The organism is Arthrobacter sp. 9V (genome assembly GCF_902506065.1).
Taxonomy (GTDB): Bacteria; Actinomycetota; Actinomycetes; order Actinomycetales; family Micrococcaceae; genus Arthrobacter.
Genome location: NZ_LR732912.1, coordinates 2628995 through 2686665, shown reverse-complemented (window position 1 = coordinate 2686665; position 57671 = coordinate 2628995). Strand labels below are relative to the sequence as shown.

47 protein-coding genes (2 of these 47 running past the window's edge) are annotated in these 57671 nt (G+C 58.6%); 32 read left to right on the top strand and 15 right to left on the bottom strand.

Annotation, left to right across the window (positions count from 1 at the left end):
- Positions 1–843, bottom strand: the 5' portion of a protein-coding gene (locus tag BACI9J_RS12395; RefSeq protein WP_159734652.1) for a PucR family transcriptional regulator. Its footprint begins 348 nt before the window's first position; the window shows 843 of its 1191 coding nt (coding positions 1–843); the start codon lies at positions 841–843; its stop codon lies off the left edge, out of view.
- A gap of 62 nt (positions 844–905) precedes the next feature.
- Here BACI9J_RS12395 and BACI9J_RS12390 point away from each other — a divergent pair, with 62 nt between their 5' ends.
- The gene (locus BACI9J_RS12390) at positions 906–2132 is read left to right on the top strand and encodes a PucR family transcriptional regulator (RefSeq protein WP_159734651.1); all 1227 of its coding nucleotides are present in this window, start codon (positions 906–908) and stop codon (positions 2130–2132) included.
- 37 nt (positions 2133–2169) lie between these two features.
- On the opposite strand, the gene BACI9J_RS12385 is transcribed toward BACI9J_RS12390, so the two are convergent.
- Together BACI9J_RS12385 and BACI9J_RS12380 are read right to left on the bottom strand one after the other, a co-directional pair.
- Positions 2170–2520 carry a cupin domain-containing protein gene (locus BACI9J_RS12385; protein WP_159734650.1) on the bottom strand — a complete coding sequence of 117 codons (351 nt, stop codon included), beginning with the start codon at positions 2518–2520 and terminating at the stop codon, positions 2170–2172.
- A complete protein-coding gene (locus BACI9J_RS12380) occupies positions 2513–3616 on the bottom strand; it encodes a 2,6-dihydropseudooxynicotine hydrolase (protein ID WP_159734649.1) in 1104 nt (367 codons plus the stop codon). The genes BACI9J_RS12385 and BACI9J_RS12380 overlap by 8 nt, the downstream gene beginning before the upstream one ends.
- 164 nt (positions 3617–3780) lie before the next feature.
- Here BACI9J_RS12380 and kdhC point away from each other — a divergent pair, with 164 nt between their 5' ends.
- From kdhC to BACI9J_RS12295, 17 genes are all read left to right on the top strand, one after another.
- On the top strand, positions 3781–6162 hold the full coding sequence (gene kdhC / locus BACI9J_RS12375) for a 6-hydroxypseudooxynicotine dehydrogenase complex subunit gamma (RefSeq protein ID WP_159734648.1): 2382 nt from the start codon (positions 3781–3783) through the stop codon (positions 6160–6162).
- A gap of 95 nt (positions 6163–6257) precedes the next feature.
- Positions 6258–6566, top strand: coding sequence for a Dabb family protein (locus tag BACI9J_RS12370; RefSeq protein WP_159734647.1), 309 nt, complete (start codon positions 6258–6260; stop codon positions 6564–6566).
- A complete protein-coding gene (locus BACI9J_RS12365) occupies positions 6563–7495 on the top strand; it encodes a cyclase family protein (RefSeq protein WP_159734646.1) in 933 nt (310 codons plus the stop codon). The genes BACI9J_RS12370 and BACI9J_RS12365 overlap by 4 nt, the downstream gene beginning before the upstream one ends.
- On the top strand, positions 7492–8685 hold the full coding sequence (locus tag BACI9J_RS12360; protein ID WP_159734645.1) for an FAD binding domain-containing protein: 1194 nt from the start codon (positions 7492–7494) through the stop codon (positions 8683–8685). Before BACI9J_RS12365 ends, BACI9J_RS12360 begins: the two co-directional genes overlap by 4 nt.
- Positions 8686–8697: 12 nt before the next feature.
- Positions 8698–9408 carry an SRPBCC family protein gene (locus tag BACI9J_RS12355; RefSeq protein WP_159734644.1) on the top strand — a complete coding sequence of 237 codons (711 nt, stop codon included), beginning with the start codon at positions 8698–8700 and terminating at the stop codon, positions 9406–9408.
- 5 nt (positions 9409–9413) lie between these two features.
- Complete coding sequence (locus BACI9J_RS12350; RefSeq protein WP_236558681.1) at positions 9414–10319, top strand: carbon-nitrogen family hydrolase; 906 nt, start codon at positions 9414–9416, stop codon at positions 10317–10319.
- Positions 10320–10491: 172 nt separating this feature from the next.
- Complete coding sequence (locus BACI9J_RS12345; RefSeq protein WP_159734643.1) at positions 10492–11343, top strand: AAA family ATPase; 852 nt, start codon at positions 10492–10494, stop codon at positions 11341–11343.
- A gap of 15 nt (positions 11344–11358) precedes the next feature.
- Positions 11359–12450 (top strand): vWA domain-containing protein, encoded by a 1092-nt coding sequence (locus BACI9J_RS12340; protein ID WP_236558680.1) that lies wholly within the window; start codon positions 11359–11361, stop codon positions 12448–12450.
- The gene (locus tag BACI9J_RS12335; RefSeq protein WP_159734642.1) at positions 12443–13576 is read left to right on the top strand and encodes an XdhC family protein; all 1134 of its coding nucleotides are present in this window, start codon (positions 12443–12445) and stop codon (positions 13574–13576) included. Before BACI9J_RS12340 ends, BACI9J_RS12335 begins: the two co-directional genes overlap by 8 nt.
- 75 nt (positions 13577–13651) lie before the next feature.
- The gene (locus tag BACI9J_RS12330) at positions 13652–13936 is read left to right on the top strand and encodes a hypothetical protein (RefSeq protein WP_201296709.1); all 285 of its coding nucleotides are present in this window, start codon (positions 13652–13654) and stop codon (positions 13934–13936) included.
- The gene (nboR, locus tag BACI9J_RS12325) at positions 13875–14582 is read left to right on the top strand and encodes a nicotine blue oxidoreductase (RefSeq protein WP_328699800.1); all 708 of its coding nucleotides are present in this window, start codon (positions 13875–13877) and stop codon (positions 14580–14582) included. Before BACI9J_RS12330 ends, nboR begins: the two co-directional genes overlap by 62 nt.
- 1691 nt (positions 14583–16273) lie before the next feature.
- Positions 16274–17722: an APC family permease gene (locus BACI9J_RS12320; protein ID WP_236558679.1), complete on the top strand. Its 1449-nt coding sequence runs from the start codon at positions 16274–16276 to the stop codon at positions 17720–17722.
- Positions 17723–18102: 380 nt separating this feature from the next.
- Positions 18103–18966 carry a formyltetrahydrofolate deformylase gene (gene purU / locus BACI9J_RS12315; protein ID WP_159734641.1) on the top strand — a complete coding sequence of 288 codons (864 nt, stop codon included), beginning with the start codon at positions 18103–18105 and terminating at the stop codon, positions 18964–18966.
- A 55-nt stretch (positions 18967–19021) separates the two neighbouring features.
- The gene (locus BACI9J_RS12310; protein ID WP_159734640.1) at positions 19022–21496 is read left to right on the top strand and encodes a GcvT family protein; all 2475 of its coding nucleotides are present in this window, start codon (positions 19022–19024) and stop codon (positions 21494–21496) included.
- Positions 21497–21590: 94 nt separating this feature from the next.
- Complete coding sequence (locus BACI9J_RS12305) at positions 21591–22571, top strand: bifunctional methylenetetrahydrofolate dehydrogenase/methenyltetrahydrofolate cyclohydrolase (RefSeq protein ID WP_159734639.1); 981 nt, start codon at positions 21591–21593, stop codon at positions 22569–22571.
- A gap of 82 nt (positions 22572–22653) precedes the next feature.
- A complete protein-coding gene (locus tag BACI9J_RS12300; protein WP_159734638.1) occupies positions 22654–23016 on the top strand; it encodes a DMT family transporter in 363 nt (120 codons plus the stop codon).
- A complete protein-coding gene (locus tag BACI9J_RS12295; RefSeq protein WP_159734637.1) occupies positions 23013–23348 on the top strand; it encodes a DMT family transporter in 336 nt (111 codons plus the stop codon). The genes BACI9J_RS12300 and BACI9J_RS12295 overlap by 4 nt, the downstream gene beginning before the upstream one ends.
- Before the next feature lie 84 nt (positions 23349–23432).
- On the opposite strand, the gene pmfR is transcribed toward BACI9J_RS12295, so the two are convergent.
- Positions 23433–24848, bottom strand: a complete 1416-nt coding sequence (gene pmfR, locus BACI9J_RS12290; protein WP_159734636.1) for a transcciptional activator PmfR — start codon at positions 24846–24848, stop codon at positions 23433–23435.
- Between the two features lie 260 nt (positions 24849–25108).
- On the opposite strand from pmfR, the gene BACI9J_RS12285 reads away from it, so the two are divergent.
- Positions 25109–26362, top strand: a complete 1254-nt coding sequence (locus BACI9J_RS12285) for a flavin monoamine oxidase family protein (protein ID WP_328699799.1) — start codon at positions 25109–25111, stop codon at positions 26360–26362.
- Positions 26359–26709, top strand: a complete 351-nt coding sequence (locus tag BACI9J_RS12280; RefSeq protein ID WP_159734634.1) for a cupin domain-containing protein — start codon at positions 26359–26361, stop codon at positions 26707–26709. Before BACI9J_RS12285 ends, BACI9J_RS12280 begins: the two co-directional genes overlap by 4 nt.
- Positions 26710–27384: 675 nt before the next feature.
- On the opposite strand, the gene BACI9J_RS12275 is transcribed toward BACI9J_RS12280, so the two are convergent.
- The 3 genes from BACI9J_RS12275 to BACI9J_RS12265 all read right to left on the bottom strand — a co-directional run bounded on the left by BACI9J_RS12275 (position 27385) and on the right by BACI9J_RS12265 (position 30514).
- Positions 27385–27972 carry a fumarylacetoacetate hydrolase family protein gene (locus BACI9J_RS12275; RefSeq protein ID WP_236558676.1) on the bottom strand — a complete coding sequence of 196 codons (588 nt, stop codon included), beginning with the start codon at positions 27970–27972 and terminating at the stop codon, positions 27385–27387.
- Between the two features lie 538 nt (positions 27973–28510).
- Entirely contained in the window at positions 28511–29092 is a 582-nt protein-coding gene (locus BACI9J_RS12270) for an NADPH-dependent FMN reductase (protein WP_159734633.1), read from the bottom strand.
- A gap of 342 nt (positions 29093–29434) precedes the next feature.
- Positions 29435–30514: a LacI family DNA-binding transcriptional regulator gene (locus tag BACI9J_RS12265; protein ID WP_159734632.1), complete on the bottom strand. Its 1080-nt coding sequence runs from the start codon at positions 30512–30514 to the stop codon at positions 29435–29437.
- Between the two features lie 20 nt (positions 30515–30534).
- Here BACI9J_RS12265 and BACI9J_RS12260 point away from each other — a divergent pair, with 20 nt between their 5' ends.
- Together BACI9J_RS12260 and BACI9J_RS12255 are read left to right on the top strand one after the other, a co-directional pair.
- Complete coding sequence (locus tag BACI9J_RS12260; RefSeq protein ID WP_328699798.1) at positions 30535–31869, top strand: MFS transporter; 1335 nt, start codon at positions 30535–30537, stop codon at positions 31867–31869.
- 49 nt (positions 31870–31918) lie between these two features.
- Positions 31919–32887: an alpha/beta hydrolase gene (locus BACI9J_RS12255; protein WP_159734630.1), complete on the top strand. Its 969-nt coding sequence runs from the start codon at positions 31919–31921 to the stop codon at positions 32885–32887.
- Between the two features lie 191 nt (positions 32888–33078).
- Here BACI9J_RS12255 and BACI9J_RS12250 read toward each other — a convergent pair whose 3' ends face one another.
- From BACI9J_RS12250 to BACI9J_RS12230, 5 genes are all read right to left on the bottom strand, one after another.
- A complete protein-coding gene (locus BACI9J_RS12250) occupies positions 33079–33354 on the bottom strand; it encodes a hypothetical protein (protein WP_159734629.1) in 276 nt (91 codons plus the stop codon).
- Positions 33355–34271: 917 nt separating this feature from the next.
- Entirely contained in the window at positions 34272–34700 is a 429-nt protein-coding gene (locus tag BACI9J_RS12245) for a MarR family winged helix-turn-helix transcriptional regulator (protein ID WP_236558852.1), read from the bottom strand.
- Positions 34701–35016: 316 nt separating this feature from the next.
- On the bottom strand, positions 35017–37263 hold the full coding sequence (locus tag BACI9J_RS12240) for a glycoside hydrolase family 3 C-terminal domain-containing protein (protein WP_159734628.1): 2247 nt from the start codon (positions 37261–37263) through the stop codon (positions 35017–35019).
- Positions 37264–37329: 66 nt separating this feature from the next.
- The gene (locus tag BACI9J_RS12235; protein ID WP_159734627.1) at positions 37330–39849 is read right to left on the bottom strand and encodes a glycoside hydrolase family 78 protein; all 2520 of its coding nucleotides are present in this window, start codon (positions 39847–39849) and stop codon (positions 37330–37332) included.
- Positions 39846–41123: an MFS transporter gene (locus BACI9J_RS12230; RefSeq protein WP_159734626.1), complete on the bottom strand. Its 1278-nt coding sequence runs from the start codon at positions 41121–41123 to the stop codon at positions 39846–39848. The genes BACI9J_RS12235 and BACI9J_RS12230 overlap by 4 nt, the downstream gene beginning before the upstream one ends.
- Before the next feature lie 148 nt (positions 41124–41271).
- On the opposite strand from BACI9J_RS12230, the gene BACI9J_RS12225 reads away from it, so the two are divergent.
- The gene (locus tag BACI9J_RS12225) at positions 41272–41871 is read left to right on the top strand and encodes a MarR family winged helix-turn-helix transcriptional regulator (protein ID WP_159734625.1); all 600 of its coding nucleotides are present in this window, start codon (positions 41272–41274) and stop codon (positions 41869–41871) included.
- Positions 41872–42507: 636 nt separating this feature from the next.
- Here the strand turns inward: BACI9J_RS12225 and BACI9J_RS12220 are convergent.
- Positions 42508–43632 carry a serine hydrolase domain-containing protein gene (locus BACI9J_RS12220; protein ID WP_159734624.1) on the bottom strand — a complete coding sequence of 375 codons (1125 nt, stop codon included), beginning with the start codon at positions 43630–43632 and terminating at the stop codon, positions 42508–42510.
- A gap of 132 nt (positions 43633–43764) precedes the next feature.
- Between BACI9J_RS12220 and BACI9J_RS12215 the strand changes: the two genes are divergently transcribed.
- From BACI9J_RS12215 to BACI9J_RS12170, 9 genes are all read left to right on the top strand, one after another.
- Entirely contained in the window at positions 43765–44784 is a 1020-nt protein-coding gene (locus tag BACI9J_RS12215) for a LacI family DNA-binding transcriptional regulator (RefSeq protein ID WP_159734623.1), read from the top strand.
- A gap of 114 nt (positions 44785–44898) precedes the next feature.
- Positions 44899–46629, top strand: a complete 1731-nt coding sequence (locus BACI9J_RS12210; protein ID WP_159734622.1) for an ABC transporter substrate-binding protein — start codon at positions 44899–44901, stop codon at positions 46627–46629.
- Positions 46630–46644: 15 nt separating this feature from the next.
- Positions 46645–47583, top strand: coding sequence for an ABC transporter permease (locus BACI9J_RS12205; protein WP_159734621.1), 939 nt, complete (start codon positions 46645–46647; stop codon positions 47581–47583).
- Between the two features lie 128 nt (positions 47584–47711).
- The gene (locus BACI9J_RS12200) at positions 47712–49517 is read left to right on the top strand and encodes a dipeptide/oligopeptide/nickel ABC transporter permease/ATP-binding protein (RefSeq protein ID WP_159734620.1); all 1806 of its coding nucleotides are present in this window, start codon (positions 47712–47714) and stop codon (positions 49515–49517) included.
- Positions 49514–50344: an ATP-binding cassette domain-containing protein gene (locus BACI9J_RS12195; protein WP_159734619.1), complete on the top strand. Its 831-nt coding sequence runs from the start codon at positions 49514–49516 to the stop codon at positions 50342–50344. Before BACI9J_RS12200 ends, BACI9J_RS12195 begins: the two co-directional genes overlap by 4 nt.
- A gap of 45 nt (positions 50345–50389) precedes the next feature.
- Positions 50390–51358, top strand: coding sequence for an alpha/beta hydrolase (locus BACI9J_RS12190; protein WP_159734618.1), 969 nt, complete (start codon positions 50390–50392; stop codon positions 51356–51358).
- A gap of 28 nt (positions 51359–51386) precedes the next feature.
- Positions 51387–52343 (top strand): glycosyl hydrolase family 32, encoded by a 957-nt coding sequence (locus tag BACI9J_RS12185; RefSeq protein WP_159734617.1) that lies wholly within the window; start codon positions 51387–51389, stop codon positions 52341–52343.
- A 5-nt stretch (positions 52344–52348) separates the two neighbouring features.
- On the top strand, positions 52349–53173 hold the full coding sequence (locus BACI9J_RS12180) for an alpha/beta fold hydrolase (RefSeq protein WP_159734616.1): 825 nt from the start codon (positions 52349–52351) through the stop codon (positions 53171–53173).
- 1340 nt (positions 53174–54513) lie between these two features.
- Positions 54514–54783: a hypothetical protein gene (locus BACI9J_RS12170; protein ID WP_159734614.1), complete on the top strand. Its 270-nt coding sequence runs from the start codon at positions 54514–54516 to the stop codon at positions 54781–54783.
- Between the two features lie 209 nt (positions 54784–54992).
- Here BACI9J_RS12170 and BACI9J_RS12165 read toward each other — a convergent pair whose 3' ends face one another.
- Entirely contained in the window at positions 54993–56174 is a 1182-nt protein-coding gene (locus tag BACI9J_RS12165; protein ID WP_159734613.1) for a sugar ABC transporter substrate-binding protein, read from the bottom strand.
- A gap of 899 nt (positions 56175–57073) precedes the next feature.
- A protein-coding gene (locus tag BACI9J_RS12160) for a LysR family transcriptional regulator (RefSeq protein ID WP_236558675.1) crosses the window boundary here: on the bottom strand, positions 57074–57671 show its 3' portion. Its footprint extends 329 nt past the window's final position; the window shows 598 of its 927 coding nt (coding positions 330–927); its start codon lies off the right edge, out of view; its stop codon occupies positions 57074–57076.

Sequence of the window (57671 nt, the reverse complement as noted above, 5' to 3'; positions counted from 1 at the left end):
TAGTCGTCCTACCTTGTAGGCACGCCAGGCTCGTTGATGACTGCGTCTGAAGCCGGCGAACCCCTTATCAAGGGTCCCCAAAGCCAAATGGACTCCACGCGGAAGTTCCATTGCAGCGAGTGTTTCAACAAAATCAAGGTTGCCCTTAAGTGCCAACCACCCGAGGAACGCCCCACCTGTACTCTCCAGCACCAACCGTTCGTCAGTTTTGAGCTCGATGCCGACACGTTCAATAGTGCCTTTTGGGTCCTCGCCCCAAGCGACTACGGACAGATGCTGCGCTTCAAACGGGTACGCTGCTCCAGGGCGGGCGCTACGGCGACCCGCGATGAAGTCGCGCAGCTCCGACCTAAGCCGATGGTCCTCTGATTTATAGAAGAAGCGATGCTGTTCTGAACGGTAAGCGTCAATGACGTTGGCAACAACGACGTCGTGCCAATCATGTTGACGACCGGATACCCACTTCTGTACTTCCAATTGCTCCGAAGCATCCGGGATGAGCGTGGTGGTAAGGTCCAGCAGAACATCCCACATGGCTGATTGCAGCACACGATACGTATGGATGAGTTCGAGCAGGTCAGCGCCGGCCTGAGCTGCGGCCCGTGCTTCCAGGGTGGCTTCGGCAAGAAAGTTGTCAGCTGGCTCTTTTTCGCCAGCAAGGCCCCTGCTCATGGACTGAAGAGCAGCGGTAAGCCGCTCAGATCGCCGTAGGGCAAGTGCAGGGTCCAGGCCCACACCAGTCTGAGCGTCGTCATTCATACGACGAGCCATGGACTCGGAGAGCTGGTCTATATCTGCTGCTATTGCGTCCGAAATTGCGGACAAGTGCTGTGTCTGAATCATGATCCTAGTTCGTCAGCTTCGCAACCTTCGGCTCAAGCCGACTCTGTTGGTAGTCTCAGTGTATGACTATTGAGGAAGGGCTGGTTGAACTTTCGGTTGCCGTCAAGGCAAGAATTCCTGAAATTTACGACTGTATCCGTGCCAGACTCCAGTACGCCTATGAAGGCTACTCATCGACGACCCGCAACTCCTCGCTGACCACAGCCGAGTCCGAGACTGTTGCCGCGTCGCTTCGTGATGTCCTCGAATACATTGGACAGGACAGGGTGGGAGATGTCAGAGCATCCAACGAAACCCTTCGCGAGGTTCAATTGGCAGCGAGGGCAGGGGTCGACCTTCAGCACTTGCTGAAGGGATCTCGAGCCGCCCAGGCGGCATTGTGGGAATTTGTGCTGGAGGAAGCCCACCGAACTATCCCAGACCCCACACAACGATCCAAAGTTCTTCGGCATGCCAGTGCAAGCCACTTCGCTTGGAACGATAAAGTGACCGCCTCCATTATTGAGACTTATCAGATGGAGACCACTTCATTTTCCAGACAAAGCCAGAATCGTCGGAAGCTTTCAACGTTGAGGGCGCTCCTGGCAGGGCTACCGATCGATTCAACAGTGTTTTCCTATAACCTCTCAGGTCGGCATCTGGCTGCGGTCGTCTCGGGAGAAGGCGTCGAATCTATCGCCAGGACACTCGGAAGCGCAGCACGGATCCGTCCGTTGGTAATCACTGCTGAAGACGAGACCGGCTACATCTGGGTCGAATGGTCCAGTCGCATGCCACCCCCTCAAGAAGCTGTCCGCGGCTTAACCCTGCCGAAAGGTACCCGCGTTTCATTTGGATCAGTGAGCGAAGCGTTGGAAGGATTCGCGGTCTCTCACCGACAAGCCCTTGAATCCGATTTGGTGGCCCAGAAACTTGGGAGGCAGATAACGTGGTACGACGAAGTGATGCTAGAGGCCTTGGCCATGCGGGATTTGGCCGCCGTCTCGGCTTTCATTTCTGACGAGTTGGGGGATCTTGGTTCGCACCAAGACCCCCCAAACAGGCTGGTCGAGACCCTCGAAGCCTATTTCGCCTCGGGACAAAACGCAGCGTCAGCTGCCTCGCGCCTGGGCGTTCACAGCAGAACTATCGCTTACCGTCTAAAGATCATTGAGGGCAAAATAGGTTCCGCCGGATTGCTACGGGACGAGTTGCCCGTTGCCATCAGGCTCTCCAGAATGGTCGATGCAATGAAGTTGGAGCCAGGGGCCCCAGCGGATTCGCCGGGGCTCCCGCTTCCTGCGCATTAGAAGGTTTCTGCCCCTTGGACAACGCCACCCAAAAGACCTACTCGACCAAGAACCAAATTTCCTTGAAGGGCTCGTGGAACACCCAAGTGGAAGTGTGTCCCTTAGGTAGGAACACTAAGTCACCTACTGTCACGAGTACGCCCTCTTGGCCGGCAAGACTGAGCGTTGCAGAGCCTTCGACAACATAGATAATCTCGTTGTCGGTCAGCTCGTATGTCGTGGTACACGGCTGCGAGGTGAAGATACCTGTGCCGAACTGAGGAGAGGACCTTCGTTCGAACAGGGTATAACCGTGACCGTCAGGGTTGCCCTCATGAATGGTGACACCCTCCGGCTGCCATGACTCGAGCGCTGCGGTGCCTGCGCTGACTTTCAGGATCTTAGACATGGTGATCCCATCCAGTCGTTGAAGGGACGGGGTTTTTGCCGTCCACCAGAACATCCTGCAGCCAATCTGCCATATCAAGACGGGGACGCAAGCCCAGGTTGTGACAGCAGTGATCGCCGTCTTTTTCGACTACGAGAGTCAAAACTTCCGGTGGAACAAGGCCGAGGATTGTATCAATAAATGTCAGCGGAACCTCGTCGTGCACCCCGTGCAGTACATACGTGGGGCAGGCCAAGTTCTGCAAGACGTGCCTGGTTTCAAGTGACGCGTGAACGTGTTCCCGCGCCTCTTCCAGAGTGTCAACCTTGGAGACGTACTTCCAACTCTCCTTGGTCAGTGGAGTTTCGAGGTCCCAGTAGTCCAAGTCAGAGAAGCCGCCCCAAGAAATGCAGGCAGCGAGCCGGGGCTCACATGCTGCTGACTTGAGCGCGTAGTTGCCTCCGAGGCTGCGACCCAGTACTCCGATTGCATCTGCACGGACGGTTTCCAGCCCGCTCAGGAAGTCCACGACAGCGGAGGTGTATTTTTCATAGTCACCGGAAATTCGCTTGTGTTCAAACATTTCGCCTTGCCCCGGACCGTCGAAAGTGGCCGTGGCCATTCCGCGTGCGAGGACCAGATTCTCCATCTGGTAGCTTTCTTCCTTGGTGCTTTCCAAGCCTCCCAGCATAATGACAGCCGGGTGAGGTCCAGGGCCTTCTGGAAAGCGGACGTAGACAGGCATGGGGATACCATCAACGACCAGTTCGTGACGTTCGGCGGCTGGGGACAAGAGCGGTGCAGCTTTCTGGTACAGCTCGACCTTCCTTGCCTGCCCCTTCTGCCTGCGGTCGTCGAACCAGAGGAATTGAGCGTACTGCGCGCAAAGTGAAGCCGACATGAGGAACTCCCCGGCGGACAGGGTGTGGCCGAGGGCTACCTTTTTCTCTGCTTCTCTCTCATATTCACTTGCGAGGTTCATCCAGTAGTCGAACCAGGTCACCTCGGTGGGACGATCGCGGGCGCCAACCATGTCCGAGTAGGAAACGCCGTCCAGAATGAGACGCCCCCAGTTCAGCATTTCATCCTCAGGCTTTAGTGGTGAAGTTACAGCCATACTGCTATCTCCTATAGTCAATTTCCGATACCCTGCGCAAGGGCCTGAGGAACGATCATGCTACGGAAGCATGGCTAGGGCGCCTACTAAGTGCGAATACTTGGGTCTCCTTTTTGTCAATGCCTGAACATCCCGCCCGGACCTGCCGGTGACATACTGGGCGCATGATGGCAAAGGCTAAAGCGCTCACTTCTGACAGCAGTCCGTCCGGCGGGGAGTCTAAGAACAGGCAGGCATGGATCGGGCAAGGGGTTCTGCGGCGGGAAGACCGTCGCCTCCTCACTGGGACAGCGACGTTCGCTGGTGACCTGAATGTGCCCGGGCAACTTCACATGAGAATCGTCCGCTCGACTCATGCACATGCGCGGATTCTGTCCGTGGACGTGGCAGAGGCCGAAAAGATTCCAGGCGTACGGATGGTAATAACCTCAGAGCACACTCGGCATCTGGGGTCAATTCTCTTGGAGGAGGTGGGCTACCACGAGATCTACGAAAACATTGAGGACTTTAGTCATCCTGTACTGGCCGTGGACAAGGTGCAGTATGTAGGGCAGCCAGTCGTTGCCGTGCTTGCCACCAATCCCTACATTGCCGAAGACGCAGCTGAGTTAGTTTCCATTGAATACGATCCCCTCCCAGTTCTCCTTGACCCGGAAGAAGCCCTGCACGGGGATATCAAACTCTTCCCGCGTGGTAACGAAGGTGCCTGCATCAAAAAGAAATATGGTGACATCGAGAAGGCATTCGCCGAGGCTGCCCACGTTACTAAGCACAAGTACGTCACTAACCGGCATTCGGGTGTGCCCATGGAAACTCGAGCAATCATGGTGCAACCTGACCCCGCAAGGGACACTCTGTTCATATGGGGAACCGTGCATGTTCACGACAACCGAAGAATCATCGCAAAAATGCTGAACCTTCCCGAGGTCAACGTCCGTATGAAGCATGTTGAAATTGGCGGGAACTTCGGAGTGAAGGGTGGAGTATTCCCGGAGAATGTTATTGCCGCCTGGGCCGCCAGGTCGCTGGGCATGCCGATCAAGTGGGTCGAGGATCGCAATGAGCACATGGTTACTGCGTCCCATGCTCGGGAGATGGTGCACATTCTTGAACTCGCACTCGACGCCGAAGGCAAGATTCTTGGAATGAAGGACGAGATCTTTCACAATCACGGCGCCTATTTCAGGCAGGCAGAACCACTGGTCAGTGACATCACGGCCGGAATTGTGTTCGGCCCGTATCGCATCCCAACTTACGACGCTACCCTTCATGCCGTCTTTACCAACAAGACTCCCGTAGGTGCTTACCGTGCACCTGGCCGGTATGAAGCCACCTTTGCCCGTGAGCGGATATTCGATTTGGCCGCTGAAGAGATCGGTATGAGTACTGCTGAGTTCCGGCGGCGAAACCTCCTGATTGAAGAGGACCTCCCTTGGGCTCCCGGTCTCGATATCGTCCATGAGCCTTACCACTTCGACTCCGGCGATGTAGTCAAACACTTCGGGGAAGCTCTGGAGGCGGCAAACTGGTCAGAGTGGCTTGAAGAATGCGAGCAACTGCGTGCCCAAGGGCGCAAAGTCGGTGTGGGCATGGGCATCCTCATGGACAAGGCCGGCTTGGGACTTTTCGAGACAGGCGGAGTTGAAGTCAGTAGTGCAGGCCGGGTTACAGTCACGACAGGTGGCTCTTCAGTCGGGCAAGGCATCGAAACGGTTTTGGCTCAAATCGTCGCAGAGGAGCTTCAGATCGCTCCCGAGAACATCGATATCGTGCATACCGATACCGAGCTTGTCCCAGAGGGTGTTGGCTCCTGGTCGAGCCGTTCCACGGTGATGGCGGGTGGCGCAGCGCGCAAGGCAGCCCTCGCGGTCGTGGAAAAGGCCAAACGACTGGCCAGCGAAATGCTGGAAGTGGATCCTGATGATCTTGAACTAGTTGCAGGCAGTTTCAAGGTAAAGGGCGCTGATAAGCAGATATCCATGTTCGACATCGCAGCCGCACGGGACCCATGGACCGCAGCGTTGGAAGATGACCGCCCTGGCCTCGCCGTTGATTCCATTTACTTGAACAACGCCATGAATTACCCCTACGGCGTGACACTCGTGCAGATCGAGGTTGATCCTGGTACTGGCGGCCATAAGATCCTTCGCTTCTTTACCTCCACGGAAGCCGGCAAAGTGATCAACCCGTTGACCACTAGGGGCCAAATTGTGGGTGCCGCCGTTCAGGGCATTGGCGGAGCGCTCTACGAAGAATTTCTCTATGAGGAGGACGGGCAGCCCATTACGACCTCGTTCATGGACTATTTGTTGCCAGGCGCGCAGGAGATGCCGGACGTGCAGTGCTTTGTCACTGAGGATGCCAAATCGCCAGACAACCCCTTCGGCGCCAAGGGCCTCGGCGAAGTTGGTTTGATTGCCGTAGGAGCGGCCGTCGCAGCTGCCGTAGATGACGCGATTGCAGACGGTACCCACATCGACCGTCTGCCAATCACGCCCGAGCAGATCTTCAGGCGCTGTCAAGGTTTGAACAAAGCAGAACTCTAACTTGTGTCTTCCGCCACTGGGACTTGATCGATGCTCTTACGAAACTGATCAGACCAACAAGCCCGTTGTCCCCAAACTCTATGAAAGGTCCACTGATGACCAAGGTACGACACGTATTTGCATGGCGGGTTGCCGAAGGCAACAGCCAGGAGGAAATCGTAGAAATCCTCAACACCCTTCCTCCGCGTCTGAACATCATTCAAGGATGGGAGATCGGAACACACTCCGGCGACCCTGGTGACAACGGTGCGCCGTGGGATGGTGTCCTAATTTCTGACTTTGCAAGCTGGGCAGACCTGGACACGTACTCCACAGATCCATTCCACCTTGAGGTAGTCGCGACTCTCATGCCCATGTTCGCTGACAGGGCAGTAGTTGATTACCAGATCGAGGACGCGGTATGAGTAACACTGCCAACGTGAGGGTCAGCACGAGCCCTTGGGGACCCGATGATGAGCGGGGCGCACTCAATCTGCTCAACGATTCGGTTCGTGCAGACGTTCTGCAGCGTGCCGACTCATCCAAGGTTTACGACCTGAGCGTGGACTACTTTGTCGGCATGCCCAGCTTCCAGGGAGCCGGAGATCCCAGCTATCAGATTTTCATGAGCCACACTCCACAAGGGACGCTCATCGACAACCTAAACCATGTCGGTGACGACATCAACAGGCACGTTTGCTATTCCGGCGACGTTGTGTTCATGTACACACACACCGGCACGCACATTGACGCCCTGAATCACTTTGGCGTTGACGGGGAAATCTACAATGGATACAAACCCGAGGAGCACCTCGGGAGCCGGACCTGGAACAAAGCAGGTGCGGAAACCATCCCTCCGATCATCACTCGTGGCGTGTTGCTGGACATCGCTGGTCTGAAAAAAGTCGATTGCCTGCCGGACTCATACGCCATTACCGTGGCGGACGTCCAAGAGGCTCTCGATAAGGCAGGACTGACATTGCAGGCCGGGGATGTGCCATTCGTACGTACTGGGCGTATGCGCTTCTGGCCGGACGGAACCAAAACCCTAGGCAACCCTCCAGGTCTTAGCTTGGAGGCTGCGCGGTGGCTTACAAGCCAAGACATTTCGGCTATCGGCGCAGACCAAGAATGCGTCGAAGTCGGCCCGTCCCAACACGAGGACAACTGGCTCCCTGGACACACGCACTTCCTGGCAGAAGCCGGCGTGCCGATGGTGGAACTACTGAATCTTGAGGACCTGGCGGCCGACGGCGTAGGCGAATTCTGTCTCATTGCCGCTCCAATCCGCCTCCGCGGAGCGAGCGGCGCCCCGATGCGTCCACTCGCCATGGCACTAAGGCCCACAGCATGAGCGCAACTACTGATCGCATCGCCATTGTCGGAGGATCTATTTCAGGTCTGACAGCAGCCCTGATGCTCCGGGATGCTGGCATCGAAGTCGACGTATACGAACGGTCTCCCCAGCCTCTTTCGGGTTTCGGAACTGGCATCGTGGTTCAGCCTGAACTCGTTCGTTACATCCTCGAACAGGGCATTGAACTGGAGTCCCTGAGTGTTCCTTCATCGTCAATGGAGTATGTCGACGCGCTGACCGGAACCAAGTTCGGGTCTGTCCCGGCAGAGTGGCGATTCACGAGTTACGACTCCGTGTACGGGGCGCTCTATAAGTTGTTTGGCCCGGATCGCTACCACACCAGTAAGTGTCTCGTCGGACTCGACCAGGACTCTGATGGGGTTGTAATGCGCTTCGCGGACGGCACCGAGTCCGAAACGGACTGGCTGATCGCCGCAGATGGCGGCGCTTCGGTTGTCAGAAAGCGGCTCTTGGGAATCGAGCCGCAGTATGCCGGTTACGTGACTTGGCGGGGCTTGCTTCAGCCAGGTGAAGTTTCAGATGAGGTCTGGGATTACTTCGATGGCAAGTTTACTTACGGGCTGCTCGAAGACGGTCATCTCATCGCCTACCCCATCCCCGGCGGAGAGCAGACGGAGTCACCGCGACTGAACTTTCAGTGGTACTGGAACGTCGCTGAAGGTAATGACATCGATGAACTGATGACAGACATTCGGGGCATCCGGCTTCCAACGTCGGTACACAACAACTCACTGAATCCCCACAACCTTCGCCAGTTCCACAGCAGGGGAGAACGTCTTTTCGCGCCTTTCAGCGCACTTGTTCTAAATGCACCTTCTCCGTTCGTGACAGTTGTGGCTGACGCCACGGTGGACCACATGGTTCACGGCCGCATCGTGCTGATTGGAGATGCGGCTGTAACTCCCCGTCCACACGCTGCCGCGGGTGGTGCCAAAGCATGCGACGATGCGCGGACCCTCGCAGAAGTGTTCGCGAAAAATGACGATCTGCCCAAGGCCCTGCAAGCCTGGGAATCTCGCCAATTGCGGCAAGGCAATGGGTATCTGCAGAAGGTACAGACGATGGCCGCCAGCCTGCAGCATGGTGGGCCGTTCGAACCCGGTAATCCTGCATTTGCGTTTGGCTTGCCCAAAGTAGACACAACATCCGTTCTCGATAGTTATTAAGGAATACCCAACATGGAGATGACGAACTCTTTCAATGTCCCCGTCCCCCCGGAGGAGGCATGGCCTGTATTGCTGGATCTCGAACGGATTGCGCCGATGCTTCCTGGAGCTTCCATCACTAGCGTTGACGGTGAGGAGTATGAGGGCAAAGCAAAGATCAAGGTCGGTCCAATCACCGCCGAATATGTCGGTGTTGCTCGCTTCATAGAGGTCGACGAAAAAGGCCGGCGCGCAGTCATCCAGGCACGTGCTAAGGATGCCCGTGGACAAGGCAACATGACAGCGACCATTACCGCTCGCCTTGAACCCGAAGCCAATGGAGCCACAGTCATCGTGGAAACAGAGCTTGATATGACGGGCAAAATCGCGCAGTTCGGGCGAGGCGTTATCAACGAAGCGGCGACTGCTATCCTCGGAGTCTTTGCCCAGAGGCTCGCCGTAGAAATGACCGGCGGGAGCGGACAGGCCAGCGGCCCGGCTACCGAAGTAGCCAAAAGCGAAGCGGGTGCAGGCGCGGAACTTCGGCGCGCGCCCCAGACAGAGCCAGAAGCGCTAGACCTCATCAAACTTGCCAAGGAAACACGAGCAGGCAAGAAGAGCCAGTCAGCGGAAGCACAAAGCCAGTCGCTGGGTCCGTGGCTGCCCACTCTCGTTTCTGTAGTAGCAGCCTTGATAGCGGTCTTCGCTGCAGGCGTTGCCTCCGGGCGTACCCGTAGGTCCTGAGCCTGATGGTTAAGAACGAACAAGCGCTGAACAAGGGGCAACTCACAGTAGCTGCGGTGCAAATGGAATTTGACTCGGCAGAGCCATTCAAATCCAGGGTTTCTCGACTGGAGCGCTTGGTTTCTGACGTTGAAGATGCAGACCTGATTGTGCTCCCCGAACTGTGGCTGCACGGTGGATTTTCCTATGAAACTTGGCGCGCTGACGCCATATCGCTTGATAGTGACGTACTTGTTCGCCTGTCCGCACTTGCCAAGCACAAGAAGGCGTGGTTGCACGCCGGATCGTACATAGAAGCAGGTCAGGGCGATGCCGCCGGGAGCATGTGGAATACTTCTGTACTTTACAACGCAGCCGGCGCGGTGCACGCGACCTACAGAAAGATCCACCGTTTCGGCTTCTCTGATGGGGAACCGAAGCTCATCGCGGCGGGCGACCAGCCTGTTGTTGTGGAAATTCAAGTGGGAGATGCTAGAGCTGCGACGGGGCTAAGCACGTGCTATGACCTTCGGTTCCCTGAGCTGTATCGCCACCTGTCCGCCGAGGGCACCGCTCTGAATTTGATACCTGCCTGTTGGCCGATGTCGCGAGTGGAGCACTGGAAGGTCTTGGGTCAGGCTCGAGCCATCGAGAATCAGTCATTTGTAATCCAGTGCAACATGACAGGGGTTGATCAAGGGATTGAGCTCGGAGGGAACAGTCAGATTATTGACGGCAACGGAGATATCCTTGCACGGGCCGGGCGTGAAGAAACGGTTATTTCTGCCTCGCTCGATCTCGATGCGCTACGCAAATTCCGGCACTCGTTCCCTGTTTTGACCGATCAACGGGCGGACATCTGGGATATCCAAGGCAAGCACTTGAGGGAGCGGCGGCTCTCTACACTAGCGAAGGCGTCTTATGGACGTTAGTCCTTCTATGGTCTGAAGTTGAGGTCTGATCCTCACCTCATTCGGCGCGCGCCATCCGAAATTCTCCAAGTGGCGCGCGCCGGGCCAGTAGCCAAGCTTTGGCAAATGCAAAATCAATATGCAAGGCGGACGAATGAACAACCCGATAGTCAGGCCCCATAGTCCCAGCGACATGGCTGCGCAACTGAGGGCGGTCAGTTACCTGGCCGATGAGGGTCTATCAACGACTGCCTTCTTGGCTGTGACGATGAAGCGACCTCTGCTTTTGGAGGGTGCTCCGGGAACCGGCAAAACCGCTTTGGCAGAGGCCTTGGCTAAAGCACTCTCCATGCCGTTGATCCGCCTCCAGTGCTACGAGGGAATCGAATCCACCCAAGCCCTCTATGACTGGGATTTTTCACGTCAGATTCTCCATTTGCGGTCCTTAGAGGCCGCAGGCTCAACAGTGAAACCGGACGAACTGGAAAAATCCCTCTATACCGAACGGTTCCTGTCGCCGCGACCTATTCTACGGGCCCTACAAGGGGGGCCATCAGTGCTGCTGATCGACGAAGTCGACCGCGCTGATGATGAGTTCGAAGCCTTTCTGTTGGAAGTGCTTGCTTCCAACCAGATCTCAATACCCGAGCTGGGCACGATTACGGCAAGCGTTCCACCCCTGGTCATACTCACCTCGAACCGCACTCGTGAACTTCATGAGGCTCTGAAACGCCGTTGCTATTACCACTGGATTGATCATCCTGGACCGACCCGTGAATTGGAGATCATCAAGACCCGCCTTCCCAATGTGGACCAGGATCTGGCGCGGAAGGTCGTCGAGGTAGTCCAGTCACTGAGAAATCAAGGGCGACTCAAGCGATCCCCGGGCGTCGCGGAAGCGCTGGACTGGGCACAGGCGTTGAACCATCTGGGGGGCGGGGATATAGATTCCGACACTGCTGCCTTGTCTATTGGAGCGCTTTGCAAGGATCAGGATGACCGAGAAATTGTCCTGGAATCCCTAAAGTCAGTGTTCCCGAGCTAACCGGGGTGGTCATCAATGAGTTCACAAATTGGTTTAAGAATCTTCTACGGTTTCATAGACGCGCTTAGAGATGCTGGTATGACAATCGGTTCCGACCAGGCGCAACTGTATCTGCAATCCTTAAACATCGTGGATGTTCAGCGACGGGATGAGGTCTTCTGGACCGGGCGCGCAAGCCTGTGCCGGCGTCAGTCCGAATTCGAGATCTATGACCGTGTGTTTCGTAAGTGGTTCTCAGCAGTACTGACGCCGCCGGTGGTTCTTCAAGAAACTACGGTGGCGGGTCTGCCCGAAACAGAAGCTGGGGAGAACGGTGATTCCGAAAACGAACAGCAAATCGCCATAGCCAGCAAGGATGAGTCACTCCAGCACCGGGACGTGGCCTTGATGTCCGTCGAGGAGAGGCAGTATCTGGCGCGGGCCTTCGCCCAATTGCCTGTTAGGGCACCCAAGAGAAGATCTAGATATGTGCGGACTCACCGCCACAAAAGCATAGACCCCGTCCACACCGTCAGAGACCAGCTGAGGAGGGGCGGAGAACCCAGTCCTCTTCGGTATCGGCAGCACGCGGAGAGGCCCAGGCGAGTGGTTTTAATTATTGACGTATCAGGATCCATGGAGTCCTACGCAGACAGTTACCTCAGGTTCGCACATCGTTTCTTGACCCAAGCGGCCCACACAACGGAAGTATTTACGATCGGAACCCGCCTAACGAGGGTTACGGCAGCTTTACGACATCCGGACCCTGAGATGGCACTGATCGATGCTGGTTTGGTGGTGCCCGATTGGTCGGGTGGCACACGCCTGGGGGAGGCAATGAAGGCCTTCATTCGGATTTGGGGACAACACGCGATGCTGAGGCGATCAGTGATCGTGATTGCTAGTGACGGATGGGAGCGCGGCGATCCGGCGGAGTTGGCAACCCAGCTCTCGAGGCTCCGCGGGTTGGCCCATTGCGTCATTTGGTCAAACCCCCACCGAGGTAAGCCGGGATACGAACCCATTCAGAGCGGCATTCGAGCTGTTCTCCCTCACATCGATGCATTGGTGGCCGGACATACTCTGGCTGCCTTCAGGGACCTAGCAGATCGGATAGCAAATGCGTGACGTTATAGAAGCAGTAGCTGATTGGACGAAACGGGACGAGATCTTCGCCCTTGCCACCGTGGTCAGCACATCGAAATCAGCTCCTCGTCCACCGGGCGCGGCTATGGCTGTAGGCACGCTAGGTGAAGCCGTAGGTTCCGTCTCCGGGGGGTGTGTTGAGGGGGCCGTTTACCATATCGCTCAAGAGGTGATCGAGGACGGAACGCCGGTATTGCATAGCTTCGGATATAGCGACGACGATGCCTTGGCCGTTGGCTTGACGTGCGGCGGAATAATCGATGTGTTCGTTGAACGAATCACTCCTGAAGGATTTCCGGAGATGGCTGATGTCATTCACGACATCCACAACGGCAATCCGGTAGCCATCGCAACTGTGGTGGAACATCCTCACCGTGAAAGGGTCGGAAACAGAATCGTTATTTGGCCGGCCGAGACTTCCGGAACACACGGCAGTTCGGAACTCGACCACGCAGTCATCGACGATGCGCGAGGTCTCCTTGCCTCCGGTGAATCCGGCGTGCTGATGTACGGACCGGAAGGGGAACGGATGGAAACAGGGGCAAAAGTATTTGTTGCTTCCTACCAGCCCCAACCCAGAATGATCGTTTTCGGTGCTATCGATTTCGCCGCTGCTGTTGCGCGAGCTGGGTCGATGATTGGGTTTCAAGTGACAGTCTGTGATGCGCGCCCCGTGTTCGCCACCACGGCGAGATTCCCAGCGGCAGACCAGGTAGTAGTGTCGTGGCCTCATGTTTATCTCCAAGAGGAGCTAGATAAGGGAAATATAGACAACCGAACCGCCATCTGTGTCTTGACCCATGACCCTAAGTTTGATGTGCCCGTCTTGGATATCGCACTGAGGCTCGAGGGCGCTGCAAAGCCCGCATACATCGGTGCCATGGGCTCACGCAAAACTCATGATGACCGAATTACCCGCCTTCACCAAGCCGGAGTCGGTGAGTCGCAAATTGCGGAACTGCACAGCCCGATCGGGCTTGACTTGGGCGGCCGGACGCCCGAAGAAACGGCGGTGTCCATCGTGGCAGAGATCATCGCTGAACGCTGGACCGGCACAGGTCGTCCTCTTAGTCAGTTACCCGGCACTGTGCATTCGCACTCCCTCTAGGCGGAGGGCGAATGCCTGTCAAAATACAAAAGCCATTGTCCAAGCGGCCCGTCGCCCATTGGGAGAGGAAAAACTATGTCGCTGCTAGAACAGACTGGTGACCCCACAAAGTCAACGGATTTTTACGACAACGACCACCAGGACATTGAGATGCTCCAGCCAGGAGATCCAATCAATGCTTGGGAAGGCAACGTCCTGATTAGCTCCGGTCTAGTGGATCTTACTGCCCCTGACCTTGGGATCATCTGGATCCGGCAGTTTGGTTTAGGCGAGAGGAAACTGATTTTATGCCTTGACTATGACCTCCACCGCGGTCCGACCGGCCAATGGGACCTACATGTTGAAGAGGGCCAGGAATAGGGTTTCCTTGAAAGATTGGAATGAGGTCAAGACAACGGGCGTGTTGCTCGCCGCTGGCGCAGGAACCCGTCTCGGTCGCGGACCAAAGGCACTTTTGCATCTCCGTGGGCGCCCACTCGTTGAGATAATCGCCGCAAAACTACTTGCGGGGGGCTGCCGTGAAGTATTGGTAGTTCTTGGGTCAGATGCGGCAGCAGTCAGAGCGAGAGTGCGCCTCGATTCATACCAAACATTGGTAAACCCTGAGTGGCACTCGGGTATGGGCAGCTCTTACCTCATCGGAGATGATGCGGCACGAGCTGATGACCATCTTCTCGTAGCGCTGGTGGATCAGCCAGGACTTACTGAAGACACCGTGAGGCGCCTGTTGACCGAGCATCGTCCAGGACGCATCACCGCAGCGGCCTACACGGAGCCCTGCGGCGGAAACCAGCTCTTAAGAGGACATCCGATGCTCATTGACGTGCAGCTTCGTGAAGCCGTCAGCAGCACTGTCGTCGGCGACGCCGGGGCCAGAGCGTTTATTCGGGACAATCCCGGGCTTCTCGACCTAGTCGATTGCAGTGACGAATCTACTGGGGAAGACATCGACACAGAGGAACAGCTACGCCGGCTCCTCCCGGCGGGAAGCGCTCCGAGTTCTTAAAAGCGATTTGCTGAGCCAAGGGGCATTCGATAAATGCGAACCGGAAAGTCTTCTGCCAACGCGAGAGCTTGGCTTGGAGACGGCAGGGTGGCTAGGACATCGAATTAGGGAAGTTGACGATCATTAAGAGCCATCAGCCGGCAAGAAAGGTGGATCCGCCTGTGGCACTATTTTTAGATATAGCTCGCAAGATCGGGACCATGTGGCGCAGCCCGGACTCTAGCTGTGCTGGCTGCCACCACGGACCGTACAACACTGAAGATCGTTGGGGTTGGCTGGGCACGATGACGGATTTGCCGCCACCAACAATTATTCAGTGCCAGAGCACCGACGAGGACGGAAACAGGTGCGAGTGCACTAGTGAGGGTCATCGAGGATACCGATGAACCTTCATCGGTGTTGGGATGGAAATCAGGCTGGCTCCTAAGCTGGGTGCCAATAAGCAAAGACGCTTTCTTGAAAACTTTGCTCACAGGATTGTGCGGGCCCTGGTGACGCGCGCCGTCACCCTGAATGATTAGCGCCGTCGCCACGAACGTCCGCAACGCCCCCGGCACACGTATCCACTGGTCGTGATTCGTGGAGTACGCCGCCTGCATTTGTGACAGACTGCTTGCCGTCCAATAATCAGGTTGCCTATTCGCAAGCCGGCGCCCAAAATCTTAATGCGCATGTGCCCTAGTCTGAGGTTCACCAACGGGGCACGTGCCATCGTGGCAAACATAAAGATCCTTCATCGATTCCGCGGCACCAGCTCATCAATCAGTTTCCGGGATGCTGCAAAACCTGCACGGCTCCGCTTCACAGCCCCATGCGACGGCTTCAACTGGAAGTCGTATCTCCCGCTGCCGGCTGGGTAATAACTTGAAGCTAGAGGCTCTGGGCTCGTCCGAGCTGGATGTATTCATGAAATCTTGTCCTGTCTGCACTACGATCCGCGTACGGGGCGTGTCTACCGGGCGACCTGCAGGTAAGAGCACGGTGCTGCGGCTCTATCGGCACGCCTGTCCATTGACAGTAGGTGGAAGGCGACCAGACGTCATGGTGGAAATCGTCACAAAGGCCCTGCTCTTTTGTGTGATTCTGCGAAGTGAACGCTGCGAGACCAGGGACGCAACTTCGATTTCCCGTCCAGCAGCGTCTAGCAACGCGACACATCAGGTGATAGCCGCTAACCATGCCTTCTTACTGCGCACCTCCGGCGGCAGGCCTAAGCTTCCTAGGGCTGCAGCCCGGTGAACGGCGGGGCAAAGATACACCAGCCGCGATGGGCTCAAGAGTACAACTGTCCAAAGTCGCTTGATAATTCTTACCACTGAACAGTTATTCACTACTTGCATCCACAGTAACGTATGTCACATTAGCGATGAAGGGTGTTCACCAGCTACGAATAGCCCATTTCTATTGGCCCAAGTGCGAGGACCACTACCTCGTTGAAGCCAGCGTTTCACCTTTAGTGCGGACTCATGGCCAAGTTCCATGCCTGACGGGCGGCGGAAAGTCAAAACTAGCCGTGCCGTCTTGCCCCTAATCCGAGGCAGACAGGGCCAGAGCAACCACATGCCCAGGAGAACCACCTCCTCGGCAGTGGCAACACGAACGAACCCCCTATTCAGATCGTCGAACCACGTTCGACTTCTAGCTTGAGCGTCGGCGCCGGTTGGTCCGATCGACTCGAAAGGCACACCAAATTGAAAACTTCTCCTGAAGAGTCTGGGGTCTCAGCAGGTGCTTCAGCCCTGGTGACTGAAGACATCGCCGCGGCAGACCTGCAACTTGGACACTTGTCTGGATCACAGGTCATGGGTCTTTCTGTGGCCTCCTTTATTCCGGCGGTTGGACTTTCAGCTGTACCGGCGTTCCTAGCGGCCTATACCGGGCGGTCCTCGTGGCTGGCCATGGCGGCGTCCGTCTTAGCATTTACGATCATTGGTCTATTCGTCAGCGTGTTTGCACGGCGGTTTATTGGGACCGGTTCGTTGTATTCGTATATTCGCCACGTCTTTGGCTCGTGGAGCCCCTTAGTAATCGCTGCGGCCATGATTCCGGGATACCTGGTCGCCATCATGGTGCTGGTTCTCTCTGTCGGACTGTATGTTGGAAGCTTCCTGGTATCCGTAGGAGTGACGAGCGCCGCCGGGCCTGAGATTCAGTTGGTGATCGTCGTCGTGGCTACGTTAATTGCCATGATCATCGCATTCCGTGGGATCGACATTTCAGTGCGAACCAGCGTTATTCTCACGATACTGTCAGTCCCTGTCATGGTGATCATCACCATCGCCACAGCCGTTAACGGGAACATGGATCTGGCTGGACAGTTCAGCCTCAGCGACTTCACACCGAACAGTTTTCTTCAAGGTGTAGCTATCGGCTCCGCATTCTTCATCGGCTTTGAGAGCACTGCGGCCCTTGGAGCGGAAACCCGCAACCCTACTCGCGCCATCCCGCGAGCCATCATGGTGGTACCAGTTGTACTGGGTCTGGTCTATCTCGCGGCAACGGTAATCCAGGTCCCTACTTTGGTAGACGCTGCTGACACCCTCGCCTTGGGAATTTCTCCGAACGCCGTACTTGCGGAAGCCGCAGGTGTCGGGTTCCTAGCCAACGTGAGCGATCTTGTTCTCGCCGTCGCCGTGTTCGCGAGTCTCATCGGGTTTTTCAATTACGGATCTCGTGTCGTCGTAAGTGCTGCGGCGGATGGCCTCATGCCCTCCGGACTAACAAAGGTGAGTAAGCGGCACAAGAGTCCTGTAGCAGCAATTGCTTTCATCGGAATCCCTTCCCTGATCGCGCCTGCCTTGCTGATCTGGTTGACGTCGTCGACGCCCTTGGAGATTTATGGCTACATGGCCACACTCCTGGTTTACTTCTGGGTTGTCCCTTATTTCCTGATCTGCATCGGTGGCGCAGTGCTCCTGAATCGAAGCAACGCAAAGAAGTCCATCTTCGTCAATCTAGGGGCGGCTTTGGCGGCGATCACGGTCCTTTGGCTGTTCGTCAATGGCATATTGAACCCGGGACCCGCCCCACTGGACGTCCTTCCCTATGTGATGGTTGGAACCCTCATAGTGTTCATCGTCGGCTTCGGAGTCTCAGTTCGATCCAATACAGCCAGGCCGGTTGCGAAACTACCTGAGTAGCCGCTAGCTCCGGGAGCTCCGAAACAGAGCCCTGACCCGGTACTGCCATCAGGCAGTACCGGGTCTTATCCGTGTCCGCTATCAGGCAGAGAAGTGAGTCATATCGATGACCGCTGCGAACGACATGCATTTTGCGGCCGAACGCACCGGTGGCCTGGAGAGAGGCTTCCATGCTCAGCTAGCCGAGAGCCGACGCATGTATGCAAAACAAGAAAAGTTGTTGCATTTTGAGTATCGTTTGGCCTTTCGTTCAATCGTATAGTCAACGGCAGGACGCGGAGTGAGTGTCGAGGGAGATGCTCCAATGCGGCACTTACATAGCTCTATTTCTCTCTGAAAAAGACGTCCGTCAGCACGAGTCATTCGCCTAGGAGTTCGTCATGGAACACACGCAGCCCCGTCAAGTCATCCTCTCATTTAGTTGCGAAGATACCATCGGAATTGTCCACGCAGTCTCGGGCTTCTTGGTCTCCCATGGATGCAACATTCTGGCAAGTCAGCAGTTCTCTGATGCCTCTGAGAACCGATTCTTTATGCGCGTTCAAGCAACCTGTGCATCTGCGATCTCGGTCTCGGACCTGAAGAGCGCATTCCAGGCATGTGCGGCCGCCTTCGGCATGTCATGGACGTTGGTCGATTCAACATATCGGCCCCGGGTAGCGCTGATGGTCTCAAAGGCAGAGCACTGCCTCAATGATCTACTTTTCCGTTGGCGGGCAGGACAACTCAAGGTCGACTTCCCCTTCATCGCATCCAACCACACAACCCTGCAACCGCTCGCAGAGGCCAACGGTATTCCGTTCATCCACATTCCGGTGACCCCCGGGAGCAAACAGGATGCCGAGGCAAAGCTCCTTGCGCTCATCACGGAACACCAGGTGGATCTGACGGTCCTCGCTCGCTACATGCAAGTCCTCAGCGACGACCTATGCCGAGAGCTCGTCGGCAAGGCCATCAACATCCATCACTCGTTCCTACCGGGGTTCAAGGGCGCCAAACCCTACCATCAAGCATTCGAACGTGGCGTCAAACTAGTGGGAGCCACGGCCCACTACGTGACGGCAGAACTCGACGAGGGGCCCATCATCGAGCAGGAGGTCCTTCGAGTTGGCCACGACTTCAGCCCGGCGCAACTCGCTGTGACCGGCCAAGACGCAGAACGATTGGCACTGTCCCGCGCCGTTCAATGGCATGCAGAACAGCGAGTTCTACTTAACGGTCAGCGGACCGTCGTATTTAACTAATTACCGTTTTACCTGTGCCCTAGGCGGGCACACCTGAGCAGAAACGAGATCCGAATTGGATAGGCTAGCCGACCGCAGCATAAGCGCCGCAGCATTCACCGATACATCCCGGGATTCGCTACCGCGACACGTCCGAACCGTCATCGTCGGAGGAGGAATCGTGGGTGCGAGCATCGCATACCATCTCACCGCCGCGGGGGAGAATGACACGTTGCTTCTGGAGAGCAACGTTTTAGGCAGCGGAACTTCCTGGCATGCAGCAGGTCTCGTTACGGGCGCCCGGGGAACAACCACCATGACGAAACTAGCAAAGTATGGCTTGGAGTTCTATCGGGATCTCCAGAAGATGTCCGGTATCGACGTTTCATTCCAGCGCTCCGGTTCATTGAGTGTTGCACGTACTCCCGGACGAGTCGATGAAATCCTCTACGCCAGGGACGTCGCAGACCAGCAGGGCATCCGCACCGAATGGCTTTCTGCGGAGCGCTACCACGAGGTTTGGCCCTCAGCAAGTCACGAGGGAGTTCTCGGAGCGCTGTTGCTTCCCGACGATGGACATATCAACCCTGGACATGCCACCGTAGCTTTCGCGAAGCTCGCTTATGAACTAGGTGCTCAGGTGCGTGAGAAGGTGGTCGTTCGAGAACTGCTGCGGGAGGGGGATCGCGTAGTAGGAGTGCTGACCGACCAAGGAACTGTCTATTGCGAAAGGGTGATCCTGGCCTGCGGACTTTGGACCCGTGATCTTGCCGCTACCGCAGGCGTAAAAGTTCCCTTGTACGCGGCCGAGCATATCCATGTGCGGTCGAATGAAATTGATGGGGCCCGGCCCGAGCTTCCAGTCTATCGAGACTTGGACAACAGCTACTACATCAGACACGAGAGCGGGAGGCTGCTTGTCGGCGCATTCGAACCTGACGGACTTCCGCGGTCAACGGACGAGGTGTCTGTTGAAGGATTTGCCGAGTTTGATCCTGACTGGGACCATTTTGCCCCGATCCGAAGAAAGGCCGAAACCACAGTTCCGGATCTTTCGAGAGTGGGGTACGATCGCTTCCTTAATGCACCCGAGAGCTTCACCCCCGACGCAAATTTTGCCCTCGGAGAAACTTCGGAGGTCGCCAATCTGTTCGTTGCAGCAGGTTTCAATTCACAGGGAATCATCTACGCCCCCGGAGTCGGCAAGGAATTGGCAGAGTGGGTTATTTCGGGAACTCCCGGCTTCGACTCCTCCTCCGTCGACGTGCAGCGCTTTTCGCCGCACCAGAACAACCGCAATTACCTCAGGGCCCGTACCAAGGAAGGCCTCGGCCGGCTATATGGGATGCACTGGCCCAACCTTCAGATGGAGTCAGCTCGCGACGTCCGTCGTACACCGCTACACAGCCGGCTAAAGGAACTCGGAGCATGTTTCGGCGAGGTCAACGGCGGTGAGCGGGCGAACTGGTATGGAGAACCTGGTTCGCAGCCTGTCTACGACTATAGCTACGGGCGGCCATCATGGTTTGAGCGAGTTGCCGAGGAACACAAAGCCGCACGAGAGGGAGTCGTACTCTTTGACCTTAGCCCGTTCGCCAAGTTTGAAGTCGTTGGACCAGATGCGCTGGAAGTGTGCCAGTATGCCGCGACAGCCGACATCGACGTGGAAAAGGACAAATCGGTCTACACACTGTTCCTCAATGACCGCGCGGGTATCGAACTTGACGGAACCATCACCCGCCTCGCCCACGACCGATTCCTCGTCGTGACTCCGTCATTCACCCAACAGAAGACACACGCATTCTTAAATCGAATTGCCAGGGACAAGGCAGCGGCTGTTTTCGATTGCACAGCGGCCTTGGCAACCATCGGTGTCATGGGCCCCAAGAGCAGAGAACTCCTCAGCCGGGTCTCACCCGAAGACTGGTCTGATCAGGCACAGAAGTACACTCATGGTCGTACAGTCGAAATAGCCGACGGCTACGCCTACAGCTTGCGCGTTAGTTTCGTGGGGGAGCTGGGCTACGAGTTATACCCCAGTGCTGATTTGGCTCTAAACGTCTTCGACGCACTATGGCGGGCCGGGCAAGACTTGGGCATTAAGTTGGCCGGATATCACGCTTTGGATTCGCTACGCAGTGAGAAAGGGTTCAGGCACTTGGGGCACGACATCGGCCCCATCGATGACCCCTATTCGGCGGCTCTCCGATTTACCGTGGCGTTGGACAAACCCGGGGGATTTGTCGGCAAGGACGCGCTCCTAAAGCTCGATCCGTCAGCCCCTGCCCATCGCACGGTGTATGTCATGTTGGACGATCCCAATCCCGTCTTCGTTCACGACGAGACGGTCTACTGCGACGGCGCGCCCGTTGGGCGCATGACAAGCGGCAGTTACGGTTACACCCTAGGCCGTGCAGTCGGAATCGCCGCCATTAGGCCAAACGCTGACCTCTCGGGCGTATTCGAGGTTCGTTGCAAGGGCATCAGGTATAGCGCGAAGGTTTCGCGGCGTCCATTCTATGACCCCAAAGGCGAACGACTGCGCGGCTAGCGCATGGCGGTTCGGAAGCAGCAGAATTCGTTGGCCTAACCGGAAACGCAGACTGAGCATTGCTAAAGACTCAGGATCCTCGAAAGGAAGTTTGATGACAGAACCACCAGCGGAAGGTTTACCCGCCCGAAGAAAGCCCAGCCGGATACTGGACGGAAAGGGCACTGCTCGCACCATCAGAGCAGAACTCGCACTTCGAGTTGCCGCCCTTAACGCGCAAGGCGTATCAGTTGGGCTGGGAACCGTCTTGGTCGGTGACGAACCCGCCAGCCGGTCCTACGTGGCTGGGAAACACCGGGACTGCGCCGAGGTAGGAATCGAATCCGTCCGACGTGACTTGCCGCCAACAATTTCGCAAACAGAACTGGAAGCGGTTCTCGAGGAACTTAATGACGACCCCAAAACAACCGGATACATAGTTCAACTACCGCTACCTCTTCATCTTGACCAGAACGCAGCCTTAGAGAAAATTGCACCATGGAAGGATGCCGACGGTCTTCATCCGTCCAATCTTGGCAAGCTTGTTCTCAATGTGGGCGACGAGCTCAACTCGCCTCTGCCGTGTACTCCAAACGGAGTCGTGGAACTGTTGTCACGGCACGGGATCAGCCTCAAGGGATCTGAAGTGCTCGTCATTGGTCGGGGAGTGACTGTAGGGCGTCCTCTCGGGCTTTTACTCACGCGGAGGGAAATCAACGCGACGGTGACCTTGGCACATACAGGATCAACTGATCTGCCCAGATTAGTGAAACGAGCTGATGTGGTAGTTGCTGCAGCGGGAGTTCCAGACATCGTCAAAGCGGACCATCTCAAACCGGCCGCAATCGTACTGGACGTTGGAGTCTCAAGAGTTCTTGGTGCAAACGGAAGACACACATTACAAGGAGACGTGAGTCCTGAAGTCCGGGAAGTAGCAGGCTGGCTTGCGCCCAATCCGGGTGGGGTCGGACCTATGACACGCGCGATGCTCCTCCTCAACGTCGTTGAAGCCGCCGAGCGAAGCCTTCAACGATCTAACCCAGGGCTCACATACGTGAAGCCTCTGCCACAGCAATGGTCATCGGTCCGCACATGATTGCGCAGCACATCGCTACGGTGGAGGACCTGCCCAGTGGGCCTGTGGCCTCCTTCTCTGTATCGGATGACAGGGTAAGAAATTGAGTCAGGTAACAAGGTGGGCCTGTTTAAGCTCAGCGATCATTGCCGAAGTGGGTGCCACCCTGGCGCTTAAGGCGGCCATCAATTGCCCAGGCTGGTACGTGCCGGTCGTCCTTGGCTACATCGCCGCTTTTGGATTGCTGACGATCTGCCTCCGTCTAGGTATGGCGATCAGCGTCGCGTATGGGGCGTGGGGGGCCGGCGGGGTCACCACGACTGCGGTAGTATCTGCCGTTTTGTTCAATGAAACCCTCACGTGGCTAATGTGCTTTGGCATACTGCTCATGATCGCCGGCATCGTTCTTGTGGAGACAGGCTCTCAAAAAGCGCATCGGCCTAAGAAAGCCAGGCACCCACGATGACCTGGATGTTCTTGGGTCTGGCCATTCTCACCGAACTGGCAGCAACAATGGGGCTGCGTGCCTCGGAAGGGCTTCGGAAGAAGCTTTGGCTTGTAGTCATTCTCCCTGGCTACGCCCTGGCCTTTGTGTTCCTGGGCTTGGCGCTGAAAGAGGGACTTGCTTTAGGGCTCGGCTATGGCGTCTGGGTTGCATGCGGCGTCGCGCTTACAGCAGTGTTCGCCCGCATCCTTTTCAAGGATCCGCTGAATTGGCTCATGGCATCAGGAATACTGCTCATCGCAGCGGGCGTGGTGATCCTTCAGTTAGGCGCTACAGCGGCAATACTCACCTAACCTGGGATCCCCCGCTGAGCGTTGTCCTTCTTGTACTGCAGCAGTCGAGTTGCCACTCTCAGTAGAAGCCCGCCGGGGGTGGTTTCAGTCGAGCAAAGGCTCGGAATATGAAGGCCACGCTTGGAAGGCAAGCCAGAAGGCCGACAGGTCAGCTGAGGAGCCGACGTCCCGGCCGGTAATGTCCTTAATTTTGGCAAGCCTGTAAGACAGCGTTTGACGGTGAATGCCAAGAGCCGCGGAGGTCTCGTTCCACCGGCGGTCGTTCGAGATGAAGGTAAATAACGTATCCCGAAGAGTGGAAGATTTAGCATCAGCACCGGCGAGACTACCGAGGACCTGCTCAACGATGGCACAGGCTTCTTTTCGAGAGCGGGTCAGGAGCGATATTGGAACCCCCGCGAAATCATCCCATTGCTTGTTTGTCCCTGCGGACGAAAAGACCCTGAGTGCCTCTTCGGCCGCATACTTTGCGTCCCGAAGGTCTACATACGTAGAGGACGCGGCTGCCCGGATACCAATCTTGTTCAAAAACCTACGGACCTCATCATGCCTTTGCTCGGGCATAAGTAGGAGAAAGCTACTCCGGCCAAAACCTGCTAGGACCGGAAGTGCTGCGATGGATACACCGCGAAGCGCCTTGGGTCCGTCTTCCATGGCGATGGCGACGCATTGGAAGCCCCCCGAGATGGCACCGGCTCCCAAAATACTTTCAATGCCGTCAGGCAAGTGCTCATCGAGAACCGAGCTGAGCATCGCGGCGCCCCGTTCGGAACGACGACGAATAAAGCGAAGCCGCTGGTTTACTGCCATGTCTATCACCTGAAGGATATGAATCAGCAGAAAGCTGCTCAGCTCTTCTCCAGGGTGTTCAAAAACCCTCAACTTGGTTTCGGTATCGCCGGGCAGCGAATAAAGGCGGCTACGCATGCTCATTGAGGTGTCAGCCAGCGTAGGGCCTTCAAGAATTACGAGGCCCGTTTGTGTATCCACGACACTAAGCCGTACCTGAAACAAGGTCTGAAGGTCATCCATCATCCTAATAGGATTGTCGCGGGCGTAGGTGGCGAGCTGGTACAGCTTGCTGAGCTTTAGCACCTGCATGGTTTGAGTAGTGGCCGTCGCCGCGGCAATCGTCCGTCCGATAGCTGCAAAAGGCGTGGTTGAGTTGGTTAGTAGAACGGGAAATGCGCGAGCATCCGCTTCATCCAACAAGTCCGAAGTTAGACTTGGGAGGCTCGAATGATCACCGAGCGCAATTCCGGCCAAGCCCGCCCTGTCCAGTTCGGCTATGAATTCTCTCTGTTCCCCACCCGAAGCAGGGACGCAGAGCCCGACTGTCATGAGCAACTCATGAGGACCCAGCCACTTGTGGGGATCGCTGAGTTCACAGCTATGAGCCCACAGTACTTCCCGGCCAAGCCCCGCAGCCCCCGCGAGGACCTTCGTGCCCAAGCTTTGGGTAGTCACAAGATCGTTGACCGTCAAAACGGGTTTCTCCATGTCTCAAATTATATGACATGAGTAACAATACCGAACAGTTTTTTATCATTTGTACGATACTCAGGCTCTCTAATCGTGCGTAGTGTGAAGCGAAATGAACAGACACCGAAGGAGATGACATTCATGGGCGCCACCAACTGGGTCACCGCCGATTTTCCGCTCTCGGCGGGAGAGCGTTACAACAATATTGCTGCTCCCGAGACGGCGCGCGACTTTGGTGTGCAGGCATGCCAGTGACCCGCCTTCATGAGGGATCACGTGTGGCAGTACTAGGGGCAGGCCTCGCCGGCTTGGCTGCTGCTACTCAACTGGCAGCTGATGGTTACGACGTGACTGTTCTTGAGGCGCGCGACCGTGCTGGGGGACGGGTCTGGTCGGAAGCCGTAACTTCCCCCGCTCGAGATGAGCCATGCGTTATCGAACGCGGGGCCGAATTTGTGCTCAATGGTTATACGGCGATGCGGCGCCTCCTGGATCTGACAGGGCTTTCCCTGATAGATACAGAAATGAGCTATTACGTACGCCAGCTGGCAGACACCCCCGACATCACAACAGATGACATCGTAGAAGCTGGCCGTAACGCAGCCCAGATTGCACGTACTTTTGAGTATCCGCCGTCAGCCGAAGCAGTGCTCCAGCGCCTTGACATGGATGAGCGATTAGTCGACGCCCTGAGGGGGAGGATCGAGATTTCGACGGCGGTCGCGGCGGATGAAGTTAGCGCCGAGACCCTCGACCACATTGCCTCGTTCGAACCCCTTCCGAGCTGGCGCATAGGCGGAGGCAATCAGTGCCTTCCGACTGCTTTAGCAAGCAGGTTGGGGAAATCCATGCGTTATCGCGAACATGTCCGGGCCGTACGCGAAACTGACGATGGCTTGGTAGTGGAAACTATGGGGCAAAGCGACGTTTTTGACGCCGTCATTGTGGCTCTTCCTCTGGCACTGATCCGAGAACCGTCCGGCGTGTCCTTACCGTTGCCGGATTGGAAGCGGGTTGCTTTAGAGCGAGTGCTCCAAGGTGATGCCGCGAAACTGCATCTTCCCCTGCTGTCGTCCCCTGATAGTAGCGCTGTCATGTCGACAAATGATCGATTCTGGACGTGGACGGCTGCCGATGACACCGGCACAGTTACTCCTATGCTTAATTCCTTTATGGGATCACCTGCTGCCTTGGACAGAAGTTCGGGACAGAACGGCGACTTTGAAGCATGGATTTCACGTGCCCGGGACATCCGTCCGGATTTGAAATTCAGTGCCGATGCAGCTGTCAGCACCATTTGGAGGAATGATCCACTAGCACGCGGCGCGTACTCGGCGTTTGCGCCAGGTGGAGGACAGAAGGAGGCCGACGTGCTTGAGCTGCCCGTGGGCAACATCTTTTTCGCTGGGGAGTACGCCGACCCAGACTTTACAGGTCTTATGGAGGGAGCTCTACGCAGCGGCGAAAGGGCTGCGGATCGACTCCAACGAGTTGCGAGAAACATCACCCTCGAGACAAGGACTGCATTATGAGCGCAGTAGCTACGACGATAGGCGCTGCACGGTGGCCTATGCCTAATCCCGTTAGCCCGGAGCGCGTCATTTCTGGGCAGCCCGCCACAAGCACCTTGGTGCTGAATGACTGTGTTCGAGCACAATCTGGGCTTTGGAAGGTCAGTCCTGGTGAATTCACAACTAAACTGACCGGTTATCAAGAATTTATCCACATTGTAGAGGGACAGGGCAAACTCGTCCGCGACGACGGTGAGACAATCATTCTCCAGCCGGGAGTCGTGGTATCCCTGCCCGAAGGATGGGCTGGGCGGTGGCTCATTGAAGCCACGCTGGTGAAGGTGTACACAATGGTGCGCTCCGGATGACCCTGGCTGGTCAACGTTCGCGACAACGAGACAACAGTTGCGTGAGACCGTACAAGGCTCACCTTCCCACTTGCGGAGTGGCAATGAGGTCCCATTTCGCCGCAATGTTGTTTTTAGTAACCGTGGGCACCCTTTGCTCGGTAACCGCCCCTAATACGTTAGGACTAGCCTCGGGACTCGTACTGCTTAGCATCGGGGCTGGCGGATTCTCTGCTGGGTTGATGACGCGTGGATGCTAAAACGTTCCCCGTAGTGCTCCACTGATCCGAGTCCACCGGGAGAAAGCTGTTCAAAAACGCACCCATTGAAGCCATTTCCTCCCCGAAGCCGCCAAGGCCACCCGTTCTCGCAACAGCGGGTGGTCTTGGCCCATCTCCGTGAGACTCACAGTTGGGTTGACTCGACCCCAGCCCAGGACGGTCTGTTCTGGCCTATGGGGGCATGCCGACTGAAGGGCAAAACCGGCGGCCCATCAACTAAAAGTCCGTGAGTGGTCGCATGCCGGTCGACGCCAACCGCATGCCCTCGACCAGCTCCAATCCGTCGGAGTTCCTTCGCCTGCCCAATCGCCCTAAGCCGATAAACTGGTGCGTTTCCGGCGAAGCCTCAAGCCGGAAATGACGAATCAGCCCCTTGCGTAGAGCTGTGCAACAAGAGTCTGCGACCGAGGCGGCTCTAAATCACTGAATTCGCTAGAGTTCCTATCCCATTGATACTTATTCCAACACTGTCCCCGGGGCGAACAGCTAGGGAAGTACCCGGCGCGCCCGTCATAACGACATCTCCGGCATCGAGGGTGACCCACCGAGTGACGTATATCAGGCAGTCGACAACGCTCGACGGCAGGTTAAAGGTTCCAGACTGAACTTTGGCCTCGCCATTTAGGGTGACCGTGATAGCGAGATCATCCGGATCCCCGATCGTCGTTTCAATCCAAGGACCTAGAGGCGTGTACTTTTCACCAGCTTTGGCCTGGAAAAGTCTCTCATCGATCAGTGCTTGGTCTACGTTCGTAACATCATTTGCGATCGTATATCCCAGAATATGCTCTCGCGCATTTTCGTAGGTGAGTTCTGTCGATCGTTTGCCGATTACTACCGCAAGCTCACCTTCTGCAATTACTGCTCCGTCGCCGCGCCTCACTCGGATTTTATCCTCTGGATCCGCGAGAGTCCTGACGGACTTATGCCAGGCTTGTATGGGCAAACCATTGTTGCTCTCAGCAGGGTTGTGTCCCACTCCCACGATGGAAGTTGGGGTCACAGGAGCGAGCAACGTGGCTCGATGAGTCGGCGTGGCTTGCCCTGTATACGACAAGATTGCTGCAAACGGGTCCTCAATATGGAGCCACGCACCGTCTTGTGACACTGCATACTGAGGCCCCGTGGGAGTCAGTATTCGTCCTAAGCGCACTTCGTAAACTCGATTCATCCTGGCTCCACCCGGTGAGGGAAGCCTACGTGGATACTAAATTGGAGCCGATTAGAGCTATTATGTAGCCGTGCCCGGAATAGGGGCGCCCATGCGCTGGTCCGGGGTCCTTTGCAAAATGCACGCATAATTTGTTCTGTCGACGACGATCGTGCAGGGCCACCAACCTGTACTTGTTACTGCACTCCACCGTGTAGGCTGCCAAAAACGGGACGTTCTTGGAAACAAGGGGCTAAGGACAACCACCGCTCGTTTTGCCATCATCAAAGCTGGATGGGGCTAGTGATCTCTCGCTCTTCATCAACAGTTGCAAGCCAAGCCCTGTTCTCGTTTGCAAGTGTATTCCTTGCCGATGCGCGCTCAGGATGCGCTAACTGGCGCGCACTACCAGCGCTTGATTTCGAACATACTCCATTGCCCGCGTCCAAGGAATCAGCTGATCAAGCATCGCGTCGAGAGCCGACGTCGAGGTTTCGGCAGGCTTGAAGATCTCAAAATTCTCGACATCGGAGAAAATCGAGAACATCACTTGGTTTCGAACATGGGCGAGTTGGAGTTCCGAGGCGATGCCGCGGAGGTGCTCAACGGCCCGGGCGCCGCCCTTTGAGCCGTAGGAGACGAAGCTGGCGGCTTTGTTGTTAAATTCAACGTTTAGATAATCCAGAGCGTTCTTAAGCGCTCCTGTGACCGAATGGTTGTACTCGGCAACGATAAAGATATAGCCGTCAAACTCCGCAATCTTGGAGGAGAAAACCTTGGTGTGGTTGTTCTGATACTTCTGGTAGCCGGCCGGAAAGGGTTCGTCTAGAAGGGGCAGTTCGTAGTCGGCGATGTCTACGATTTCGAATTCGGCTTCGGCCCGTGGCAGTGTGTGTTCCAAAACCCACTTCGCAACTTGATCGTTGATGCGGCCCGGGCGGGTACTACCTGTGACTATGGCAATTTTGGTCACTTCGACTCCCTCGAATTTGCCCTTGGCTGCCAGCTCCACCAGGCGTTGTAAGGGACGAAGAACGGAGGTGAGCTTTTGCTGGCGACCCGAGAGTTTCCTATTCGTCCCAAAGGTTGAGATCTTGATACACCACATTCTAGATACAACCTGCCGGGTGCCGAACCGTTCAATTGCACAAATTACCAAGAGATTTTGTATGAAAATACTAAAGTTCCCGTGTTGGCGGAATTTAGCATTCCCTTCCAACTAACGCCCTCAAGTCACGCCAAGGTTCAGGGCTGAGGCTGTAGCCCCGACCGTCGATAGAACGCGCGCCTCCTGCACGCAGGTCGGACCAGTCGCCTACTGAGACGGTCCGGCTGTCGATAGCCGGGTGAAAACTTCAACTACAGCGGGCCCTTCACTGACGTCGTTTTTGGCGTGTCCGAGGACGTCGGCGATACGGGCTGCAATTTGGTTAGCTTCCGAGGGCAAATTGAACTTGACACTGCTGATGGTTGGGCGTGCGAGTGCCGCGACGGGACTGTTATCGCCGCCTACGACGCCTAGCCGATGAGGAACCTGGATCTGCCGGGAAGCCGCTGCGCTGATGATGCCCAGAGCGGTCAGATCGTTCCACGCGGCGATTCCGAGCGGTTCAGTTGACGTGCTGATCCAAGCTTGCAAGGTCTCGGAGATGCTTTCTAGATCTTGGGGGACGGTGGCTGACATCGCACCCGCGACACCGCGGATCGAGCAAATGTCATGAAACGCTGCGACGCGTGCTGTCGTGAAGGCACGTCCGCGCGGCTCCTCGGTTGCAAGGTAAGCGACGCGGGTATAGCCCTGTCCGAGCAGATGATCGACCTGGGCGGCCACTATGGTGTCCTGCCCGATCGCCGTGTTGTGCGGCAGTCCGGGGTGGTCTAGCAGCCGTGCAGCTACTTCAGGCACACCGCCGGACTCGAGCGCCTGCGCATCGTCAGTGGTTAGCGGGTCAAATGTAACGACGCATGCACAAGAAATGCGAGAGAGCAGCTTGTGCAGCGAACCTTGCCAGTGCTCACCTTCGTAGCGGATGCACACCAGCCCATATTCGGCGACCAGACGGCCGATCTCTTCCAGTAAGAGCTCTAGCTGACCGGAAATTTCCCAATCGGGGACGAGTAGGAGCACCACATCCCCGCGGCCGCTGCGGAGTGCCCTGGCGGCGGGCGAGCCAACATAGCCGAGCCTACGCGCGGTATCCATCACGCGCTGACGTGTTGACTCGCTGACTCGTACGTCCCTGCGGTCGTTCAAGACGTAACTAACAGTCGCACGCGAAACGCCGGCTTCCTTGGCTACATCGCTCACGGTCAAAGGTATGGAACTCATTTCTACCTCCAGTTGCTTGACGCGATTAACCTTAGCGCATATTTTGGTATTGACCGTGGTTGACACGATTAATCAAGGAGGATTACATGTCCAGCACTCAAACCCCAGACTCGAGCGGTACGCCAGTTGGGACAGCCTTTCCCATGACGGGGTATAAGCACCCTTGGCGGGTCGCTATCATAGCTGGCTTGGCTTCCTATGTTGATGGCGCAGCGTTGACGGTCAATGGCATCGCTTTGGTGATTTACCAGCAAACGATCGGGCTCACTGCCGATCAAGTGGGTCTGCTCACGGCAGTCGTGACTGTGGGATTGGCTCTCGGAGCGCTGGTCGGCGGCCGCCTGGGTGATCTCTTTGGCCGCCGCAAGGTCTTTATAGTGACCATGGTGGTCATCGCCGTCGGCAGCTTGGCGCCGACCTTTTCTACGGACTTCACGGTCCTACTCGTCGGCATCGCCCTGCTGGGCCTGGGCGTCGGTGCGGACCTGCCCGTGTCGCTGGCAACGATTGCCGAGGCTGCAACCGAGAAAAACCGCGGCAAGATGCTCGTCTTTACACAGGTCATGTGGATTGCTGCGTCCCTAACCGTTGTCATCATCACCACAGTGACCGGTGGTTTGGGACGGATGAGCGGTCAGATACTGTATGGTCTGATCGTTGTCGTAGCCCTTATCGGGTTGGGGCTACGACTCACCGTACCGGAATCTCCGATGTGGTTGCAGTCCCGCGAGGAACGCCGCCGGGGCATCCACACCGTCCGTGCTGAAAAAGCCCGCGTCCGTGACCTGCTGCAGCCTCCATTCCGCCGCCCGTTCATTGTCCTGTCAGTGTTCTACGCTCTGGTGCTGTCCGCCAGCACTGTTCTGGGCTCTTTCACTACTTATGTGGCAGTCAACGTCGCGGGCCTGCAAATCACCGAGGTCGTGCCCTACACGATCCTGCTGTTCCCTCTGGCGTTCATCGCGTTGTTCCTCTTCATGAAATACGTTGACACCAGTATGCGGATCCCGCTGTTCCTCGTCGGCGGTCTCGTCACAGTCCTCGGTCTTCTGCTCCCTGTGTTTTTTGGCTTCACTCTGGTCACTATCCTCGGCGCTCTCCTGATCGGCTCAATCGGGCAAACCAGTTGCGGCGAACCCATTGCCAGGGTCTGGGGAAACGAATCGTTCCCCACCATGCTGCGTTCCACTGCCCAAGGTTTCGTCTTCACCTTTGGTCGTCTTACGGCCGCTGCAACCGCCGCCGTCATTCCCGCCGTCATCGCGTTCTCCCCGGGCCTGATTTACACAGTCTCCGCCATCGCTGCTCTCCTGGGCGTCGTGGTTGGGTGGATTGGATTCCGCGGAGGCCGCATAGCCAACGAGTTCCAGCACGAGCAGAAACCCGATTCCGAGTATGCAAGCCGCACCACTGCTCTATAGCCGTCCCGACCAGCTCTTCACATCCCGTCCCTAAGAAAGCGACACTGACATGCCAGTTATTCCTGCACTCAAAGCCCTCCTTGACGCCCTGCCCGCCAACGGTCTTACAGATCTGATCGACCTCCCTTCCTTGCGGGAGGCCGGGCTCGAAGGGTCCAATGCTCTGGCAGCAACCGTTGCTGAGGAACCCCTTGACGTAGCCTCGGTAGACACTGCAATGGTTCCGGTCGATGGTGGTGAAATCAAGGTCCGCATCTACCAGCCCACCGCCCCGGGACCGCACCCTGTCCACGTCTTCTACCACGGTGGAGGCTGGATGGCAGGCACCATAGAGGAAGCCTTCGTAGACAATGTGTGCCGGGAGCGGACCGCTCTGGCCGGGTACGTCACCGTCGCCGTCGAGTATCGCTTGGCTCCAGAGTTTAAGTTCCCAATCCCTCTGGAGGACTCATACGCAGCGCTGCTGTGGGCCGTCGCGCACGCCGCCGATTATGACGGCGACCCAGGAAACGTCACGATCGGCGGCGGCTCCGCAGGCGGAAACCTCTCGGCTGCCATTGCACTGAAAGCCCGAGACGAGAATGGGCCCAAAATCAGCTTCCAAATACTCGAGGTCCCGGCCCTCGACCTAACGTTATCCAGTCCCAGCGTCGAACAGTACAGCGGAGGCCAGTATCCGTTGCCGAAGGCAGAAATCGACCTGTGCGTCGGAGGGTACCTGCGATCACCCGAGGATACGACCAATCCCTACGTTTCGCCGCTTTTGGCTGACGACGTCTCCGGGCTCCCGCCCGCGCTTATTATCAGTTCAGAATTCGACCCTCTGCAGATGGACGGCTCCCGCTACGCACAGCGGCTTCGGGACGCGGGGGTACCTGTGACCTTCTTCCTCGGGGAAGGCCACGTTCACGGTTCTTCCCAGTTCACCAAGCTCCTCCCCGAAGCAGCCGCCTGGCGCGACCAAGTCATCGGCGCACTGAAAGCGCATGCTGCTGACCACCGCAGCGTAAACACGTGAGCGGCCCCTCCACGATCAGGATCAGTCGCCATGCTCGCCTTTGGCGACCGGTGGATCTGAGACTTCTGGCACATCCGTGAAAACGAAGTCCATGACCTGTACTACCTGCAGACCCCTAAATCATCTGACCGAGCCCTCGACCGCAGTGGCCTTTCACGTTAGGGGAACACAGTGGCAATTATGCCTGATCTTCAACCCAGTCCTGCGTAATTAGAGATGCCGGTTACCCTCATTCGCGGGGACGGGGCACGAGAAAGCCCCACCGCGTAGGACGACTTCGCCGGCATCATCACCCGCATCGCCGTGATAAAGCCGACTGAAACCTGATAAGAAGGTCCATACTCGGCAACTTCGAACCCGGCTGCGGGCGTGTGGGTGATGGCGTTGTCATTGAACATGTCAGAGCGTTGGGGGATCGCAGGGCTGGCCGCACGGTCCTTGTAGGCAACTTGGTCATTGTTATTCACGCCGTGGAGGCGGCTCCGGCTGGTCCTGGACCAAACTACTCGCAGTGTCGTATTTTTTGTCAACAACGTTCTAAGGACCATTAGCCTGTCGTCGCCCTCCGACCCAAGACAGTTGGACCTGGATCTGCCCGTTGCTACTTTCCGGCCAGAGTCTGGCACCCATGGCCAGGAACGTCCGCCGTCCGCTTGCCCGCCGCGCTGGGATTCGCTCCTTCACCCAGGATGGGGTGAATTTGCACTGAGCGATTTGATTCCCAGCGTTAGCAACCTCGCCTTCCAGCGGCCGCGCTGGGAACCGGGACCTGCGTTCGTCTACCACGGACTCTCAGTGGGATTCATAGCCGAAGAAATCCCGCGGCCGCGCTTCGGGCGAACGTCCCCAACGGAGCATTCCAGATGACATTGCAAAGCCGCGGCTGCGCATGACGTATTGGGACAGCTAAGAACGACCCAGCTCGTGCACAGGTACGGCAAGTGCCGCCCCGGCTCGCAGCATCCCTTATCTCCGCACAAATCACTGCCATTGTTCGACAGGCTCTGCTGGCGGACAGCGAGCACTTCGAGGCTCCTCGGCGCTAAGGGCCCGACCACGAACATGGCCACCCGCGCCCCGACCGGCCCTTTTTCTTCCGCGCCGCCTTTTGCCCAGTGGACGGTGTCCGCCTACCCAACTCGTTCTCCGTTACCCCAGCCACTAAGTCGCTCTCCCACGGCAAGCCCTTCGTCGACGCCGAAAAGGGACACCTGTGACAACCGAATTGATGTCTAATTCCACACGGGGTTACCTGCCGATCAAAGACATACTGGGTGGGCACTCCCATGCTGAAAACTAACTATTCTCGCAGCGTCGATCGCCGGGTCACGGACGCAGGAGGATACGGCGCCGAGACTTACAGCGATCTTCCGATTTGGAGCTGTCATGGGTCCTGTAAGCCATTGTTCCTCAGGAACTTGCCCAGCAAACTAGCCAACTCCAACCTCTCAGACACCGTCAAACCATGAAGCATCTTCTGGAGATTCGCCTCGTGGTGCACAACCAATACATCCACCAGCGCGACGCCCTCCTGCGTAAGACTTATCAACTGTTGCCGACGGTTCTCGGGGTCGGTCTCCCGACGTATCAACCCGCGTACGAAAAGGCGATTTAGCCGGTTCGTCATGGCTGAGGGGCTGACCATGCACAAGCTTGCCAAGCTCCCAGGTGAAAGCGGTGACTTCGCGACCGATCCCCGTAGCGCTAGCAGAACGTCAAACTCCCATGTTTCCAGGCCCTGTGGCCTCAGGTCTTTTTGCACGCCCAACGAGGACAAGCGAGAGGCCCTGCTGAGTCGGTCGATAACTTCCATTGAACTTGCATCGAGGTCGGGGCGGATACTCTTCCACTGCTCGAGAATCATGTCGATAGTGTCTCGGTCCATCGGCTCCCTGTCGCAATCACGGACTTTGTATACCCTGCGCCTACCCAATGTTTTGATGGAATCATTCAAGCCGTCCATGGAAACGATATATCGGGCCACGGGGACCGACGGTTGGAACTCTGGAAACAAGCGCCTCGGCGGAGTTCTCGCATCTATCCACTAGAGTCCCACTAATTCCGGTCCGAGAACAAACATTTCCCGTCAGCAAGTCACCGGTTTGAAAAGCTATGAGATCTCTCTGAAACTAGGCGCTCTCGACTGCAGACAAAAGATTGGCGAGGGCTTCATCAACGTCGAACTCAACAGCGTTGGCTTGCTGGGCGAATCCAAGGATGGTGCGCAGCGGCATGGAACCAAAGATGGGAAGCGATTCTTCGTTGGTGAGTGCGTCCGCCGACTGTCCCATGCGGATCATCGCCTGCTTCAAAACTGTAAGGCCGGCGGGGTGGCTAGCCCATTCTTGGAGTGTCGACTCTGTGTCGAGGATCGTCGATTGTTGTGGCACGTTCAGCGTGAGGACTTCGGCCAGCGGAAGATCGCGGGAGTTCGGTCCGGCGTGGATCGTGAATGTGCCGGGTTCGACGGTCCAACCGGCGGTTCCCCAGAAGGCGAACGCGCGTTCGTCCAGTTCGACGAGCAGGTTCTTTACCTCGCCGGGCTCGAGCCATACTTTCGTGAAGCCTTTGAGTTCTCTGCGAGGTCGGCTGACGGAAGCCTCGTTGTCGGTGACGTAGACCTGGACCACTTCGGCTCCGGCCCGGTTGCCGGCGTTCGTTACTGAGATCTCGACGGAGGCTTGGGCTTTTGTGTTGTCGGGAACAGTCACGGTCATGCTGATGCAGTTGAACGTGGTATAGCTGAGGCCGTAGCCGAAGGGGAACGCGACGTCCTGCTCCGTGTGGTCGTACCAGCGGTAACCGACGTAGAGGCCCTCTCCGTACCTGACGACGCCGTTTTCGCCGGGCCAGTTCACGAAGGCCGGGGTTTGGGCCAGTGAGTGCGGGATTGTCTCGGCGAGGCGCCCGCCAGGCTGCGCTGTTCCGAAAATAAGGTCCGCGGCGGCGGTCCCGGAGGCTTGACCTCCAAGCCACATTTCCAGGATGGAGGGCGCGGTTCCGATTATTCCCTGAAGGCTGACGGCACCGCCGTTGCTGAGGATGACCACGATATTCCGGTTGACGCGTGCGATTGCATCCAGCAGGTTCCGCTGGGTTTCCGGCAGCAGGATATGCGAGCGGTCGAAACCTTCTGATTCATTTTGTGGCGGCAGCCCGAGGAACATCACCACCACGCTGGACCGGGCTGCGAGAGCGATGGCCTCTGCGTGAAGTTGTTCGTTGCGGTCGCCGTCAAAGGTGAAGCCTGCCGCGAACTCAACCGTTCTGGTTGTTGCTGCCTGGATTGCTGTCAGTGCGTCATCAAGGCGGGTGGGGTTTACGTGTGAGCTTCCGGCGCCTTGGTAACGGGGTGTTCGTGCGAATTCACCGATGACGGCGATCGTGTCGCCTTCGGCGGCGGACAGCGGAAGCAGGTGTCCCTCGTTGGACAAGAGAACGGTGCCTTCCGCGGCGATTCTGCCTGCGAGGGCGTGGTGTGCGTCGAAGTCGACGACAGGGGCGGAAGTGCGGGTACTGAGGAGGTTTTCGTGAACGGTGAGGATTCGGGAAACGGCCAAATCCAGAAGAGACTCGTCCAGTACCCCGGAGTTTACCGCTTCAATGATTGCGTTGACGCTGCGATCCCCGGTGCTGGGCATTTCGAGATCGAGGCCTGCGGCGACGGCGGCTACCGGGTCACCAACGGCTCCCCAGTCAGAGACGACGTATCCGTTGAAGCCCCACTCCTTGCGGAGCATGTCAGTGAGCAGCCACGAGTTCTGTGATGCGTGTAAGCCATTGACTTTGTTGTAGGAGCACATCACGGTTGTCGGAGCTGCTTCACGGATAATGCGTTCGAACGCGGGGAAGTAGATCTCGCGGAGGGTACGTTCGTCGACCTGGGCGTCGATCCGCATCCGATCGGTTTCCTGGTTGTTGGCCGCGAAGTGTTTGAGCGAGGTGCCGACGCCTTGGGACTGCACTCCCCGCACGAACGCGGCCCCCATGACCCCGGCGTGGAAAGGGTCTTCGGAGAAGTATTCAAAGTTGCGGCCGCATAGGGGTGAACGTTTGATGTTTACGCCCGGGCCCAGGAGGATGTCGACGCCGAGGGCGCGACTTTCGTGCGCAAGGGCTTCACCCATTTCTGCGAGGAGTTCCGGATTCCACGTGGAGCCGGTCGAGCTGGCCGTGGGGAAGCATGTGGCTGGTTCGCTGGCATTCAGGCCCAAGTGGTCGGCGGACTGCCGCTGCATCCGGACTCCGTGTGGGCCGTCCGTCATGGTGACAGCAGGAATGCTCAGCCGTTCAACCGGGCGGGTGCTCCAGAACGCGGCACCGGAAACGAGCCCAGCCTTTTCTTCGAGTGTCATCTCCGCGATGAGCTGGTGCATGGTAACTCCTTCTTGCAGGCATCGCCTTAAGGGGATGGCCCGGTTGAAATTAATCGTTGTTGTGTATCAGATGCCTGTTGTTGACAGCGCGTTTTTGAGGTCGTTCTCGAGTTCGGTCGAGACGCCGGGGACGTGTTCGAGGAGTATGTTCAGGGACATTGCGGCAGCTTCGGGGGCGGAGGCATCGAGTGGAATGCCGGGGAAGTACCGCTGCAGTACGGTCATGACGGCCTGCCACGTTGCCTCGTTTTTGGCCAGGTCCCTGATGGGAGAATCCATAGTCACCTCGGTGAGGGCCCCGTATTCGGAGGGTGCCGGGTATCGCCAGCTGTGACGGCCCTCGTCAACGGTGAGTTCTCCCTCATGAGGATGGAAGGGGAGTACGACGTCGGCTTGAGTGCCCTGCGGAATGGTGGCCTCCACGCAGATTTCGCCGCCCTGGATCTCCCAAGATACTTCGATCCGTCCGTGCTGTGTGTCGTGTGCGGCGCGGGCCCGGGTGAGCCCTCCGCCGGGCTGCGGGGCGATGCGGATCCGTTTGTATCCGGGTTCGGTGCGTTGCAGCCCGCCCACAACCCTGTGCAGCCAGTCGGCCACGGCGCCTAGCGCGTAGTGGTTCAGGGAGGTCATTCCAGTGGCGTTGATGGTTCCGTCGGGGAGGACGGAGTCCCATCGTTCCCAAATGGTGGTGGCTCCCATAGTTACGGGGTACAGGAAGGAAGGGCAGTCTTCTTCGAGGAGGAGCCGGTAGGCGGTATCGGTGTGCCCGGTGGTGCTGAGCGCGTCGGTGACAAGGGGTGTTCCCGCGAACCCGGTTGATATCCGGTATCCGCGTTGGGCGACGATTTCTGCCAGGCGGCTGCCCGCCTTGTGTAGCTGGTCAGTATCGAGGATGTCGAAGGTGATGGCGAGGGCGTAGGCCGTCGCGGTCTCGGTGACCAGGCGGCCGGCGGAGGTGACGTATTCATGTCGGAATGCATTGCGCACACGCGTGGCCAGGGCGAAGAATTCGGCTGCGTCCTGGTCGTGGCCCAGCAGTTGCGCGGTGGCGGCCATTTCGCGGGTCGATTTGCAGAGGAACGCTGCAGCGACCAGGTGGCGGTCGGTCTTCGCTGCGGCTGGGTTGCTTATTGGGGCGTCGGGGTCCAGCCAATCACCAAACTGGAACCCTGAGCTCCACAGTCCTGCTTCATCGAGCAACGCCGCTACTTGTCGGATGAAGGTGGTCATCGATGAGTAGCTGCTGCGGAGGATGTCGGGGTCGCCGTACTCCTGGTAGAGCGTCCACGGAAGGCTGACTGCGACGTCGCTCCATAAAGCGGTAGGTGTGGATGGCTGGGACAGTGCGTCGGGGACCACCCAGGGGACATAGCCTTTTTCCCGTTGTTCCGCGGCCAGGTCCTGAAGCCAGGAACCGAGCACTCCGCGAACGTCGTAGAGATATGCTGCTGTGGGGGCGAACGCGTTGATGTCACCGGTCCACCCAAGTCTCTCGTCCCGCTGGGGACAGTCCGTCGGCACGCCAACGAAGTTGTCCCGCATGGACCAGATGACGTTGGAGTGCAGCTGGTTCACCAGGGGGTTCGAGGTTTCGAACCAGCCGGTGCGGACCATGTCACTGTGGACGACGACGGCGCTGATGGCATCAGCGGTTAGCTCACCGGGCCATCCGTCGAGTTGGGCGTAACGGAAACCGTGGAACGTGAAGCGCGGTTCCCACGTCTCGGTTGAACCGCCGCGCAGGATGTACCGGTCGGTCGCCTCGGCCGTGCGGTTCGTTTCGGTTTCGAGCTCGCCGCCGGGAGTGAGGATCTCCGCGTGGCGGATCGTGACCTCACGTCCTGCCTCGCCGTCGACGGTGAGTCGCACCCAACCGGAGATGTTTTGGCCGAAGTCAACAATGACTTTCCCGGAGGGGCTGGTCAGGATCGCCGCGGGAGCGAGTTCTTCGATGCGACGGATCGGCGGGGCCGTCGGGATCGCAAGGGTGTTGAGGTCCCAAGCAACAGTGCGAGCATGGGTCCACGCGGTGTCATCGAAACCGGGTTCGCTCCACCCGGCCGGTTCCAGTTGCGCGTCGTAGGTCTCGCCGTCGTAGATGCTGTTCGCCAGCACCGCTCCGGTGCCAACGCGGAAGGCCTCGTCGGTGCCGATAACCACTGTGTGGTCGCCGTAGTCCAGCTCAAGTTCAAGGAACAGCGCTGGCTGCTCGGCATAAAGTTGGCGTTGCCATTCCCATCCGAGCCGCCCCACGGCCCAGCCCTCGCCCACGATCGCACCTACTGTGTTAGGCCCGGGGTGGATTTCGGGGGTGACGTCGATGGTCGTGACCATCACGCGGTGGCGGTAGGAAGTCCACCCAGGGGAGAGCATTTCCTCTCCTACCCGGGAGCCGTTGAGGTAGGGCTCAACGATTCCTAATGCGGTCACCGAAAGTGTTGCTCGTACCAACCCTTCCTCAGCCATGAACTCACGGCGAAAGTACGGCGCCTGATTGGGCAGGGTGGCAGGCGCGCAAATGAACGCACCGTCTCCGCGCCTGGTGAATTGCGGGGTGGACGTCTCGGCTAGTGCGGTGGTGCTCATGCGACGGGGACCACGTCTTTCTGTGCTTCGGTATCGAATTCGTCGTGACGGTCGCGGGTCCGGAACACCTTCCACGCGATCCCGCAGCCGGCGGCGATGACAATCGCCAGGAACAGGTAGAAGAGGTTCGGGCTCAGGGCCACCAGCAGTGGAGTAACGGTGGCCAGGAGAGCGGCGAACAGTCGTGCGACGGCGATGATGGTGCCCTGGGCGGTGGTGCGCAGCAGGGTGGGGAACTGCTCCTGGGTCCAGACCTTCATGATTCCCTCGGAAGCGAAGGAACTGCCCACAAGTCCTATGAGGCCGGCAATGATCGCCGTCGTCAGGCTGATGCCGAAGACGACGTAGACCAACTGGGAGGCAACCCAGCAGATAGCACCAACTTTGAAGTAGGTGAACCGCTTGGAGGAGTCAGCGATCTTCATGAACCAGAGTGCACCGACGATGCCCAGAGGAATGAAAGGCAGGCCGATCAGAGTCGCGGTTTGCAGGTCTACGCCGCCAGCGTTGACCAGCAGGTAGGAGCCGAACTGGCCGCCGGTGTTCGCGGCGAGGTTAGTGAGAGCGTAGAAGCCAAGCAGTGCCAGGAACGGGGTGCGGTAGGAGCCCCGCAGCAGGTCCTTGACCGAAGCACGGTCCGCACGGACGGTCTTGATGCCCCGGCGGCGTTCATCGCGGGCGATCAGCCAGGTGCTGGACTCGGGGATGGTCAACCGGCCGATCAGGACTAGTACGGCCACGATGGCGATGTGGAAGAACAGGATCTGCGCGCCTAGTTTTCCCAGGCTGGCGACGCCTGCGCTGAGGAAGGAACACGCGATGATGCCCGCTGCCCACAACAAATGGGAAAACCCGATGAGCTTCCCGCGGTTCTCATCCGATGCTGCCTCGGAAATCGTGGACAACGACACCGGCAGGTCCGCTCCGGTACCAAGACCCAGAAGAAGAGCCGCAGTCATGATCACAGGGAAAGAACCAGCGAACGCAAGAGCCAGCGCAGCCGCGATGATGAGGACCATCGTGACGGTGAAGACCGGTCTGCGTCCGAAACGGTCACCCATCCGTCCGCCGATGATGGCGCCGAACGCAATGCCGAGCGTAAGACCGCCGGAGGCCAGACCGATCTCGCCCGGGGTCAGGCCCAGGACGGCTTGGTAGAGGACCATGGCGGTTCCGAAGCTAACGATCGCGGCAGCATCGATGTACGAAGCCATTCCCGAAACAACCGCTGTCCACCAGGGGCGGGTAGCGCGACCCGAAGTGAGTTGAGGCACGAGCTTCTCTTTTGAAGATGAGGGATCGGAAGACCGATATGCGCCGCGTCATTGAAACGAATCATTTTTGCGACTTATGTCACTGTAAACCATGATTGTCCTGAAGACAATCATTTTCTTTGGCGCGCCCTGTGTGCATAATGAGTTCATGGCCAGGAGACCGCAAGAGAGCGTTGACTTACGGGACGTTGAAATTAGTTCGGCGCCCCTTCTTCACGGCAGGGGTGTCGATTTCTCGGTTGCCCTGCAGGCGCTCGTCACGGCTATGAACTCCACCGCAGTGCGTGAAGGAATCATGGTCCAAAGCGGGTTCCCCCTGCCGGAGGATATGCCCGCGTTCTTGCTGCTGAACCAGCTGATCTACCGCACGACCGCACGTCCCACCGACATGGCGGATGCCATTGGTACGGGCAGGTCGAACGTCAGCAAGATAGTCCGTCGGCTCGAGATAGCAGGACTTGTCGGGCGCATGCCGGACCCCGAAGACGGTAGGCAAAGCGTAGTGGGGCTTACCCCCGCAGGACGGGAAGTCGCCAAGCGCATTGTCGCGGTCTCGAGCCAAGCCTACGAAGCAATCTTCCAGGACTGGAACGACGGAGACTTCGAACTGCTCGAAACTCTCGTCGTGCGACTCGTTGCAAGCATCGATGACCGCCTCGACCACGCCATCGAACGCACTTCCGGGGTCCAGATTCCCAGGCCTGCACGCCCTTCGACGGAGCACCACGCGATGGCACCCCACGGCTGAACGCGGCAACACCATACAGCAACCGGCTCGGGACGGAGGGCCGCACGCAACGACGCATCAGAACCGGACCCCTGCCCACGTTCATCATCGTTTGTTGGTGACTGCGTGCCCCTACACACGCAGCGCGGAGACTACAGCGTCGTCTTTTCCCGACCGTGCATCGTGGCCGTGGGGGCACAGTTGAGGACAACGGAACGGTGCGTCTGCTGATGCGATTGGGGCTTTGGCGCCGGCGTCGTTGAGGACTGCTCTGGCTTCGTCGGCGGTAAGCGTGACGTCAAGAGGGTCACGACCTCGCCGACTATCAAGATCGCGTGGTAATAGACGATCCATGCCCAGCCATTCTGGCGAGAATGTCGACGACCGTCGGCCGTGATCCCACGGGAGCTCAGGCCCCCCACAACGCTGTTAGCCGCCTCATCGAATTCCACGAACGTCAGTCGCTTCTACTGGGGCACTTCAGTGCGAGCCGGGGAAGCATCTGGCCGGGCCCGTCAAGGAGTGGGAATGCACTCGTAACGGGTGTTGATGGATGCCAGACCGCAACCATTTTGTTGTGGTTCGTGGCCTAATGACGCCTCTTGCCTCCAAAGGACCCTGGGTGCTTGGGCGCCGCTCCGGGCGGGGGGAATCTGGCTAAAGACACTCACGAAGAGCCCGCGAGAGCAGCTCCGCCCTTAAGTCGGTCTGCAGTCCTGCCTGGACCGTTTGGTAGGCGAACCCGAGTCGGTGTTTCGGGCTGGCGAAGGCCAGCTGGCCGCCGGCTCCATCGTGCCCGAAGCTGCCAGGTCCGGCCATGCCGCGACGTCGCGAGTGGAGCATGAATCCGGTGCCCCAGATATTGCCCTCGTCGGCCCCGTAGAACGGTTGTCCCTGCGACAGCGGCCGGGTTGCCCGGTCAATGGAATCATCCTCCAGCAGGCGGGTCCCGTCGACATCAGCGACCGTGGCACCATACAGGCGAGCCAGATCCCGGGCGGTGGACACGAGGTTCGCCCCGGGGCTTTCACTCCCCAAAAATACATCCCCGTTAGCACCATTGAAGAAGTCGGCCTCGTAAGCACCGGACATGGTCATCGCCTTCTCAGCCACGACCAGTTCGTCCGGAGGATAGGGAACAGCTCCTTCCACCACCGGAGGGATGATCGGCGCGAAATCGGGACTGTTACCGTCGGCACCAAAAGTCATCGTCAGGCCCAAGGGCGCTGTGACGTATTTTTCGAGCCATTCGGAGGGCTTCAGGCCTGTGGTGCGTCGCAGTACTTCCCCGGCCAAAAATCCCATGGTGATGGGGTGGTAGGCGAAGGTTTCATCGGGTTGCCACTCGGGTGCCTGGGCGGCCAGAACCTCGGCCGTTGGCGTCCAGTCTTGGATGTCCGCAGGAGACAGCGGGATGGCGGGATAGACGAGCCCGGCCCTGTGGGCGAGAAGCTGCCGGACAGTAATCCGGTCTTTGCCGTGGGCTGCAAATTCCGGCCAGTACTGGGCCACGGGAAGATCGAGGTCAAGGTAGTGTCGCTCGGATGCCATGATGAGGCAGATAGCTGTGATGCCCTTGCTCACGGAAAAGACGACGCTGCGCGTTGCGGTTGTCCATACCGTGTCCGGTCGGGAGCGTCCTGCGAACAGGTCCACCACTTTTGCCCCGTCAACGACAACTGCGCAGGCCGCGCCGATGTCGCCATGACTTTGAAAGTTCTCTCTGAAGGCGTCCGCAACAGGGCCGAACCCCGGGGCAACGTCCCCGCTGACGTCGAGCATGAATTACCTTTCATGGAAAGGGTGGAGAAAGCTTGGAAGCTAAATGGATTTAGCGAATACTAGTCTCATGTTCTTCTTGAAATCTGTCAAGACCTGCCATCGTAGGTACGCATGACCGGCGAGAATGGAGCAATGAGTCCCCGAATTACGCTGGCCGACGTCGCCGAACGGGCGGGCGTGTCCCGGACGGCCGCTTCGCTGATCCTCAACGGGCGGGAGAACACCAGGTTGAGCGTCGACGCCCGACGGCGGGTCTTTGAAGCGGCCGAGGCCTTGAACTACAGGCCGAACCTGATGGCGCGTGGTCTGCGCATGGATAAATCCGCGACCATCGGTTTTGTTTCTGATCGCATTGCATCCACGCGCTACGCAGGGCCGATGATCCGCGGAGCCCTGAGGGCTGCTCGAGAACGGGATCACACGCTCTTCGTAACGGAGACCGAAGGCGACCTGCGGGAACAGGAACTAGCCATCGAGGCTCTGCTGGACCGCCAAGTCGACGCGCTGATCCTTGCTACGGTGACCGGAACGATCATGATGCCCGAACGTCAACTGCCTGTTCCACTCGTCGTCCTCAACGGCAGCGCGGGCCCGGGGGAGTACCGCTCGATCCTGCCCGATGAGGAAAACGGCGGACGGCAGGCTGCCAGACACCTCATCGACCTTGGCCATCGTCGCGTACACATCCTAGGCACCTCCGAACCGGAGTACTGGACTGTCCCAGTGCAGCGACGCATCGAAAGTCTCCTCTCGGAGTTTTCGAGGGCCAGGGTGGAGGTCGTTCAGGTGGCCCTCGACCGACCTGTATGGGACTTCGAGACGGGCCTGGATACCGCGAGCCGGGCGGTCGAGGAGCACGGACCGGTCACCGCCGTGGTCGCGCTCAACGACACCCTCGCGGCGGGGGCCTACGAAGGCTTCCGCCAGGAGGGCCTCATGATTCCCGACGATGTTTCCATCGTCTCCTTCGATGACGACGACATCGTCTCGGTTCTGAGGCCGCAGCTGACGACCGTGGCCCTCCCCTTCGAGGCCATGGGTCGCCGGGCCGTGGAGATCGCCCTCGACGTGCAGGCAGCAGCGGCCGGCGAGCACCTCGAGCAAATGCACCTTCGGCACCGGGACTCAACCCGGCGAGCCATCACCCCCTAATTCAGGGAAATTACCTCAGGGGCTTGACAGTGACCTAAAGCACGTGTCATCTTTTTGCTAAATCCATTTAGCCCGGCAGTGGTGCCGGGTATGGGATTCCAACGGAGGATGAAAATGGACGAAGTGCAAGTGAACGGTGCCGACGAAACCGTATCCACACGATCCAGCTCACGGGCCACGTCGCCAGTGGACAAGACCACAAATCAGCGGTTAAGCGCCCGAATCAGGTCCTTCTTTGCAGGAGGATCCCCGGGACGCGTAGAAGGAACCCTGAAGCCGACACCTGCACGCCGGGGCACAGTGCTTACAGCTGGTGTGATGGTGCTTGGTATCGCGGTAACGGGCTGCTCCACCAGCGGAGGTGGCACGACTACGACGACAGGAAAGCCGTACGACGCCGATACCGTCACCTTCGCCACGTCGGTGGTCCCGCCGTCGCTGAACCCCGCAATTGGTGATCCGGCCTACTCGCCTTTGTACCAGTGGGCCTATGACCCCCTGGTCATCATGAAAGGCGACGGCACGTTCACTGCCGGGCTGGCTGAGAAGTGGGGCTACGTCGGCGAGGGCAACAAGTCCTACGAGCTCACGCTTCGTCAGGACCTTACGTTCAGCGATGGCACAGCTCTGGATGCCGCGGCACTGAAGAAGAACCTCGACTATCTGCGCGCCCAGACCCTCGGAACCCCGTCGACCTTGTTGGCGTCGGTGCAGACCGTCGAGGTCATGGACCCTTTGACGGTCCGCCTGACCCTGTCCCGCCCTGATCCGGGGCTGACCTTCTACTTCGCTCAGGCCTTCGGCGCGGGCTACCTGATTAGCCCGGCGTCCCTGGATAATCCTGCCTCGCTTGACACGGCCACAGCCGGGGCTGGCCCGTACATGCTCGACGCCGCCCAGACAGTCGCCGGGGATCACTACACGTTCGTGAAGAACCCCAAATACTGGAGCCCGGAGCGTCAGCACTTCAACACCGTGACAGTGCGCGTGATCGCAAACCCGTCGTCCACGGTGCAGGCAATGCAGGCCGGTCAGGTCCAGGCCGCTCTCGGTGACGCTACGACCCTTCCGGCAGCCCGCGCTGCAGGGCTGCAGGTCGTCGCACCGCCCCAGGCCCTGTCAGGAATCAATCTCGCCGACCGGGAGGGGAAAGTCTCCAAGCCGCTGAGTGATGTCAGGGTCCGGCAGGCCCTGAATATGGCCGTGGACCGCAAGGCGATCGCGAAGGCGCTCTACGGTTCCGAGGACCTTGCGCTCTCGCAGTACGCTCTGGATGGCCAAGCGGCCTACGACAAGGACTTCAACGAGAAGTACAAATACGATCCCGAAGCCGCGAAGGCTCTGCTCGCGGAAGCCGGTTACAAGGACGGGTTCACGTTGCCGGTTCTTACGACCTCGCTCGCGGGACTCGACAAACTAACCCAGGCAGTCGGCGGGCAGCTTGAGCAGGTCGGCGTCAAACTTGAGCTCACCACTCAAGCATCCGCTCCGGACTACTTCACGGCGATGGTTTCAGGGAAATACCCGGCAGCGGTCATCGGATACGGGCTGGCAGATATGAACACGCTTTACTCAGGTTTCGTTAACCCTGCCGGGCCCTTCAATTGGTTCAAGACGGTCGATCCCAAGCTCGATGAACTTTATAACCAGTACCGCGCCGCTGATGAAAAGTCAGGTGCCGCGCTGCAGCAGCAGATCAATGAACGGCTTATGGACCAAGCATGGACCATCCCGGTCGTCGGCGCTCCGCTGAGCTACTACCTCGCCTCTGGTCTGACCGGTTTCGATGCAACATCCGCGAACGCCGGAGTCCCGCTGGTCACCGACCTGCGCCCCACCGAATAAGAAAGTCACTGACCCGTGTTTAGGTTGATCCTGCGCCGATTGGCGCTGTCGATTCCATTGGCGCTCATCGCGTCCATGATCTCGTTTGTCCTCATCCCGTTTCTTCCCGGCGACGCGGCCAGGGCCCTGCTTGGACCCAACGCCACCGCGGCCCAGCTTGCTGCAGCGCGGGAAGAACTGGGGCTAAACCTCCCACTGTGGCAGCAGTACTGGAACTGGCTGACAGGCGCGCTTCACGGAGACCTGGGAACGTCGTTGATCAGTCGGCAGCCGGTGACGGAACTTCTTAATGCACGGCTTGAGCCCTCCCTGTCCCTGATCGTCGGGGCCACACTCGTGGCCTCGGTGATCGGGATAGCGATGGGCATCCGCGCAGCACGCCGCGGAGCCCTCGGACGTATCGTTGACTCCTCCTCGATTCTCGCCCTGGCCATCCCGGACTTCTGGCTGGGCCTGGTGTTGGTCGTCATCTTCGCCGTGCAACTCAGGCTCCTGCCACCGACCGGGTACGTCTCACTCACCGATGATCCCGGACTCTGGGCCCAATCGCTCATCCTTCCGATCATCACGTTGTCCCTCCCTGCACTGTCACGCATCGCTAAACAGACCCGGGACTCAATGGCAACGGCCCTGGACGGAACCTATGTGCGCACCCTGCGCGCGGCCGCAGTCAAGGAAAGCTCCATCATCTACAGGCACGCCCTGCGCAACGCAGCAGTGCCGATCCTGACGGTCATCGGACTTGTCTTCGTGGGAGCCCTCGGCGGCACCGTGGCCATCGAAACCATCTTTGCCATCCCCGGGCTGGGCAGCACCGCGGTGCAGGCCACCGCCTCCCGCGATCTGCCCCTGATCCAAGGGGTGGTCGTCTACTTCACGCTCATCACGATTGTCGTCAACCTGATTGTCGACCTCGCGTACGGCTACTTCAACCCACGTGTGAGAGTTCAATGACAGCGACAACACCCACCCAATCAAGCCATTCCCCATCCGGCGGAGCACCCAAGCGCCCATCCTGGCTGGGTCGAGCCTGGAAAGGCCAACCCCTTGGGGTGATCGCCAGCTTATTCATTCTGCTGGTCGTGATACTCGGTGTACTCGCGCCAGTGATCGCCCCCTTCCCGGCAGGGAAGCAGGACCTGCTGGTAACCCTCACCGGTCCCAGCAGCACCCACTGGCTAGGCGCGGACACGCTGGGCCGTGACATCCTGAGCAGGCTCCTCTACGCGACTGTTCCGTCCCTCGGGTACGCCCTGGTCGCGCTGGCGGTCTTCCTTCTCCTGGGAGTTCCGCTTGGCATCATCGCCGGTTACCGGGGCGGACGTATCGACAGCATCATCAGCCGCGTCGCTGAGATTGCCATGTCCATCCCGGCCGTCATCATCTTGCTGGTCGTCCTGGCAGTCTTTTCGTCCAACCCCGTAGCGGCAATGACCACCCTGGGTGTCCTGGGTTCACCGGGCTTAATCCGCGTCGTGCGGGGCGTGACCTTGGTGGTCAGGGAAGAAGCGTTCGTCACCGCCGCCACCGTCGCCGGCGTGAAACCGGTGAACATCATGGCCACGCACCTCGTGCGCCGCGCCTTGGGCTCCATCCTCGTCCAGGCTTCGGTGTTCATCGGCGCCGCCTTGGTGGTCCAGGCCGCGTTGGCCTTTCTGGGACTGCTTTCCGATGGAGACCGGCCTACCTGGGGTGGGATGATCGGTGAAGCATCCACGGTCATCTCGCTCACCTCGTGGCCGCTGGTGCCACCTGGTCTGATCATCATCCTCACCGTCATGGCGTTCGGGCTCCTCGGTGACGCTATCCGGGACGCCACGTCCGATGAGTCATCAACGACCGTTCGCCGCCGTCGCCGAACCGCTACCGTTGTCCCGGCCACCGAGAAGCTGGACCTCCACACCGAAGGTCATCTTCTAAAGGTCCACAACCTGCAGGTGTCACTCGACAATGAGGTGAGGCTCGTCGACGATGCGACCTTCACCGTGGGCCAAGGGGAAATCGTCGCCGTCGTCGGCGAATCGGGCTGCGGCAAATCGGTGACAGCCCTTGCTACCCTCGGGTTGCTGCCGCCCGGACTGCACGTCGGCGGGGGCAGCGTCATCTTCGACGGCGTCGATCTTCTGGCAGGAGGCCCGCAGGCCTACGCCGCGGTCCGAGGACGAGGCATTGGTTACGTCGCCCAGGATGCGCTCGGAAGCCTCGATCCCACGCACACGATCGAGAGCCACCTGCGCGAGGTGATCCTCCGGCACGAGAAGCTGTCGTCGCCGAAGCTCAAGGAACGCACCCAAGAGCTGCTGCAGCAGGTGCAGATCACCGACCCAGGACGGGTACTCAAGCTCTACCCGCATGAGATCTCCGGTGGAATGGCGCAACGGGTCAACATCGCCCTCGCGCTGGCCGGCCGCCCCCGATTGATCATCGCTGATGAACCCACCACCGCTCTTGATGTCACTGTGCAGGCGGAAATTCTCCACCTTCTTCGTGATTTGCAGCGGTCTACCCAAATGAGCGTGCTCATCATCACCCACAACTGGGGCGTCGTCGCTGACATCGCTGATCGGGCAGTGGTCATGTACGCCGGCGAGGTCGTGGAAATGGGCGACGTGTACACCGTGTTCAAGGCGCCCCGTTTTCCTTACACCGCGGCCCTGCTGGCCGCGGACCCCAGCGTGTCTCCGCTCGGGGAACGACTGGAAACAATTCCGGGACGCGTACCCGCTCCCGGAAACTGGCCCACCGGATGCCGCTTCGCCGGCCGCTGCCCCTTCGCCATCGATGCGTGCGTGGATGGGCCTCTGCCACTGCGTATCGTCCCGTCAGGCTCTGTCACCCGTTGCATCCGTGCCGAAGAACTTGCCAGCGAAGGCGTGTTGGACCGATGAACCAGACCACGCCTCCGGTGCTCGTCGCCGAGAACATCACTGTCCAGTACCGTCGTGGACGCCTGAACTTCACAGCACTCGACAACGTCAGTGTACGCATTCCCCGCGGCACCACTGTCGGACTGGTCGGGGAATCCGGCTCAGGAAAATCAACGCTCGCCAAAGCCATCCTCGGACTCGTGCCCATCACCACCGGCCGCGTGGAACTGCTCGGCCGGGACATCACCCACCTGGCCGGTGAAGACCGACGGAGGCTTGGTAGATCCATGCAGGCGGTCTTCCAGGACCCGAACACCTCTCTGAACCCATCTTTCACCATCCGCCGTAGCCTGATTGAGCCCTTGAAGGCGCAGAACATGCTGGGCGAGGTAGACGTAAACGCCCGTGTGGCCGAAGTCCTAACCGCTGTCGGCATGGAACCTGACGCCGGCTCCCGGCGTCCCCGCCAGTTCTCCGGTGGCCAGCGGCAGCGCATCTCCATCGCACGGGCGCTGATCACCAACCCTGAAATCGTCGTCTGCGACGAAGCCGTGAGTGCGCTGGATCTTTCCGTGCAAGCCCAGGTGCTCAACCTACTCTCCGACCTACAGCGTGAGCGTGGCCTGAGCTACCTGTTCATCAGCCACGACATGTCGGTGGTCAAACACATCTGCCACGAAGTCACCGTGCTCTACCGGGGCGCCATCAAAGAATCAGGGCCAACCCAACTGGTCACCACCGCGCCGGCGGACCCTTACACGAAGGCTCTCCTGATGGCCGCACCAATCGCTGACCCGCACCGCCAGCGGCAGCGTCAACGCCCAACCTCATCCACTGCGGCTTCTTAGCCAACACCTCCGCAAAAAACCTACCGAATCACGAAGGACTCTCTCATGCCCGTCATTCCCGCTCTTAAAGCCCTGCTCGGCAGTATTCCGAAACAAGCATCACTCAAGGAAATGAGCCTTGAGGGCCAGCGGCAGGCCGGCAACGACGGCGCCACGGCCCTGGCTGCCGCCGTTGCCGAAGAACCCCGCGAGGTAGGCACCATCACCGAGGCCTTGGTAGAGGTCGACGGCGGCCACATTACTGTGCGCATTTACCAACCGAAACACTCTGGGCCGCACCCTATCCACCTCTACTACCATGGCGGTGGTTGGATGTTCGGCACAATTGATGATCCCTTTGTAGATATCGTGTGCCGTGAACGGACCGCTCTGGCCGGCTTTGTGAGCGTCGCCGTCGAATACCGCCTGGCGCCCGAACACAAGTTCCCTGGCCCGTTGAACGACTCCTACGCCGCGCTGGAATGGATAGTCGAGCACGCCGCAGAGTTCGATGCCGATCCCACCCGTGTCACCGTCGGCGGCGGATCGGCGGGCGCGAACCTCGCCGCCGCTATTACGCTGAAGGCCCGAAACGAAAACGGCCCTGCGATCACCTTCCAGCTCTTGGAGGTCCCCGCTTTGGATCTGACCGCGAGCAGCCCCTCGGTCGAGAAGTACGGGACGGGGGAGTACCCGCTGTCCCGGGCCGAGCTGCAAGTCTGTCTCGATGGCTATCTTCCCGCCCCCGAGGACGCGACGAATGAGTACGCCTCCCCGCTGCTGGCACAGGACTTGTCCGGACTGCCGCCTGCCCACATCATGACCTCCGAGTTCGACCCGCTGCAAGATGACGGAGCGCGCTACGCCGAGAAGCTCAACGCAGCAGGCAGCAAAGCGACCCTCACGATGGGTGCCGGCCATGTCCACGGGTCCTCGCAGTTCACCAAGCTGCTACCGGAAGCCGCCGCCTGGCGGGATGAGGCCATTGCTCAGCTGATCGAGCACGCAGACCGCCACGCGGTCACCGGCGCGTAATACTGCAAAGCCCAAGTTAGGACACATTTTGGCACTCACACCCGTTGATCGATGGATCTGGGACTTCTGGCACATCCAGCACGAGAACACCCACCACCTTTACTACCTACAGGCGCCCAAATCCCTCGATGACCCTGAACTGAGGCACCGGAATGCCACCGTCGGACATGCAACGTCCACGGATCTGAGCAACTGGACAGAACACGGTGCTGTCCTAAATCCCGGGCCCCCCGGGTCGGTTGACGCGACGGCGACCTGGACCGGCTCCATTGTCCGCGGTGACGACGGCACCTGGTTCATGTTCTATACCGGTTCCACGTTCCTCTCCGCGGACACAACCTCCAACATCGAAGTCATCACGATGGCGGTGTCAACGGACCTCCACACGTGGACCAAGGTCCCTTCCTTCGCGTTGCGCGCCGACCAGCGCTGGTACGAAACGCTCGGAGACTCTGATTGGCCCGAGGAGGCCTGGCGTGACCCGTGGGTGTACCGGGACGACGCAGGGCTATGGCACATGCTCATCACCGCGCGGGCCAACACCGGCCTCTCCATCGACCGCGGCGTTGTAGGCCACGCAACATCACCCGACCTCCTCACGTGGACCGTGCTGCCACCTCTCACCGAACCCCGCCACGGATTCGCACACCTCGAGGTCTTTCAGAAGTTGACCATCGATGGGCAGCCGATGATCCTTTTCTCCGCCCATGACCAGGTCATCTCCGGCGAACGGCGTTCGACGGGGGCAACCACCGGTACTTGGGCCGCACCATGGAACGATGAAATCGAGCTCGACCATGCAACCAACCTCAGCGGAGCAAGCCTCTACAGCGGACGCATAATCGACCACGATGGCAACCCCGTCCTCTTGGCTTTCGAACTCACCAACGGAACCCAGCCCTTCGTCGGCGGAATCTGTGACCCGATCCGCGTCAACGTCGATCACGGCCGGTTGACGCTACCCAACGAAGCAAGGATCCCGTAGAAAAAATGCCCACAACCACATCAGGCGTTTACTGGGACAGCCAGGGCCCATGTGACGGACCTCCCGTCCTTCTCCTCGAGGGATACACCGGCCAACTCATCGGCTGGCGTGAGGAGTTCTGCACCATGCTCACCGACAAGGGCCTGCGAGTATTGCGTATGGACAACCGCGATATCGGACTCTCCCGCCACGAGCCCGAAGGCACCACATACACAATCGCGGACATGGCTAACGACGTCAGGGAAGTTATCGACAGCGCCGACATCGATCAGGTGACTATCGTTGGACAATCAATGGGCGGCTTGATCGCCCAACATGTCGCTCTCAACCACCCGGAAGTGGTGGCGGGACTGGTGCTCTTCTACACCACCCCCACCCGCATGGACATCAACGAGAACGTCTTCGAGGGGGACATCCTCATTCCGAGGACCCGTGACGAAGCGATCGAGTTCTTTCTGGAGGGCAACCGGAATACGATGTCACCGTCCTATGGCTACGACGAATCCGCTCAACGCCAGCTTGCCGGTCAAATGTACGACCGGGCTCCAGACCAGTCCGGCATACCCCGCCAACGTGAAGCTATCAGGCAGATGCCTGACCTCACCGAACGGCTACCTGAAATCACAGTGCCCGCAGCACTGATTCACGGCAAGGATGACCTGCTGATATCACACCAAGGGACAATGCGCCTGTGGCACCAGCTGCCTCACGCCGAACTGCACCTGTATCCGGGCCTGGGGCATGAAATCGCCCGAGCTCTTTGGTCCGATTTCGCCGAGATCATCACCCGAACCACGCGCCTCTCCCTGAACGCAACCACCCCACACTAGGGCCGGCGGGACAAGCGCCGCCACACCAGCCGTTACCCAGCAAGGATTCAGCATGACTATGCAGTTTCAATCTAGGAGACGGGAGTCTATTTAGCACTAACCCACTCCCGCACAGCTGTCCAACATCGTTGGCGCCTGTTCCTCGGGCCTCCTCGCGGGATAGTTGTACTCCACGCAAGCTGCGCGCTAACAAGCTTCATGTCGAACCGCCAGGCGACGGCGCCGCCAGAGCGTGTCTGCGGCTGCAACCGACACAGGGCCGTGTTCCGAGAGCCCTGTCAGCCGTACCCTCACAGACCATGTCGACCCTCAGAACACATGGACGATTCCCAACCCGACGGCGTCTCGGAGAAATTCATGAAAATTTTTCTCGGCATGATTCACGGTGTTCCCATCCCACCCGGACCCCGTTGGTGACGCCTGGAATGGCCCTTAGCATGGCAGCAGCCTTGGTGTCAGCACAGGTTTCTGTCGCCGAAGATTTTACCGGCGACACCGGGCACAGCCTCGGTGCCGGGTGCGACCATCATCGACGAGCGATGGCTCACTCAACGGACAATGGAGCTAACCGTCGCCTCACCGTCCTTCGCCGCGCCGGTCAAGATCGAGGTGGTGTTGCCTAGTGGGTACGCAGCCACAACGGAGGGCCAAGAATGGCCCGTCACCTACTAAACGCATGGCACCAACGGTAGCCAGGCAATGTTCCGTACCGCGTACAGGGGCGAAGACCTGACAGCCTCCTACCCATCGATCGTTATTTCGCCCGCCGACCATTTCGGGTACTGGAGCGACTGGAGTACAACGGCGCCGACAGGCCGCCAATGTATGAGACCTTCGTCATCACGCAGCTGGTACCCCTCATTGACGCGAACTTCCGTACGAAGGATGACCGCGCGCACCGGGCCATTCCTGGCGACTAGATGGGCAGGTACGGAGCCGTTATGCTCGCCGGCCGCCACCCGGACCTCTTTGTTGCCGGAACCAGCCTGTCGGGGGCCGTCGACACCATTTGGGCTCCAGGTTCCGTCGTTTCATCCGCCAGCCCGGCAATAGATTCGGCACTTCCCGACGCCATATATGGGCCACGCGTCACTGACGAGGTGATCTGGCCCGGACACAACCCACAGACCTCGCTGGGAATCTGGGCAGTCTTGACCTGCAGGTTATACGGGCAACCGTGTCCCTGGAGTCCGAGAACTGGGAAATCCATTAACGCCCTACGGTTGCCCCGTCGAGAGTGGGGTTGTCTTCCCGGAAACACAAACCTTAACAAAACCCTCATCAAACTGGGTGTCCAGCACAAGTACAGCGCCTACAGCTGGGGCTGTCACACCCCTGAGATGTTCCAACAACAGATTACTGACACTCTGCCCCGCTTCGCGGATGTCTTCTCCCGGAACGTGCCTCCACCCGCAAACTTTGACTACAGGTCCATCGAACCGACGTTCAACACGTTCGGCTGGTCTGCGACAGCCGACCCCAACCGAGCCACGGAATTCCTCGACCTGCGCGATGCCTGCAGTGCCGGGTTCACCGTCACCGGCAGTGGTTTGACCCGGATCGCAACGCCACCAATGTTCACCGGCAATAGGCCGGTGAGATTGTCGTGATCAACGGTGCGGCTACGACACTCAGAGCCGACGACGGCCTCAGCATCCCTGCCGATCTCGGTCAGCCCGCACAGGACCAGCAGTTCTCCATCGGTGCTCGCACCTCCCGCCGGACCAGCGTGATCAGCATTCCTCGTCGGTACCGCGCTGGACAACCCGCGGGCTGGGGAAGGCCCTGTTAATGGACAAGGCTCTCCCCAGCCCGGTTCTCAGGAGACGCCCCAATTGTTCTTGTAGGCGGTCCGGAAGTCGATATTCGTTGTCCAGTCCTTGCCCTCCGGTGCCAAACCATGGTCAGCGTCAACCACGGCGAGTCCCGGACCACCGATCGGCGAGTTTTCTGCACCGGCGAAGTACCGGTTTATCATATCGACAGCAGCCCACGCCGCGTAGTTCTCGTCATACACGAATCCAGCGTCCAAGCCCTTATCGTCTCGGATCAGGTCCATTGTCGGTGCGAAGTTAGTGCCAGCCACCACGAGCAGCGAGTCGTTGCGTGCTGCCTTCATCACCGCGGCTGAGCCGCCGGCCGTAGCCAAGTCATCATAGGAGAGGGCTAGGCCGTTAGCGTCGGGGTTGCGCAGCAGCGCGGTGGCAATTTTTTCCTGCAGCGGGGGACCGAAGTCGGCGGTCTGCACCTCTACGGTGGTGACCTCACACTTCGGGCACAGCTCCTTCATTTTCGCATTGAAGCCGACAGAAACAGCCTTGGTCACAACCAGTTCGGGCACACTGACCTCAATGATATTGGCCTCGTCACCACGCTTCGCGAGCAGCCAGATCGCCTGAGCTTCACCCAAGCCCTGGCCCCAATCGGAGAAGTCGCCCTCCGCGAACGGCAGTGTTCGTTCGAAGTAGGACTCTGACTTGGGGTCCACATCACTGCAGTCTGCCGACTCATGGGAGAACACAGGGATGCTGGCCTTCTTAGCCTCGTCCAGCGCGGTCTGCACCAACGGGCAGTCGATCGAGTAGAGCCAGATTGCATCGACATCCTGCACGATTGCCTGACGGATACCTTCTTGGTATTCCGACGGGTTGTATTGACCGTCGTATATTGAGAGACCCCAGCCAAGGACCTTCGTTGCCTCTTGGGCTGCTTCAGCTACCTTGGTGCCGGTCGGCGTCTGCACGCCAGCGATCACGAGCGCGACGTCATAGCCCTTCTGGCCCTTTGGACCGTCGCTAGCAGGCTCCTGGTATGTACCGCTGCCGTAGAGAGCCTCGAGCTGCTCCCCGGCGCGCTGGGCGGCGACGCCGCCCCCGGTGGTCTTGTCTGCGGAGTTGGCATCCGATGACACGCCTGTGCCGCAACTGGCAAGAGCAGTCACCACAGCCAACGCGGCAACAGCGCCGGCCAAGGGCTTCCGGCGAGAGAGTTTCGAATGCATGTTCATTTCTCCTTTGATAACGCACGCCATTTTGAAGGGTTCAAGGCCAGGGGCCGTGACCCGCCAGCACATGGCGTGCGACCTATAGACACATGGTGCAATCTCGGAAACAGTGAGTCCAATACATAGTTGACATAACACCGATCGCTGATACAGATTGATTGGGGGCACCAAAGGACACCGGCGTGTGGCTCTGCTTTGTTAAGGAGGTTCTATTCGGGTCATTGATCCACACCTGGGGGTGGGGCGGTACAAGATCGGGGGCATTGACGCTACTGGATCGATTGGGGTGTTTGGCTGGGGGGCAGCTAAGCTCTATGAGCGTTCATTGAGACGCCGCTGGCGACGACATAGTGCGAAAGACGGGTGCGAAAGCCGATCCCCATTGCGGGCGATGACTGTTGTACCAGTCCACCATTCAACTGACGAAAGCCCTCACCTCACCCGGGAAAACGAACCGCTTAGGGCTGCCGGTAGGTCAGGACCGTGCACCGGGTTAAGCGTGGAGACCGAACCAAGTAGATCCTGCTTATCGAGCAGCTTTGCATCGACCGGCAGAAGGTGCCAAAAACCTCGGCCCGTAACGCGACTCTAGGCTTGTTCGACGGCACGTGATGTGGGTCGCCGAGGGCACGGTTGCGGTTGATCGTAGTGCGGGACGGCCCTAGTGGGGCCATTGCCTGCCGCCTCGGAACGGTAACGTACAGCCCAGAACCCGCTAGGCGAGAGTCATTTTTTGGACTTCGGCTAGTCCGGAGGTCCCTTATGGCGCTCTCGAAGAACGCCTGGAGCTTCGCGTCCTATTCCGATAGCGGATTCAACATGGGGACGGCCGATCATGCCGCTGATCTCCACGCTGACGATGAGAGGAACAGCGCCCTTGGAACACGTGATGGGCCCTAGAGATCGACGTTCTCATTGACGAGAGCAAGGAATGCCTGAGATGCAGGACTCGGATTGAAATTGCTCCAGGTCAGATACTCGACACGAGACGGTCCGTCGCTGATCGGAAGGCTTATCAGCGCGGAGTTCCGTGAGTTCTGTGGCGCGAACTTTGACGGTAGAAGTGCGATGGCCAAGTTCTGCCGGATCAGATCTATTGTGAGTCCAATTGCCGTCGACTCAAAAGCTACTTCACGCTGGATGCCCGCTGCGGCAAACGCCTGATCGCTCTCAGCGCGAGCCGGAGTGCCTGCAGGAAAGTCCGCAAACGTTTCCTGGGCGAGATCGCTCAGAGTGATCTCGCGAAAGTGCGTCAAAGCGTGATCACGACTTACCACGGCCACAAGGCGGTCAGACCCTAATTGGCGCCATGCAACACCGTGCGGGTCGCGATTTTCGGGAAGACCGAGGAGCGCAATGTCCATATCCCCGCGGATGATCGACGCCTCGAGTTCCTCGCTGCCTGCCATCTGCAGCGCGATTGGTACCTGAGGGTGCGCACGATGAAACGTCTTTAAGGCCGCAGGTATATCGATGGCGGTCACGGTCGGAATT

Coding starts and splice junctions, on each gene's coding strand:
- BACI9J_RS12390 (WP_159734651.1), top strand. CDS start 906: ATGACTATTGAGGAAGGGCTGGTTGAACTTTCGGTTGCCGTCAAGGCA.
- BACI9J_RS12385 (WP_159734650.1), bottom strand. CDS start 2,520: ATGTCTAAGATCCTGAAAGTCAGCGCAGGCACCGCAGCGCTCGAGTCA.
- BACI9J_RS12380 (WP_159734649.1), bottom strand. CDS start 3,616: ATGGCTGTAACTTCACCACTAAAGCCTGAGGATGAAATGCTGAACTGG.
- kdhC (WP_159734648.1), top strand. CDS start 3,781: ATGATGGCAAAGGCTAAAGCGCTCACTTCTGACAGCAGTCCGTCCGGC.
- BACI9J_RS12370 (WP_159734647.1), top strand. CDS start 6,258: ATGACCAAGGTACGACACGTATTTGCATGGCGGGTTGCCGAAGGCAAC.
- BACI9J_RS12365 (WP_159734646.1), top strand. CDS start 6,563: ATGAGTAACACTGCCAACGTGAGGGTCAGCACGAGCCCTTGGGGACCC.
- BACI9J_RS12360 (WP_159734645.1), top strand. CDS start 7,492: ATGAGCGCAACTACTGATCGCATCGCCATTGTCGGAGGATCTATTTCA.
- BACI9J_RS12355 (WP_159734644.1), top strand. CDS start 8,698: ATGGAGATGACGAACTCTTTCAATGTCCCCGTCCCCCCGGAGGAGGCA.
- BACI9J_RS12350 (WP_236558681.1), top strand. CDS start 9,414: ATGGTTAAGAACGAACAAGCGCTGAACAAGGGGCAACTCACAGTAGCT.
- BACI9J_RS12345 (WP_159734643.1), top strand. CDS start 10,492: ATGGCTGCGCAACTGAGGGCGGTCAGTTACCTGGCCGATGAGGGTCTA.
- BACI9J_RS12340 (WP_236558680.1), top strand. CDS start 11,359: ATGAGTTCACAAATTGGTTTAAGAATCTTCTACGGTTTCATAGACGCG.
- BACI9J_RS12335 (WP_159734642.1), top strand. CDS start 12,443: ATGCGTGACGTTATAGAAGCAGTAGCTGATTGGACGAAACGGGACGAG.
- BACI9J_RS12330 (WP_201296709.1), top strand. CDS start 13,652: ATGTCGCTGCTAGAACAGACTGGTGACCCCACAAAGTCAACGGATTTT.
- nboR (WP_328699800.1), top strand. CDS start 13,875: ATGACCTCCACCGCGGTCCGACCGGCCAATGGGACCTACATGTTGAAG.
- purU (WP_159734641.1), top strand. CDS start 18,103: ATGGAACACACGCAGCCCCGTCAAGTCATCCTCTCATTTAGTTGCGAA.
- BACI9J_RS12305 (WP_159734639.1), top strand. CDS start 21,591: ATGACAGAACCACCAGCGGAAGGTTTACCCGCCCGAAGAAAGCCCAGC.
- BACI9J_RS12295 (WP_159734637.1), top strand. CDS start 23,013: ATGACCTGGATGTTCTTGGGTCTGGCCATTCTCACCGAACTGGCAGCA.
- pmfR (WP_159734636.1), bottom strand. CDS start 24,848: ATGGAGAAACCCGTTTTGACGGTCAACGATCTTGTGACTACCCAAAGC.
- BACI9J_RS12280 (WP_159734634.1), top strand. CDS start 26,359: ATGAGCGCAGTAGCTACGACGATAGGCGCTGCACGGTGGCCTATGCCT.
- BACI9J_RS12260 (WP_328699798.1), top strand. CDS start 30,535: ATGTCCAGCACTCAAACCCCAGACTCGAGCGGTACGCCAGTTGGGACA.
- BACI9J_RS12255 (WP_159734630.1), top strand. CDS start 31,919: ATGCCAGTTATTCCTGCACTCAAAGCCCTCCTTGACGCCCTGCCCGCC.
- BACI9J_RS12245 (WP_236558852.1), bottom strand. CDS start 34,700: ATGGAAGTTATCGACCGACTCAGCAGGGCCTCTCGCTTGTCCTCGTTG.
- BACI9J_RS12240 (WP_159734628.1), bottom strand. CDS start 37,263: ATGCACCAGCTCATCGCGGAGATGACACTCGAAGAAAAGGCTGGGCTC.
- BACI9J_RS12235 (WP_159734627.1), bottom strand. CDS start 39,849: ATGAGCACCACCGCACTAGCCGAGACGTCCACCCCGCAATTCACCAGG.
- BACI9J_RS12225 (WP_159734625.1), top strand. CDS start 41,272: ATGGCCAGGAGACCGCAAGAGAGCGTTGACTTACGGGACGTTGAAATT.
- BACI9J_RS12220 (WP_159734624.1), bottom strand. CDS start 43,632: ATGCTCGACGTCAGCGGGGACGTTGCCCCGGGGTTCGGCCCTGTTGCG.
- BACI9J_RS12215 (WP_159734623.1), top strand. CDS start 43,765: ATGAGTCCCCGAATTACGCTGGCCGACGTCGCCGAACGGGCGGGCGTG.
- BACI9J_RS12210 (WP_159734622.1), top strand. CDS start 44,899: ATGGACGAAGTGCAAGTGAACGGTGCCGACGAAACCGTATCCACACGA.
- BACI9J_RS12195 (WP_159734619.1), top strand. CDS start 49,514: ATGAACCAGACCACGCCTCCGGTGCTCGTCGCCGAGAACATCACTGTC.
- BACI9J_RS12190 (WP_159734618.1), top strand. CDS start 50,390: ATGCCCGTCATTCCCGCTCTTAAAGCCCTGCTCGGCAGTATTCCGAAA.
- BACI9J_RS12180 (WP_159734616.1), top strand. CDS start 52,349: ATGCCCACAACCACATCAGGCGTTTACTGGGACAGCCAGGGCCCATGT.
- BACI9J_RS12170 (WP_159734614.1), top strand. CDS start 54,514: ATGTTCCAACAACAGATTACTGACACTCTGCCCCGCTTCGCGGATGTC.
- BACI9J_RS12165 (WP_159734613.1), bottom strand. CDS start 56,174: ATGCATTCGAAACTCTCTCGCCGGAAGCCCTTGGCCGGCGCTGTTGCC.